The organism is Paenibacillus mobilis, from assembly GCF_058267595.1.
This window is the reverse complement of sequence record NZ_JBZCMS010000005.1, coordinates 1-57,671: the sequence shown is the minus strand read 5'-3', so window position 1 is coordinate 57,671 and position 57,671 is coordinate 1. Positions and strand designations below refer to the sequence as shown.

The 57,671-nt window shown below is 52.7% G+C and carries 49 protein-coding genes, 1 tRNA gene, 1 rRNA gene and 2 other annotated features (1 of these 53 running past the window's edge); of the genes, 47 read left to right on the top strand and 4 right to left on the bottom strand.

Features of this window, described 5'->3' with window-relative positions:
* The 4 genes from AC3ZPD_RS11115 to AC3ZPD_RS11100 form a co-directional block, all read left to right on the top strand.
* Positions 1–861, top strand: partial view of an ABC transporter ATP-binding protein gene (locus tag AC3ZPD_RS11115; protein ID WP_490984365.1) — the 3' portion only. The gene continues 144 nt to the left of window position 1, outside the view; the window shows 861 of its 1,005 coding nt (coding positions 145–1,005); the start codon falls outside the window, past its left edge; its stop codon occupies positions 859–861.
* An 86-nt stretch (positions 862–947) separates the two neighbouring features.
* Positions 948–2,621, top strand: a complete 1,674-nt coding sequence (locus tag AC3ZPD_RS11110; protein ID WP_490984364.1) for an ABC transporter substrate-binding protein — start codon at positions 948–950, stop codon at positions 2,619–2,621.
* Positions 2,622–2,686: 65 nt separating this feature from the next.
* Positions 2,687–3,691 carry an ABC transporter permease gene (locus AC3ZPD_RS11105; protein ID WP_490984363.1) on the top strand — a complete coding sequence of 335 codons (1,005 nt, stop codon included), beginning with the start codon at positions 2,687–2,689 and terminating at the stop codon, positions 3,689–3,691.
* Between the two features lie 13 nt (positions 3,692–3,704).
* Positions 3,705–4,604 (top strand): ABC transporter permease, encoded by a 900-nt coding sequence (locus AC3ZPD_RS11100; RefSeq protein WP_490984362.1) that lies wholly within the window; start codon positions 3,705–3,707, stop codon positions 4,602–4,604.
* A 131-nt stretch (positions 4,605–4,735) separates the two neighbouring features.
* Here AC3ZPD_RS11100 and AC3ZPD_RS11095 read toward each other — a convergent pair whose 3' ends face one another.
* The 4 genes from AC3ZPD_RS11095 to AC3ZPD_RS11080 all read right to left on the bottom strand — a co-directional run bounded on the left by AC3ZPD_RS11095 (position 4,736) and on the right by AC3ZPD_RS11080 (position 7,532).
* Positions 4,736–5,218: a glutathione peroxidase gene (locus tag AC3ZPD_RS11095; protein WP_490984361.1), complete on the bottom strand. Its 483-nt coding sequence runs from the start codon at positions 5,216–5,218 to the stop codon at positions 4,736–4,738.
* A 26-nt stretch (positions 5,219–5,244) separates the two neighbouring features.
* Positions 5,245–5,826, bottom strand: a complete 582-nt coding sequence (locus tag AC3ZPD_RS11090; RefSeq protein ID WP_490984360.1) for a thioredoxin family protein — start codon at positions 5,824–5,826, stop codon at positions 5,245–5,247.
* A 157-nt stretch (positions 5,827–5,983) separates the two neighbouring features.
* Complete coding sequence (locus AC3ZPD_RS11085; protein ID WP_490984359.1) at positions 5,984–7,090, bottom strand: hypothetical protein; 1,107 nt, start codon at positions 7,088–7,090, stop codon at positions 5,984–5,986.
* Positions 7,091–7,458: 368 nt separating this feature from the next.
* Positions 7,459–7,532 (bottom strand) — tRNA-Arg (locus AC3ZPD_RS11080).
* A 229-nt stretch (positions 7,533–7,761) separates the two neighbouring features.
* Between AC3ZPD_RS11080 and AC3ZPD_RS11075 the strand changes: the two genes are divergently transcribed.
* The 43 genes from AC3ZPD_RS11075 to AC3ZPD_RS10865 form a co-directional block, all read left to right on the top strand.
* Complete coding sequence (locus AC3ZPD_RS11075; RefSeq protein WP_490984358.1) at positions 7,762–8,610, top strand: hypothetical protein; 849 nt, start codon at positions 7,762–7,764, stop codon at positions 8,608–8,610.
* A gap of 208 nt (positions 8,611–8,818) precedes the next feature.
* A complete protein-coding gene (gene tig / locus AC3ZPD_RS11070; protein ID WP_490984357.1) occupies positions 8,819–10,123 on the top strand; it encodes a trigger factor in 1,305 nt (434 codons plus the stop codon).
* Between the two features lie 366 nt (positions 10,124–10,489).
* Positions 10,490–11,077: an ATP-dependent Clp endopeptidase proteolytic subunit ClpP gene (gene clpP / locus AC3ZPD_RS11065; RefSeq protein WP_068697261.1), complete on the top strand. Its 588-nt coding sequence runs from the start codon at positions 10,490–10,492 to the stop codon at positions 11,075–11,077.
* A gap of 16 nt (positions 11,078–11,093) precedes the next feature.
* Complete coding sequence (gene clpX / locus AC3ZPD_RS11060) at positions 11,094–12,350, top strand: ATP-dependent protease ATP-binding subunit ClpX (RefSeq protein WP_490984356.1); 1,257 nt, start codon at positions 11,094–11,096, stop codon at positions 12,348–12,350.
* A gap of 119 nt (positions 12,351–12,469) precedes the next feature.
* Positions 12,470–13,591 (top strand): flavodoxin-dependent (E)-4-hydroxy-3-methylbut-2-enyl-diphosphate synthase, encoded by a 1,122-nt coding sequence (gene ispG, locus AC3ZPD_RS11055; protein WP_490984355.1) that lies wholly within the window; start codon positions 12,470–12,472, stop codon positions 13,589–13,591.
* Positions 13,592–13,822: 231 nt separating this feature from the next.
* A complete protein-coding gene (gene lonB, locus AC3ZPD_RS11050) occupies positions 13,823–15,553 on the top strand; it encodes an ATP-dependent protease LonB (RefSeq protein ID WP_490984354.1) in 1,731 nt (576 codons plus the stop codon).
* 190 nt (positions 15,554–15,743) lie between these two features.
* Positions 15,744–18,080: an endopeptidase La gene (gene lon, locus AC3ZPD_RS11045; RefSeq protein ID WP_490984353.1), complete on the top strand. Its 2,337-nt coding sequence runs from the start codon at positions 15,744–15,746 to the stop codon at positions 18,078–18,080.
* Between the two features lie 34 nt (positions 18,081–18,114).
* The gene (gene yihA / locus AC3ZPD_RS11040) at positions 18,115–18,726 is read left to right on the top strand and encodes a ribosome biogenesis GTP-binding protein YihA/YsxC (protein WP_490984352.1); all 612 of its coding nucleotides are present in this window, start codon (positions 18,115–18,117) and stop codon (positions 18,724–18,726) included.
* Positions 18,727–18,982: 256 nt separating this feature from the next.
* Positions 18,983–20,365: a glutamyl-tRNA reductase gene (hemA, locus tag AC3ZPD_RS11035; protein WP_490984351.1), complete on the top strand. Its 1,383-nt coding sequence runs from the start codon at positions 18,983–18,985 to the stop codon at positions 20,363–20,365.
* Positions 20,366–20,382: 17 nt separating this feature from the next.
* Positions 20,383–21,207, top strand: a complete 825-nt coding sequence (ccsA, locus tag AC3ZPD_RS11030; RefSeq protein WP_490984605.1) for a cytochrome c biogenesis protein CcsA — start codon at positions 20,383–20,385, stop codon at positions 21,205–21,207.
* Positions 21,208–21,213: 6 nt separating this feature from the next.
* On the top strand, positions 21,214–21,858 hold the full coding sequence (locus AC3ZPD_RS11025; protein WP_490984350.1) for a precorrin-2 dehydrogenase/sirohydrochlorin ferrochelatase family protein: 645 nt from the start codon (positions 21,214–21,216) through the stop codon (positions 21,856–21,858).
* A gap of 5 nt (positions 21,859–21,863) precedes the next feature.
* Positions 21,864–22,820 (top strand): hydroxymethylbilane synthase, encoded by a 957-nt coding sequence (hemC, locus tag AC3ZPD_RS11020; RefSeq protein WP_490984349.1) that lies wholly within the window; start codon positions 21,864–21,866, stop codon positions 22,818–22,820.
* A gap of 6 nt (positions 22,821–22,826) precedes the next feature.
* Positions 22,827–24,380: a uroporphyrinogen-III C-methyltransferase gene (gene cobA, locus AC3ZPD_RS11015; protein WP_490984348.1), complete on the top strand. Its 1,554-nt coding sequence runs from the start codon at positions 22,827–22,829 to the stop codon at positions 24,378–24,380.
* Positions 24,381–24,394: 14 nt separating this feature from the next.
* Positions 24,395–25,396: a porphobilinogen synthase gene (gene hemB / locus AC3ZPD_RS11010; RefSeq protein ID WP_490984347.1), complete on the top strand. Its 1,002-nt coding sequence runs from the start codon at positions 24,395–24,397 to the stop codon at positions 25,394–25,396.
* A gap of 159 nt (positions 25,397–25,555) precedes the next feature.
* Entirely contained in the window at positions 25,556–26,857 is a 1,302-nt protein-coding gene (gene hemL / locus AC3ZPD_RS11005) for a glutamate-1-semialdehyde 2,1-aminomutase (RefSeq protein WP_490984346.1), read from the top strand.
* Positions 26,857–27,777 (top strand): RluA family pseudouridine synthase, encoded by a 921-nt coding sequence (locus tag AC3ZPD_RS11000; RefSeq protein WP_490984345.1) that lies wholly within the window; start codon positions 26,857–26,859, stop codon positions 27,775–27,777. The genes hemL and AC3ZPD_RS11000 overlap by 1 nt, the downstream gene beginning before the upstream one ends.
* A gap of 139 nt (positions 27,778–27,916) precedes the next feature.
* Positions 27,917–29,476, top strand: a complete 1,560-nt coding sequence (locus AC3ZPD_RS10995; RefSeq protein WP_490984344.1) for a LysM peptidoglycan-binding domain-containing protein — start codon at positions 27,917–27,919, stop codon at positions 29,474–29,476.
* Positions 29,477–29,599: 123 nt separating this feature from the next.
* Positions 29,600–29,874 (top strand) — a binding site (T-box leader).
* Positions 29,875–29,938: 64 nt separating this feature from the next.
* The gene (locus tag AC3ZPD_RS10990; protein ID WP_490984343.1) at positions 29,939–32,611 is read left to right on the top strand and encodes a valine--tRNA ligase; all 2,673 of its coding nucleotides are present in this window, start codon (positions 29,939–29,941) and stop codon (positions 32,609–32,611) included.
* A 10-nt stretch (positions 32,612–32,621) separates the two neighbouring features.
* The gene (locus AC3ZPD_RS10985) at positions 32,622–33,995 is read left to right on the top strand and encodes a bifunctional folylpolyglutamate synthase/dihydrofolate synthase (protein ID WP_490984342.1); all 1,374 of its coding nucleotides are present in this window, start codon (positions 32,622–32,624) and stop codon (positions 33,993–33,995) included.
* Between the two features lie 5 nt (positions 33,996–34,000).
* Entirely contained in the window at positions 34,001–35,377 is a 1,377-nt protein-coding gene (gene murC, locus AC3ZPD_RS10980) for a UDP-N-acetylmuramate--L-alanine ligase (RefSeq protein WP_490984341.1), read from the top strand.
* Between the two features lie 209 nt (positions 35,378–35,586).
* Complete coding sequence (locus AC3ZPD_RS10975; RefSeq protein WP_490984340.1) at positions 35,587–37,053, top strand: SPOR domain-containing protein; 1,467 nt, start codon at positions 35,587–35,589, stop codon at positions 37,051–37,053.
* A gap of 232 nt (positions 37,054–37,285) precedes the next feature.
* Positions 37,286–37,894: a Maf family protein gene (locus tag AC3ZPD_RS10970; RefSeq protein WP_490984604.1), complete on the top strand. Its 609-nt coding sequence runs from the start codon at positions 37,286–37,288 to the stop codon at positions 37,892–37,894.
* Between the two features lie 90 nt (positions 37,895–37,984).
* Positions 37,985–38,674, top strand: coding sequence for a RadC family protein (radC, locus tag AC3ZPD_RS10965; RefSeq protein ID WP_490984339.1), 690 nt, complete (start codon positions 37,985–37,987; stop codon positions 38,672–38,674).
* Between the two features lie 57 nt (positions 38,675–38,731).
* A complete protein-coding gene (locus AC3ZPD_RS10960) occupies positions 38,732–39,763 on the top strand; it encodes a rod shape-determining protein (protein ID WP_490984338.1) in 1,032 nt (343 codons plus the stop codon).
* 60 nt (positions 39,764–39,823) lie between these two features.
* The gene (gene mreC / locus AC3ZPD_RS10955; RefSeq protein WP_490984337.1) at positions 39,824–40,702 is read left to right on the top strand and encodes a rod shape-determining protein MreC; all 879 of its coding nucleotides are present in this window, start codon (positions 39,824–39,826) and stop codon (positions 40,700–40,702) included.
* On the top strand, positions 40,699–41,238 hold the full coding sequence (mreD, locus tag AC3ZPD_RS10950) for a rod shape-determining protein MreD (protein ID WP_490984336.1): 540 nt from the start codon (positions 40,699–40,701) through the stop codon (positions 41,236–41,238). The genes mreC and mreD overlap by 4 nt, the downstream gene beginning before the upstream one ends.
* Positions 41,239–41,313: 75 nt before the next feature.
* Complete coding sequence (gene minC, locus AC3ZPD_RS10945; RefSeq protein ID WP_490984335.1) at positions 41,314–41,976, top strand: septum site-determining protein MinC; 663 nt, start codon at positions 41,314–41,316, stop codon at positions 41,974–41,976.
* A gap of 2 nt (positions 41,977–41,978) precedes the next feature.
* Positions 41,979–42,776, top strand: a complete 798-nt coding sequence (minD, locus tag AC3ZPD_RS10940) for a septum site-determining protein MinD (RefSeq protein ID WP_490984334.1) — start codon at positions 41,979–41,981, stop codon at positions 42,774–42,776.
* A 233-nt stretch (positions 42,777–43,009) separates the two neighbouring features.
* Positions 43,010–43,981, top strand: coding sequence for a peptidoglycan DD-metalloendopeptidase family protein (locus tag AC3ZPD_RS10935; protein WP_490984333.1), 972 nt, complete (start codon positions 43,010–43,012; stop codon positions 43,979–43,981).
* Positions 43,974–44,837: a M50 family metallopeptidase gene (locus AC3ZPD_RS10930; RefSeq protein WP_490984332.1), complete on the top strand. Its 864-nt coding sequence runs from the start codon at positions 43,974–43,976 to the stop codon at positions 44,835–44,837. Before AC3ZPD_RS10935 ends, AC3ZPD_RS10930 begins: the two co-directional genes overlap by 8 nt.
* 76 nt (positions 44,838–44,913) lie before the next feature.
* Positions 44,914–46,098 (top strand): Rne/Rng family ribonuclease, encoded by a 1,185-nt coding sequence (locus tag AC3ZPD_RS10925; RefSeq protein WP_490984331.1) that lies wholly within the window; start codon positions 44,914–44,916, stop codon positions 46,096–46,098.
* A gap of 152 nt (positions 46,099–46,250) precedes the next feature.
* Positions 46,251–46,333: a sequence feature (ribosomal protein L21 leader region), on the top strand.
* A gap of 13 nt (positions 46,334–46,346) precedes the next feature.
* Entirely contained in the window at positions 46,347–46,658 is a 312-nt protein-coding gene (gene rplU / locus AC3ZPD_RS10920; protein WP_490984330.1) for a 50S ribosomal protein L21, read from the top strand.
* A 14-nt stretch (positions 46,659–46,672) separates the two neighbouring features.
* Positions 46,673–47,005 carry a ribosomal-processing cysteine protease Prp gene (locus AC3ZPD_RS10915; RefSeq protein WP_490984329.1) on the top strand — a complete coding sequence of 111 codons (333 nt, stop codon included), beginning with the start codon at positions 46,673–46,675 and terminating at the stop codon, positions 47,003–47,005.
* Positions 47,006–47,024: 19 nt separating this feature from the next.
* The gene (gene rpmA, locus AC3ZPD_RS10910; RefSeq protein WP_068697198.1) at positions 47,025–47,336 is read left to right on the top strand and encodes a 50S ribosomal protein L27; all 312 of its coding nucleotides are present in this window, start codon (positions 47,025–47,027) and stop codon (positions 47,334–47,336) included.
* A gap of 234 nt (positions 47,337–47,570) precedes the next feature.
* Positions 47,571–48,311 carry a Spo0B domain-containing protein gene (locus tag AC3ZPD_RS10905; protein ID WP_490984328.1) on the top strand — a complete coding sequence of 247 codons (741 nt, stop codon included), beginning with the start codon at positions 47,571–47,573 and terminating at the stop codon, positions 48,309–48,311.
* A 13-nt stretch (positions 48,312–48,324) separates the two neighbouring features.
* Entirely contained in the window at positions 48,325–49,638 is a 1,314-nt protein-coding gene (obgE, locus tag AC3ZPD_RS10900) for a GTPase ObgE (RefSeq protein ID WP_490984327.1), read from the top strand.
* Positions 49,639–49,856: 218 nt separating this feature from the next.
* The gene (locus tag AC3ZPD_RS10895) at positions 49,857–50,294 is read left to right on the top strand and encodes an ACT domain-containing protein (protein WP_490984326.1); all 438 of its coding nucleotides are present in this window, start codon (positions 49,857–49,859) and stop codon (positions 50,292–50,294) included.
* 76 nt (positions 50,295–50,370) lie between these two features.
* Positions 50,371–51,657, top strand: a complete 1,287-nt coding sequence (locus AC3ZPD_RS10890) for a homoserine dehydrogenase (RefSeq protein ID WP_490984325.1) — start codon at positions 50,371–50,373, stop codon at positions 51,655–51,657.
* 42 nt (positions 51,658–51,699) lie between these two features.
* Complete coding sequence (gene thrC, locus AC3ZPD_RS10885; RefSeq protein ID WP_490984324.1) at positions 51,700–52,770, top strand: threonine synthase; 1,071 nt, start codon at positions 51,700–51,702, stop codon at positions 52,768–52,770.
* Positions 52,767–53,723, top strand: a complete 957-nt coding sequence (thrB, locus tag AC3ZPD_RS10880) for a homoserine kinase (protein ID WP_490984323.1) — start codon at positions 52,767–52,769, stop codon at positions 53,721–53,723. The genes thrC and thrB overlap by 4 nt, the downstream gene beginning before the upstream one ends.
* An 83-nt stretch (positions 53,724–53,806) precedes the next feature.
* Positions 53,807–54,691: a prephenate dehydratase gene (pheA, locus tag AC3ZPD_RS10875; protein ID WP_490984322.1), complete on the top strand. Its 885-nt coding sequence runs from the start codon at positions 53,807–53,809 to the stop codon at positions 54,689–54,691.
* Between the two features lie 180 nt (positions 54,692–54,871).
* On the top strand, positions 54,872–56,947 hold the full coding sequence (locus tag AC3ZPD_RS10870; protein ID WP_490984321.1) for a LysM peptidoglycan-binding domain-containing protein: 2,076 nt from the start codon (positions 54,872–54,874) through the stop codon (positions 56,945–56,947).
* Between the two features lie 512 nt (positions 56,948–57,459).
* A 16S ribosomal RNA gene (locus AC3ZPD_RS10865) occupies positions 57,460–57,671 on the top strand; the annotation flags it as partial.

The window sequence follows — 57,671 nt, the reverse complement described above, 5'->3', positions numbered from 1 at the left end:
ACCTTCGGGCTGGTGGGGGAAAGCGGCTGCGGCAAATCGACGACGGGGCGCAGCCTGCTTAGGCTGATCGAGCCTACTGGCGGAAAAATCGTGTTTGACGGGCAGGAGCTGACCTCTTTTTCCCCCGAGCAGCTCAGACGCAGCCGAAAAGACATGCAAATGGTTTTCCAGGATCCCTTTTCATCGCTGGATCCCCGGCAAAACGTCAAACGGATTCTCGAGGAGCCGCTTAAGGTCCATGGCCTTGGAAGCAGCGCGGAACGCAAAGAACGGATAGAACAGCTGATGGATACTGTCGGATTGCCTGCCGGTCATCTGCAGCGGTATCCCCATCAGTTCTCCGGCGGCCAGCGCCAAAGGATCGGAATCGCCAGGGCGCTGGCCGTTCGGCCGAAGCTGATCGTCGCCGACGAGCCGGTGTCCGCGCTGGATGTATCTATTCAATCCCAGGTCATAAATCTGATGCAGGACCTGCAGCAGGAATTCGGGTTGACTTACCTGTTTATCGCCCACGACTTGAGCGTGGTCAAACATATTTGCGACCGGGTGGCGGTTATGTATCTGGGCCGGATCGTGGAAATTGCCGACAAGAAAGAGCTTTACGACCGCCCGCAGCATCCCTACACGCAGGCTTTGCTGTCCTCCGTGCCTAGCCCGGATCCTAAAGCCAAACGGCAGCGGATTATTCTGAAGGGCGAGGTGCCAAGTCCTGCCGATGCGCCGCAGGGCTGTGCGTTCCATACCCGGTGCCCGCATGCGATGGAAATCTGCCGCCTTCAGAGGCCTGCGCTTGCCGACGCCGGCGGAGGGCATCAGACCGCCTGTTTCCTATACGGCGAGTCGTCCTTATCTGCGGTTTAGAGTGCCACGAATGCCTGAACTCGTTTAAAACCGGCTTACCGCCTGTTTTAATAATTAATCCATGGAAAAAAGGAAGGGGTCTATGAATGAACAAAAGTGCTGGTAAACTGCTTACTCTGATATTGGGATTGACCGTGCTGCTGAGCGCTTGCGGCGGAGGCGGCACCAACAAGGCAAGCGGAGGATCGAACAATGCTTCCGCAAGCGATCAGCCTTCGGCTTCCGAAACATCGTCCGCACCGTCGGCCTCAACGCAGGATACGCTGATCGTCGGCCGGGGCGGGGATTCGGTTTCCCTGGACGGGGCGATCGTGACGGACGGGGAATCGCTCAAAATCGTGCATCAGGTGTTTGACTCCTTGCTGGAGTACAAAGAAGGCACTACAGAGGTTGAACCGGCCCTGGCCGAGAAATGGGAAATTTCACCCGACGGCCTGGCGTATACCTTTACCTTGCGCCAAGGGGTGAAATTCCATGACGGCACGGATTTCAACGCAGACGCCGTAGTGTTTAACTTCAAGCGGTGGAGCGATCCGAAAAGCGAATACAAATTCGAAGGGGATTCCTTCGATTATTATGACTCCATGTTTGGTCCGGACGGCTCCCGCGTCATCAAAGACGTAACCGCCAAAGACGACCATACCGTCGTATTCACGCTCAACCAGCCGCAGGCCCCATTCCTGCAAAATCTGGCGATGACCTGCTTCGGCATTGCGAGCCCGACGGCCATCAAAGAGAAAAAGGAAAACTTCAAAAACGAACCCGTGGGCACAGGCCCGTTTGTCTTCAAGGAATGGAAACGCAACGATTCCATTACGCTGGAGAAGAACCCGAACTACTGGAAAGAAGGACTTCCTAAGCTGAACAAAGTTATCGTTCGTTCCATCCCGGATAACTCCGCACGTTTCAACGCCTTGCAAAACGGAGAGATCGACCTGATGGAAGACGTGAATCCGGACGACCTGACACTGCTGGAAGCCAACACTTCCCTGCAAAAAATCGAACGCCCACCGTTTAACGTGGCGTATATTGGCTTCAATACCAAGAAAAAACCGTTCGACGATCCTAAAGTGCGTGTCGCTTTGAACTATGCCGTCAACAAGCAAGGACTCATTGACGCTTTCTTCGCAGGCCAGGCCAAGCCGGCCGTCAATCCGATGCCGCCTACCTTGTGGGGCTACAATGATCAAATTCAGGATTACACGTATAATCTCGATACAGCCAAACAACTGCTGGCCGATGCCGGCTATCCAGACGGATTGCCTGGGGAATACACGTTTTACGCGATGCCGGTATCCAGACCGTATATGCCGGACGGCAAAAAAGTGGCCGAAGCCATTCAGGCTGATTTCGCTAAAATCGGCGTGAAGGTCAACATCGAATCTCCGGAATGGGCGACCTATCTCGACGATACGAAAGCTGGGGAGAAAGACGATCTGTACATGCTCGGCTGGACGGGCGACAACGGCGACCCGGACAACTTCATTTACACTCTGCTGGATAAAGATGCGATTCCGGGCAACAACCGCGGTTTTTATGTAAACGAAGATCTGCACAAAATTTTGGTCGAAGCGCAGAAAGAAACCGATCAGGCTAAACGCACCGATCTCTACAAGCAGGCACAGACGATCATCCATGACGATGCGCCATGGATCCCGCTCGTGTACACGACGCCAATCCTGGCCGCCAAAGCCAACCTGAAAGGGTTTGTGCCGAATCCGACAGGAACCGAATATTACAGCGGCGTTTATTTTGAATAGTTCCGAACCTGGCGGCCCGTTTACCCGGGCCGTTATACTCTCTGATTCGGCAGGTGAAATGAGGAATGAACTCTTACGTAGTCAAACGTCTGCTCGTATTGCTTCCGGTTCTGATCGGCATGACGATTATCGTTTTTTCTATCATTCATGCGATTCCCGGTGATCCGGCGGAAACCATACTCGGGCAGAAGGCGACCGAGCAGTCGAAAGAGGCGCTCAGGGAGCAGCTCGGTTTGGACAAACCCTGGCTGCAGCAATATTTCATGTATGTGGGCGATTTATTGAAAGGGGACCTCGGGGAATCGATCCGCACCAAGGTTCCGATCGCGAAGGAAATTACGCCGTATCTGGCCGCAACGCTGGAGCTAACTTTTACGGCAATGCTCTTCGCACTGGTGATCGGCATCAACGCGGGCATTATCAGCGCCTGGAAACAAAATTCCTGGTTTGATTATGCCGCCATGCTGCTTGCCCTAATCGGCATCTCGATGCCGATTTTCTGGCTGGGGCTGATGGAGCAGTGGGTGTTCTCCATTAAGCTGCACTGGCTTCCGTCGATCGGACGAATGGATCAGCGCAATCCCCTGGAGACCAAGACGGGCCTGTACATCGTGGATGCCCTTATTCAGGGGCAATGGGGTCAGCTTTGGATCGTCATCAAACATTTGATCCTGCCGAGCATCGCGCTCGGGACCATCCCGATGGCGGTCATCGCCCGGATGACCCGCTCCAGCATGCTGGAGGTCATGAAATCCGATTATATCCGTACCGCCAAATCCAAGGGTTTGCCCCAATTTTTCGTCGTTTACAAACATGCTTTGAAAAATGCCTTCATCCCCGTATTGACCGTCGTTGGCCTGCAGACAGGCTCGCTGCTTGGCGGGGCCGTGCTGACGGAGACGATTTTCGCCTGGCCGGGCGTCGGCCGTTACCTTTATGACGCGATCAGCTACCGCGATTATCCCGTCATCCAATCCGGGATTCTGATCATCGCTTTTATCTTCGTGGTGATCAATCTGATTGTCGACCTGCTGTATGCGGCGATTGACCGCCGCATCAAATACCGTTAAGGAGGGAGGAGCCATGGCAGAAGCTGCAGTGAAAACAGCCGGAGGCACGCCGCCGGCGATTCCTTCCGGGACGGAAGGCCCCTTGAAGGAAACCTGGCAGTCGTTCCGCCGGAACAAGCTGGCGATGCTGGGTTTGATCATCATCACCTTATTTATTTTGCTGGCCGTGTTTGCGCCGTTGATCGCGCCGTATGATTTCAAGGAACAGCAGCTGATGGACCGTCTGAAAGCCCCGTCGGGCGCACATTGGTTTGGAACGGATGATCTGGGAAGAGATTTGTTCACCCGCGTTATCTATGGGGCGCGGATCTCGCTTTGGGTTGGCTTTTTCTCTGTGGTCGGATCAATTATTTTGGGCACTTTTTTGGGGCTCCTGGCCGGCTTTTACGGCAAATGGATGGATATGCTTGTTTCCCGCCTGTTCGATATTTTGCTGGCGTTTCCGAGCATGCTGCTGGCTATCGCCATTGTGGCCGTGTTGGGTCCTTCCCTGCAAAACGCGCTTGTGGCGATTGCCGTCGTCAACATACCGGTTTACGGAAGGCTGGTAAGGGCGAAGGTGCTGGTCCTGAAAAATGAGGAATTCATCACCGCGGCCAGGTCGATCGGCATGAAAAACGGCAGCATTCTCTGGCATCATATTCTGCCGAACAGTCTGACTCCCGTCATTGTGCAGGGCACTTTGGGCATTGCGACGGCTATTATTGAAGCGGCAGCTCTGGGTTTTCTCGGCCTGGGGGCGCAGCCGCCGGCGCCGGAGTGGGGGAAGATGCTTGCGGATTCCCGTCAGTTCATTCAAATCGCGCCTTGGACGGTCATTTTTCCGGGGGTATCGATCATGCTGACCGTATTGGGCTTTAACCTGATGGGAGACGGCCTGCGGGATGCTATGGACCCTAAAATGAAAAATTAGCGCGGGGAGCGGAGCTTCAATTCGGACTCCGAGCCCAGAGTTCCGTACTATATATACTTCAGGCGGTTTGCCTGAACGAAAAAAATCCGCCCCTGCGATAAGCAGGCAGCGGATTTTTGTTATTTTTCCGATTAGCCGAGCAGTTCCTTCAAATCAGCTTCAATAGCCGAAGGTTCGGTCCGGGAGCTGTAGCGTTTCACAACTTGTCCGGTCCGGTCTACGAGGAACTTGGCGAAGTTCCATTCAATGTCGCCGGTCTGATATTCTTCAGGCGTGTGTTCTTTGAGATAACGGTAGAGGGGATGGGTGTTGTCGCCGTTTACCTCCACTTTGGAGTACATCGGAAAGCTGACCTGGTAGTTCAGCTCGCAAAATTGTTTGATTTCCTCTTCCGTGCCGGGCTCCTGGCCGGCAAACTGGTTGCAGGGAAAACCCAGCACCGCAAGGCCGTTGTCTTTGTAGGCATCGTACAAGGCTTGCAGCCCTTTATACTGGGGCGTCAATCCGCAGGCGCTTGCCGTGTTGACGATCAGCAGGACTTGTCCTGCGTAAGGCTGCAGGGTGGCTTGTTCGCCATCGATGGTTTTCACTTGGATATCGTAAATTTCAGACATGTAAATCCCTCCTGAGTTTTGTTTTTTTAAACTAGATCGCAGGCTTCCGCCGGCATCCAATGGGCGTCTTGACCGTTCCATTTCACGTTGCATCCGATCGGATTGGTTACCGGGACGCTGACGGCTTGTCCAGCGGTCAATTCGCTAAGCGCGCGATCCAGATCGTTAACGGTCATAGCTTCGGTATGGCGCGGGTTGTCCACGCCTCGCCCGGTGTAAACCAGCTTTCTGGCTTCGTCAAACACAAAAAAGTGAGGCGTTCGCAGGGCGCCGTAAGCTTTGGCCGTTTCCTGCGTTTCGTCGCGCAAATAAATCCACGGAAAACGGTTGTCTTCCATTCTCGCAACCATATGGTCAAAGGCGTCCAACGGGTTTGTCTGTTCGCTGTTGGCGTTAATCCCGATAAAGGTTACGCCGTCCTTGGTGAATTTATCCGCGGTTTGGCGAGTGATTTCGTCGGAGCCGAGAACAAACGGGCAGCGGTTGCAGGTAAAAAAGAGTACAAGGAACCTGGACCCTTCAAAGCTGCCGAGCGTGTAGCGGTTGCCGTCCGTTCCTTTCAAATTAAAATCGGGAGCGGTTTGGCCGATCTCCAAAGTAAAGCTCATCAAACTTGCCTCCTCAGGCAGCGGGAAGGCTGCATTGATTTTAAGATATTATATAGAAGAGATAGAAGAGAAGGGATCTGGTTTCTCTACTTGTTTATTTTACATGCTTCCCCTTTGGAATTCCAATTCTTCCCTACACTTCCCGTCGGAGCGGGGGTTACATTTCCCGAAAGGTATTTACTATATAAAGATAGTTTTGTTTTTTGGCCTCGAACATATCGGATCTTGTCCACATTAACACCTGCGTGAAATGCTCCTTGGAGGCGACGAGGGTGACCAGGTAGCTGATTTTGACCTTGTTGACCTCTCCGCTGATTACGTACTGCAGCGCATTTAAACCTCCTACGGTAATCTGGCGAGGGACCTCCTGTTTGGCGTTGCTGATGGACTGCTTCATATTGTCGCTGACAAGTTTGGAATAGTCGTTGATCGTGGTATTTTGGGAGAAATCCGAACGGTCTTCCTGCAGCACTACAATATAGTCCTCTGTTGATGGGTGAGAGGCCTGAATGCTGGCTCCGGAGGCCAACCCGGCATCTCGGGTCCAGCCTTCGGGAATCGTTATGCTCGCATGCTGATCGCTGCTGGTGACCAGCGTAATGTCGGCGGCGGCTGAACCCAGTACAGGGAGGGCGACTGCCGAACCTGCGGATTTAATCACCTGGAAAGATTGGATGATGGCTTTAAACTCCTCTTTATACCCGGCGAACAAGTCGGAGGTGGACCAGGTAATGATTTGATAAAAGACTCCGTCCTTCTCCGTGACGGCAGCCAGATAACGCACGTCGACGTTTCGGGCCGTACCATAAAATTCGGCGGTTTTGGCCGGGAGACCGTCAATCGTCGACTCTCCGTCTTCAACGAAATGGTAGTTTGACAGGGCGACTTTGGTGTCGGCGAGCAGCTTTCTTTTCATGCTGTCCAAAGTAGCATTTTTAATGAGGTTGGAAGGCAGCTGGACGATCAGACAGTATTTTTCGTTGGATCGGTCCGACACGCCAAGGACAGCGGATTTGTTAAGGGCATCGTCCCGGACCCAGCCCTGCGGAAAAGTCAGACGGAGATTTCCGCCCGCATCTTCGATTCTATTAACAGATTGTGAAGAATAGGAGGCTTTGGAAATGGCGAGCGCCGAAGACTGGGACCGGCTTCCCGATTGAACCCCGCTTTCGGCCTGGCGGTGGATGCCGCAGCCTGCAAGAAACACGACTCCCGCGATCGCCGCAAGGGCCAGCTGGGTTATGCGAATTACCGTTGTTCTCAAAGCGTAACTCCCCCTTATCATAAAGTGGAATGGAAAGGCTTGTCCGGCAAAGAAGAAGTTTCACCGGCTTCCGCTGCTGAACTGAAACCTGACAGAAAGGCCGGCGAAAGCTAGAATCCTGGAAGAAATGAACGCCTATCATCCGAAATATATGAGGCTCTTAGGAGAGTTATGCTATAAAAAGAAGAATAGGAGGATTGCAGATCGGCATCCCTATAAAAAACGTCCCAGTCGGAGTACACTCGCAAAGCTCGTGACTTCGCCCGGCCCTCCGTCCCGAAGGACTCGCTGCGACGAACCCCTGGGGGTTCTCCTCCCAAGGGACGCAAAAAAAAGCCCTCCCGAAGGAGGGCTTTTCTATAAAAAAACGTCCCAGAAGGGATTCGAACCCCTGACCGACGGCTTAGAAGGCCGTTGCTCTATCCAGCTGAGCTACTGGGACAAATAATAAAAGCGTGCAAAAGAGAATATACCATACTTTTGGCGGGTTAGCAAGGAATATTTAGGGCTCAAGGTTTTTCACTTTTGAAAAGGGTGTGATATAATCTACAAATCATTGATGAAGCGGTGGAAGGGTGTGAACTTTTATTAACGGGAATCGGCAGAGCAGCAAAGATAATCTAGTTTTATTCCCCAAAACGCTTGATTATTACCAGGTAGAACTTACCCGGATGCTGGAAACGGAACGTTATGCGGAAGCGGCGGAGCTGCTTCGTTTTCTGCTGCAGTGCGAAGTGCAGGACCAGCGCCATTACGAGGAGTGGGAAGCGCTGCTGAAATGGCTGCAGGAAGCTTTTCCGGCCTCGGGAGCGGGAAGAGGTCAAGGCGGTCCTCAGATGGACGAAACGGATGAAGCCGAGGAAGCGGACTTTGCGCGCAGGCATGCGGAAATGAAATTTGCAGAGGATCGCGGTTATGCGCGGAAACTGCTGGAGACCGTGACGGAGAAACCGTTATCCGAGCATACCTTTTTGGCTTTGGAGCAGTTGGCTTTTATTCAGGCGCCGGAAATCGACGATGCGCTGATCAAGTGGCTGGAGCGGGAGGGGCGGCATCCGATGCTGCAGTTTCGCGTGCTGCAAACCTTGCGGAGACGCGAGGCGGGCGGGGCGGTCCGTTTATGGAGAGGCGGCGAGCTGGCGACGATCGAGATCGACTCGGTGCCGCTGACGCCGGAAGAATTTCCGCCGGCGGTGCAGGATGTGCTGGACAGGGTTGGGCAGGAAGCCCAGGTGCATGATCCGGCGATGTTTTATTTTGCCCAGGAATTTTGGTTCCAGTTTATTATGGGCGTGTACGGGACGGCCGAATATGCTTCCGTGATCCGCGAGGAAGAGGCGTCATTGGACATTTGGGCGGCCGCGCTGCACCAGACCGTGACGGAAAGCCTGCAGGGAGGAAGCAGCAAAGCGGATGAAGAGCTGAGGGCGGCTTACGGCATCACGGATTCCATGCGTTTAAGATTTGAGCAGGCTCATCGGGCGATGAAACAGTTCGCTTCTACCGGCGCTATTTTCTAAGCTGTCGAAGCAGCCCGCAAACCGTCAGAGATCAGGAAAAGATTAACAGTTCCCAGCGTTATTTCGCCCACTTGTAAAATCAACTATTCTTGATTATAATATAATGGTTATTCTAACGTGAAATTCGATAGGACAAGACTGAAAACGGATAACATCACTCGTTTTTCATTGTCAATATGTGAACAATTTTTGGAGGGGAAAGCATAAAATGAAAGCAACTTGGGAAAAAATAGAGAAGAACCTCGGCGTTCTTGAGGTTGAAGTCGAAGCGGAACGCGTAGCGTCGGCGCTGGATAAAGCTTTTAACAAAGTAGTAAAACAAGCAAACGTGCCTGGTTTCCGTAAAGGTAAAGTGCCTCGGCCGATTTTCGAAGCACGCTACGGTGTGGAGAGCCTCTACCAAGACGCCATCGACATTTTGCTCCCTGAAGTTTACGGTGAAGCCGTTGAACAAACGGATATTTTCCCGGTAGATCGTCCTGAAGTGGATGTTGAGCAGTTTGCAAAAGGACAACCTTTTATTTTCAAAGCTAAAGTGACCGTTAAACCTGAAGTTAAGCTTGGCGAATACAAAGGTATCGAAGCTCCGGCTGCTTCTGCAGAAGTAACCGAAGAAGAATTGAATGCTGAACTTGAGCGTCTGCAGCAGCGCCATGCCGAACTGATCGTTGTTGACGAAGAAGCCGCGCAAAACGGCGACACTGTAGTTATCGACTTTGACGGTTCCGTAAACGGCGTTCCTTTCGAAGGCGGTAAAGCAGAACGTTATTCCCTGGAACTCGGCAGCGGTTCCTTTATCCCTGGATTCGAAGAGCAAGTAGTCGGCTTGGCTACCGGCGACTTCAAAGACGTTGTCGTAACTTTCCCTGAAACATACCATGCGGAAGAGCTGGCCGGCAAAGAAGCCGTGTTCAAGGTGAAAGTACATGAAATCAAACGCAAGCAGCTGCCTGCTTTGGACGACGAGTTCGCGAAGGACGTTTCCGAGTTCGACACGCTTGAAGAGTACAAAGAAGACCTGAAGAAAGAACTGGCTTCCCGCAAGCAACAAGAAAACGAATCGGCTCGTGAGTCCGCTATCGTTGAGAAAGTTGCCGAACAAGCGGAAGTTGACATTCCAAGACCAATGGTGCTTGGCGAAGTTCAAAACATGGTTCGCGATTTCGACAACCGTCTTCGCACGCAAGGCATGAACCTGGACATGTTCCTGAGCTTCTCCGGTCAAACCCTTTCCGAACTTCAAGAACAAATGGAAGGCGACGCCGAGAAACGCGTACGCAACAACCTGGTTCTGGAGCAAATCGCGAAAGAAGAGAACATCACCGTTTCCGAAGAAGACATCGAGCAGGAGCTTGCCAACATGGCTGACATGTACAAGCGTTCTAAAGATGAAATTAAAAATATCCTTGCTGCCAACGGTTCCTTGGGAAGCCTTCGTGAAGAAGTTCAACTTCGCAAAACGATCGAATTCCTGGTTGCGAACAGCAAAGAAACAGAAGCAGCTGCTGAATAAGCTGTCCTCTTGAATCGGAATCAGTTTCATATGAAATAAAAGGGAAGGCACGTAGAATCTTTTGCGTGCCTTCGTTTTTCAAATGCAAGAAATAGTTGAACATTCAGCTCCCCACAAAGTCCTTGAATTCCGGCATCGCGGCATGCCACTTTGTGGGGCGTCTTTTACTCGGGGGAAGGTCTTCTTAAACAATCTTTCGGTTATGCCTCTTGAGTAGGTTGACAAAAAGGACGCAAAGCATATAAATTAGCTGTTGCTGATACAATGTATCACCAAAGCTTCATCTTTGGAAAAATGACATGGACTTTGGAACATGTTAGAATACAGGTGTAGCTGGTGAGATGATATGGAGAAGGGGTCGGTGGCATGAGCTTAGTACCAATGGTTGTTGAACAGACTAGTCGTGGAGAACGGTCTTACGATATTTACTCAAGACTGCTTAAGGACCGGATCATCTTTCTCAGCGGCGCAATCGATGATGAAGTGGCCAATCTAGTTGTAGCTCAGCTGCTGTTTCTGGAAGCGGAAGAACCAGGGAAAGACATTCACTTGTACATCAATTCCCCCGGTGGTTCTATAACGGCCGGCATGGGTATTTATGATACAATGCAGTATATTAAATCAGACGTGTCAACGATTTGCGTTGGAATGGCCGCCAGTATGGGATCTTTGCTCCTTACGGCAGGCGCTCCGGGAAAACGTTACGCTCTTCCGCACAGCGAAGTGATGATTCACCAGCCTCTGGGCGGTGTTCAAGGTCAGGCAACGGATATTGGAATTCATGCCGAATGGATTTTGAAGACGAAAGAAAAAGTCAATCAGATCTATGTGGAACGCACCGGGCAGCCCCTCGAGAAGATACAGCGCGATACAGACCGCGATTATTTCCTGAGCGCCGAAGAGGCTAAGGCTTATGGGATTATTGATAAAGTGATTGATAAGCCTAATATTTGAATAAAGGGGTGTTGTCATGTTTAAGTTTAACGAAGAAAAAGGCCAGCTGAAATGTTCCTTTTGCGGTAAATCGCAGGATCAGGTCCGCAAACTCGTTGCCGGACCGGGCGTTTATATATGTGATGAGTGCATCGAATTGTGCACGGAGATTGTAGAAGAGGAACTCGGTCATGACGAAGAGTTCGACATGAAAGAAATTCCAAAACCACGCGAAATCCGCGAGATTTTGGACCAATACGTAATCGGCCAGGAAGCAGCGAAGAAATCGCTGTCCGTAGCGGTTTATAACCACTACAAACGCGTAAATTCCGGCAGCAAGATTGAAGACGTTGAGCTGCAGAAGAGTAATATCCTCCTTCTTGGACCTACGGGTTCCGGTAAAACGCTGCTGGCTCAAACCATGGCCAAAATTTTGAACGTTCCGTTCGCCATTGCAGACGCGACTTCCTTGACGGAAGCCGGTTATGTAGGGGAAGACGTTGAAAATATCCTGCTGAAGCTGATTCAAGCGGCGGATTACGACGTGGAGAAAGCGGAGCGAGGCATCATTTATATTGACGAAATTGACAAGGTAGCCCGCAAATCGGAGAATCCGTCCATTACCCGTGACGTTTCCGGCGAAGGCGTGCAGCAGGCGCTGCTTAAAATTCTTGAAGGTACGGTTGCTTCGGTTCCACCGCAAGGAGGACGCAAACATCCGCATCAGGAATTTATCCAGATCGACACGACCAACATTTTGTTCATCTGCGGCGGTGCCTTTGACGGTATCGAGCAAATGATCAAACGCCGTGTCGGCAAGAAAGTCATCGGATTTAATGCAGCTTCCGACGGTCAGAAAGAGCTTAAACCAGGTGAATACCTGCAGCTCGTTCTGCCTGAAGACCTGTTGAAATTCGGTCTGATTCCGGAGTTCGTAGGCCGTCTTCCAGTAATTTCCTCCCTGGAGCCGCTGGACGAGAAAACGCTTGTCCGCATCTTGGCGGAGCCTAAGAACGCTCTGGTCAAACAATATCAAAAACTGCTTGAACTCGATAACGTTAAGCTGGAATTTGAACCTAAAGCCCTGGAAGCTATTGCGCGTGAAGCGATCAAACGCAACACCGGCGCCCGCGGCCTGCGTGCCATCATCGAAAGCATTATGCTTGAAGTGATGTACGAGGTTCCGTCCCGCGACGATATCACAAGCTGCGTCATTACCGAAAAAGTTGTGGAAGAGAAAATCATTCCGGAACTTAAAACGGGAAATAATAAAAAACAAGAGGAAAGCGCGTAAGGCCGGTGGTTCAGGCCAAACCGCTGTCCACTAAATAAATGCCCATCCTCCACCTCTAACGGTTTAGCTTAAGCTAGGCCGGTTAGGGGTGGAGATTTGGCGTTATGGGAGAGAGACCTATGACATACCTAAGACATCAAACACGCCCGGTGAAAGTCGGCAATTTGACCATCGGCGGCAACAATGAAGTCCTTATTCAAAGTATGTGTACGACGAAGACGGCTGACGTTGAGGCAACTGTGGCTGAAATTTTACGTCTTGAAGAAGCGGGCTGCCAGCTTGTCCGGGTAACGGTCAACAATGATGAAGCAGCGGATGCGATCAAAGAAATCAAACAACGGATTCATATTCCGCTCGTAGCGGATATCCACTTTAACTACAAGCTTGCGCTGAAGGCGATCGAAAACGGCATCGATAAAGTCCGTATCAATCCGGGCAACATCGGCCGCCGCGAAAAGGTGGAAGCGGTAGTAAAGGCCTGCAAAGAAAAAGGGATTCCGATCCGGATCGGCGTCAATGCCGGTTCCCTGGAGAACCATTTGCTTGAAAAATATGGTTATCCGACCGCGGATGCAATGGTGGAAAGCGCGCTTTACCACATCGGCATCCTTGAAGAGCTGGACTTCCATGATATTATCGTTTCGCTGAAAGCCTCGGATGTGCCGATGGCGATCGAAGCTTACCGCAAAGCGGCCGAAGTGATTCCTTACCCGCTTCACCTGGGCATTACCGAGTCGGGAACCTTGTTTGCCGGCACGGTTAAAAGTTCGGCCGGGATCGGCGCGCTGCTGTCCATGGGCATCGGTTCGACCGTACGGATTTCGCTGAGCGCAGACCCGGTGGAAGAAGTTAAAGTGGCCCGCGAGCTGCTCAAAACCTTTGGTTTGATCTCGAATGCCGCAACCTTGATCTCCTGTCCGACCTGCGGACGTCTGGATATCGACTTGTTCTCCATTGCTAACGAAGTGGAAGAGTATATTTCCAAGATCAAGGTGCCGATTAAAGTTTCGGTGCTCGGCTGCGCCGTTAACGGGCCGGGGGAAGCGCGCGAAGCCGATATCGGCATTGCCGGCGCCCGGGGCGAAGGCCTGCTGTTCCGTTACGGAGAAATGATCCGTAAAGTTCCGGAAGCGGAGCTGCTGTCCGAACTGAAGAAGGAAATCGACATCATCGTGAAGGCTTACGAGGAAACGGGAGAAATTCCGGGACGCAAGCAGCATGGCGCGGCTCCGATTTCTTAAGCAACCTTTAGGAGTCAAGAGCACAGAGGATTTGAACGATAGATCGATTCAGCAAGATATACCGCCCGCTAACCGGGCGGTTTTATTTTTTTATAGCCCTTTAAGAAATAAAAGTTCACCATTTGTCAGCGCAAAATGTCAACTTCACGTTTAGCCATTTTCTAAAAGGCTATACTACCAAGTATTAGTCAATTAACGTACAGCCAGGAGAAAACGGGAGGTTGGTCGAACATGAATTTAAGCGTCATTGTGATGGTTGTGAACTTGTTTTTCGGCGTGATTATCGGCATGTATTTCTGGAATCTGCTCCGCAGCCAGAAAGGCAGCCGCACCGCGGTGGACCGCGAATCGCGCAAGGAGATGGAGAAGCTGCGCAAGCTGCGTTCCGTTTCGCTTACACAACCGCTTGCCGAACGTACGCGTCCGGCATCCATGAAAGATATCGTTGGTCAAAAAGACGGGCTGCGCGCGCTCAAAGCCGCGCTTTGCAGCGCTAATCCGCAGCACGTCATTATATATGGACCGCCGGGGGTAGGGAAAACAGCCGCCGCACGGGTGGTCATGGAAGAAGCGAAAAAAAATCCCGCTTCCCCTTTCCGGGCGGACGCCAAGTTTACGGAAATCGACGCCACTACGGCGCGGTTTGATGAACGGGGCATCGCCGACCCACTGATCGGATCGGTGCATGATCCGATTTATCAAGGCGCCGGCGCCATGGGGGTCGCCGGCATTCCGCAGCCGAAAGCGGGCGCGGTAACGAAAGCGCACGGGGGCATTCTTTTTATCGATGAGATCGGGGAATTGCATCCCGTCCAGATGAACAAGCTGCTGAAGGTGCTCGAGGACCGCAAGGTGTTCCTGGAAAGCGCGTATTACAACTCTGAAGATAGCAATACGCCTGCGTTTATCCATGATATCTTCCAAAACGGCTTTCCGGCCGATTTCCGGCTGGTGGGCGCGACAACCCGGTCGCCGCAGGAAATTCCGCCGGCGATCCGTTCGCGGTGTATGGAAATCTTTTTCCGCCCGCTGCTGCCGGAAGAAATCGCGCAAATTGCCGAAGATGCCGTGAAACGTCTAGGCTTCCAGCCTTGTCCCGAAGCAGTGGATGTCGTGAAGAAATACGCGACTAACGGCCGTGAGGCGGTGAATATGGTGCAGCTTGCGGCAGGCCTTGCGCTGACCGAAAAGCGGAACACGCTGGCGGCATCCGATCTGGAGTGGGTGGCCACAAGCAGCCAGCTTGCGCCTCGTCCTGATAAAAAAGTGGCCGAATTCCCGCAAATCGGCGTCGTCAACGGTCTGGCCGTTTACGGCCCGAATATGGGCACCTTGCTTGAAATCGAAGCGACAGCCGTGCCTGCTCCCGAAGGACGTTCCGGTCTTTGCAACATTACGGGGGTTGTGGACGAAGAGGAGATTGGCGGAGGCGGAAGCCGGACGCTGCGTCGTAAAAGCATGGCCAAAGGCTCCGTCGAAAACGTGCTTACCGTGTTGAAAAACATCGGCATGGAGCCGGAAAAATACGACCTGCACATCAACTTCCCGGGCGGAACGCCGATTGACGGTCCGTCGGCCGGTTTGGCCATTGCAACAGCAGTGGTTTCCGCGATTCGCAAAACGCCGGTGGATCCTAAGATCGCCATGACCGGGGAACTGGGCATTCACGGCAAAGTGAAGCCGATCGGCGGCGTGGTGGCTAAAGCCGAAGCCGCGTTCCAAAGCGGGGCAACCACCGTCCTGATTCCGAAAGAAAACTGGAATTCCATGTTTGAAGGGTTAGAAGACGTGCAGGTTATTCCGGTCGAAACGATCCGGGAGGCTTTTGGCTGGATTTTTGGACCGCAGCAAACGGAGGAAACGGAAGAGCCGGCCTCCAAAGGTGTGGCGGATTTATTTATGCCGCCTGCGCCGCAGCCGCCTTTCCTGCATGCGAAACCGACGCAGTCAAGCAAAATGTAGAATGATGAAGCAGCCTAAATGGACACACTGTCCATTGGGCTGTTTTTTTAGGGATATAAAGATAAAAGGCAAGTTGATTGGTGTTTTAAAAGAACATTTGCTAAAATAGGAATGATATTGCAAGGCCCGTCACAGAATCACGGCAGACAGGCAGGCAATTGTACAAGGGAGCCAATGGAGGTGCGAAGCAATGGGACATCATAAATCCAAGGGCCGCCGGTTTCCGCTGCTGCCTTTGCGCGGGATTCTCGTCTATCCGAGTATGGTTCTCCATCTGGATGTAGGCCGCGAGAAGTCCGTCAAGGCGCTGGATAAAGCGATGGTTGACGACAACCTGATTCTCCTCTGTTCTCAGTCAGAAGTGAACATTGAAGAGCCCACGCAAGAAGATATTTTCCGTATCGGAACCGTAGCCAAGGTTAGGCAGATGTTGAAGCTTCCCAACGGCACGATCCGTGTTCTGGTCGAGGGACTGGAACGGGCTGAAATTATTGAATACCTTGATAACGAGGAGTTTTACGAAGTTTTGGCGGAGGAACGTCCCGAAGAAGAAACCTCCGATTCCGAAGTGGATGCCTTGATGAGGACTTTGCTCACCCAATTCGAGCATTACATTAATCTTTCGAAAAAGGTTACCCCGGAAACGCTTGCGGCGGTTTCGGATATCGAAGAGCCTGGACGTCTGGCTGACGTCATTACGAGCCATTTGTCCCTGAAGATTAAAGAAAAGCAGGAAATTCTGGAAACGATTGATGTCCGCGCGCGGCTGGAAAAGCTGCTGGACATTTTAAATAATGAGCGCGAAGTGCTCGAGCTGGAGCGGAAGATCAACCAGCGCGTCAAGAAGCAAATGGAGAAAACGCAGAAGGAATATTATCTCCGCGAACAGATGAAAGCCATCCAGAAAGAGCTTGGCGACAAAGAAGGCCGGGCCGGGGAAGCGGATGAGCTGCGCGCTCAAATGGAAGAGAAAAACCTGCCGGATAAAGTGCAGGAGAAGGTTATAAAAGAGATCGACCGGCTTGAGAAAATGCCGGCAAGCTCCGCCGAAGGCGGCGTTATCCGCAACTACGTGGATTGGCTGCTGGGCTTGCCTTGGAGCGAGAAAACCGAAGACGATCTCGATCTGGACAAAGCGGAAGCGATCCTTAACGCCGATCACTACGGCCTCGACAAGCCGAAGGAACGTGTGCTGGAGTATTTGGCCGTTCAGAAGCTGGTCAAGAAACTGAAAGGCCCTATCCTTTGTCTGGTCGGCCCTCCGGGCGTCGGTAAAACCTCCCTGGCCCGCTCCATCGCCCGTTCGCTGGGACGCGAGTTTGTGCGCATTTCGCTGGGCGGCGTAAGGGACGAAGCTGAAATCCGCGGCCACCGCCGCACTTATGTGGGGGCCATGCCGGGACGGATCATTCAAGGGATGAAAACGGCCGGCTCGTTGAATCCGGTATTTTTGCTGGATGAAATCGACAAAATGGCTTCGGACTTCCGAGGCGACCCTTCCGCAGCGCTTCTTGAGGTGCTGGATCCGGAGCAAAACGGAACGTTCAGCGATCATTTTATCGAGCTGCCGTTCGATTTGTCCAACGTGATGTTTGTAACTACGGCGAATGCCATTCACAACATTCCGAGACCTCTTCTTGACCGGATGGAGGTTCTTAATATCCCCGGTTATACAGAGCTGGAGAAGCTGGAAATCGCCGAAAGATATTTGCTCCCGAAACAGAAGAAGGATCACGGCTTGACCGAAGAACAGCTGGAAATCGGGAACGAAGCCATTCTGAAAACGATCCGGGAATACACCCGCGAGTCCGGGGTGCGGAATCTGGAGCAGCAGATCGCTGCGCTCTGCCGGAAGGCCGCCAAACAAATCGTTGCTAATCCGGAGCAGGCCATCGTGATTGGACCGGATCAAATCAAGGATTTTCTGGGTGTGCCCCGGTTCCGTTACGGCGTTGCCGAGCTTGAGGATCAAATCGGAACCGTCACCGGACTGGCCTGGACGGAGGTTGGCGGCGAAACGCTGGTGATCGAGGTCACGGTCGTTCCGGGCTCGGGCAAACTGACGCTGACCGGCAAACTTGGCGACGTCATGAAGGAATCGGCCCAGGCTGCTTTCAGCTACACCCGGTCCAAAGCTAATGAACTGGGCATCCCGTCGGATTTCCATGAGAAAAACGATATTCATATTCACATTCCGGAAGGTGCGATTCCGAAAGACGGACCGTCCGCCGGGATCACGATTGCGACGGCCCTTATTTCGGCGCTGACCAACCGATATGTCTCTAAAGATATCGCCATGACGGGGGAAATCACCCTGCGCGGACGTGTGCTGCCGATCGGCGGACTGAAGGAGAAATCGCTGGCGGCCCACCGTGCCGGATACAAAAAAATTCTGCTGCCGAAGGACAATGAACGGGATTTGAAGGACATTCCGGACAGCGTCAAAAATGACGTCGAGTTTGTGCCGGTTTCCCACATGGACCAGGTATTGGAGCATGCGCTCGTCCAGCACAGCGAAGTGCATTAAAAGACGGGCATTTTAGAAAGGAATTGTATAAAACATGAAAGTAAACAAGGCCGATTTTATTATTAGCGCGGTCCGGCCTGATCAGTATCCTGAAGACGCCTTGCCGGAAATCGCTCTGGCAGGGCGTTCGAATGTAGGCAAGTCTTCGCTGATCAACCGGATGATTTCTCGCAAAAACCTGGCTCGAACCAGCTCGACGCCCGGTAAAACCCAGCATCTGAACTATTACCGGATCAATGACGATCTTTATTTCGTCGACGTGCCGGGATACGGCTATGCGAAGGTTTCCAAAACGCTGCGCGCCGTCTGGGGCAAAATGATCGAGGATTACCTGCTGAACCGGGTGCCGCTGAAGCTGGTTATCCAGGTCATTGATTTGAGACACCCGCCGAGTAAAGACGACATTCTGATGTACGACTGGCTGAAGGCGAACGGGCTGCCGGTATGCGTGGTGGCGACCAAAGCGGATAAAATTCCGAAAAGCCGCTGGCAGAAGCATGTCAAAATCGTCAAGCAGGACCTGCTCATGCGCGGCGGCGACCCTTTTGTCATGTTTTCCGCTGAAGAAGGGATCGGCAAAGACGAATTGTGGGAAATCATCGGGCATTATGCGAACGAAGAGGAAACTGAACAAACGGAAGAATGAATAGAGAATTCCCCTTGAAGGGAACGAGTTTTAGAAATAGCTTAAGAAAAAGTGAAATAACTGTGGATTTTTTGAATCCATGGTTATTTTTTTCTTTTAGGGCAAGGATATTAACTGCTGCAGTCTCACTAAGCGCTCATTTACTTTTCATAAACATTTCATATTCCGAGCCGTAACCGCCGTATTTTGTGTGATATAATTAACATTGCTGAAACACAGAGGATTTCGTAATTTAACTAGGCAGGTGAAACTTACAATGCACGTTATGGCAGTTGGACTAAACTATCGCACTGCGCCGGTAGAGGTAAGGGAGAAATTTACTTTTGCGGAAGAGGATCTGCCTCGGGCGCTCGCGGAGTTAAAACAAATCAAAGGTGTATTGGAAGCCGTTCTTCTTGCCACCTGTAACCGTACTGAGTTTTATGTCGTCGTGGACAGGCTGCCGATGTGCGCCCATTTTATCCGCAGCTTTATGGAGCAGTGGTTTGGCGTCCAGCGGACCGAGTTTACGCAGCATTTATATATTTATGAAGAAGACCAGGCGATCGAGCATCTGTTCCGGGTTGCGGCGGGGCTTGATTCGATGGTTCTTGGTGAAACGCAGATTCTCGGCCAGGTCAAAAGCGCCTTTTTGATGGCGCAGCAGGAGAAAGCGACCGGTACGTTTTTTAATATGCTGTTTAAGCAGGTCATTACAATGGGCAAAAGAGCCCATTCGGAAACCTCGATCGGCGAAAGCGCGGTTTCGGTCAGTTATGCGGCCGTTGAGCTGGGCAAACGGATTTTTGGTTCTTTTTCGGGTAAAAAGGTACTGATTCTCGGCGCCGGGAAAATGAGCGAGCTGACGGTCAAACATCTCTTTGCGAGCGGGGCTGAAGAAGTGATCGTAGCCAACCGGACGTTGGCCCGCGCAGAAGAGTTGGCTTTAAAATTTAAAGGCACTCCTTGCACGATGGAGCAGGCTGCTGAAAAGCTGGGCGCCGTCGATATTGTAATCAGCTCTACCGGCTCGGACGGTTATGTGCTGAAATCGGCGCAGGTGGCGGCTTCCATGAAGAAACGTCCTTCACGTCCTTTGTTTATGATCGATATCGCGGTACCCCGCGATTTGGATCCGCTCATTTCAGGCGTGCCTAATGTATTCCTGTATGACATTGACGACCTGGAAGGCATCGTGGAAAGCAATCTGGAGATGCGCCGCAGCGAAGCCGCCAAGATTGAAGTCATGATCGGGCAGGAGATGGAAGCTTTTGCTTTGTGGCTCCAGACGCTTGGCGTAAAACCCGTTATCCGCGCGCTTCAACAGAAGGCGACGACCATCCATGAGGACACGCTGCAAAGCTTGTTCAACAAACTTCCGGAGCTCGACGAACATCAGCGGACCGTGATCCGCCGTTTGACTCGAAGCATCGTAAACCAAATGATGCATGATCCGATCAACCGAATTAAAGAAATGGCTGCCGAGAAGAACGGCAGCGACGCTTTGGATATGTTCAGCCAGATTTTTGCGCTGGAAGACCAGCTGCACGAAGACGGCAAAGAACCGTCCGGAGCCAAAGAAGCGGGAGAAGAACGCAGCGCCCGGAGCTCTTCGGTTCCAGGCAAGGTTTCGTATCCTGTGGCACAGATGTCCGTATAAGGCGGTGAGCAGCCTTGATGCAGCTTGCGATCATTGACGATGCTGTAATTTATATCTATGCCCTGAGCCTTCTGTTTTTCTTCTCGAATTGCTTCTACCGCAATCCGGGAGCAAAGCGGATGGGCGCAGGGCTTCTTGCTTGTTCTTTGCTTTTGATGCTGTTGATCTTCGGCGTCCGGATCCTGGAGGAGGGGCTGTCCGCCTTTTTTTCCACCTATGATTATTTGCAGCTTGTGGTTCTCTGCCTGATGCTGGTTTCCATCATCCTGACCTTTCTGCCGCGGACCGAATTGGCCGTCATGCTGATTTGCCTTATCGGATTCGTTCTGCTTGTGGCAAGCAGGCTGGGGTCCTCGGAAGGGCAGGAGGCTTATTTGCAGGGATATGCGCTGCACAGTCTGCTGACGCTGCATATCGTGCTGGCAGGCGTCAGTTTTGCGGCTTTGACGATGGCTACGGTGCTTGCCGTTCTTTATCTGTTTCTGCATCATCGGCTTAAGGTCAAGAAGTGGGGGGATATTTTGCGCCGCCTGCCCAGCCTGGAGTCTCTGGACAGCTACATCCCGGCTGCCGTTTTATGGGGCGTTTCGCTGTTGGCGGTATCCCTGCTGATTGCCGGGGTGATTATAGCGAAAGAAGGAAACTGGGCTGATTTCCTTGATTTCAAGCTGGTTGTAACCTTCGCCGGCTTTGTGGTCTATCTGCTTTATTTTGTAATTCGGAGACACAAGCGGGCTACGGGGGTATCCATGGCAAAATGGGTGCTGCTGGGGTATGCTGTTATTATTATTAATTTTCTGAGCAATTCGCTCTCAGCCTTTCACAGCTGGAACTGGAGGTAACAAGCCATGGCGCATTATATCCCGATCATGCTGGATTGCGAAGGTTTGAAGGCCGCGATTGTCGGGGGCGGACGAATAGCCGCCAGAAAAGCGTTTCCGCTCCTTGAAGGAGGAGCCGTTTTAACGGTGATCAGCCCGGACCTGGGTCCGGTGCTGCGGGAGAAACAGGCAGCCGGACAAATCCGCTGGATTAACCGGCCTTATCAGCCAGGTGACCTCAAGCTGGCGGAAGCCGGCTTGGTATACGCCTGCACGCCTGACGGTGCCGTGAACCGGAGCGTCGCGGAGGAAGCCAGGTCGCTGAACGTCCCGGTTAACGTGGCTTCGCAAGCCTCTGCCGGCAGTTTTATTTCGCCGACCGTTATCCGGCGGGGAGACCTCGTATTGTCGGTTTCGGCATCGGGAGCAAGTCCGGTGCTGACCCGCAGCATCGCCGAAGACTTAAACGCCCGCTATGGAGACGAATATGAAATCTATCTCCGGTTTTGCCGAACCGTAAGGGAACGGATCAAAGAGCGGGTTTCCGAGCCGGAGCGAAGGGCTGATCTGCTGAATAAGCTGGCGGAACTGGATATTTTGGAACCCATCAGAGCAGGACGGCTTCCGTTCTGGACTGACGAGCAAATAGACGAATGGATTGTGAAAGGATGAACAGCATGCGGACGATTATAGTAGGAACAAGACAAAGCCAGCTGGCTTTAACCCAAACGGGACAGGTGATTGATGACCTGACCCGGATTTGCGAGAGCAACAATCTGCCTTTTCGTTTTGAAATCCGCAAAATCGTAACTCGGGGCGACCAGATTCTGGACGTAACTTTATCCAAGGTAGGCGGCAAAGGCCTTTTTGTTAAAGAAATTGAACAGGCTATGCTGGATAAGGAAATCGACATGGCGGTGCACAGCATGAAGGACATGCCGGCCTGGCTGCCGGAAGGCCTGATTAACGGGGCTGTTCCCCGCCGTGCGGATGTCAGGGACGCGTTGATTACGGCACTGGAAGGGGTGACCTCGCTTGCGGACCTTCCGCAAAACGCCAAAGTAGGAACCAGCAGCCTGCGCCGGGCAAGTCAGTTGAAGGCGGTGAGACCTGATTTCCGGATCGAAGCGTTGCGGGGGAATATCGACTCCAGACTGCGCAAGCTGGAAACGGAAGGTTTCGACGCCATCATCTTGGCTTCCGCCGGGCTTCAGCGCATGGGCTGGGGCAACCGGATCAGCTACTATTTGCCCGCTGATATTTGTATTCCGGCTGTGGGCCAAGGGGCGCTCGGCATTGAATGCCGCGAAGACGACGAAGAAATCCGGCGCCTGCTCTCGCTGTACAATGACCCGGCAACCGCGCTTACCGTACAGGCCGAGCGGCGTTTTCTGGCCGAGCTTAACGGCGGCTGCCAGATTCCGATCGGCGCTTTCGCCGAATTGTCCGTTCAGGAAGACAAACCGGACAGTCCGCCTGTATTAACCTTGACCGGTATGGTCGGCTCGCCGGACGGAGAAACGGTGCTTAAAGAGACAAGCGTCGGAACCGATCCGGAGCACCTTGGCAAAGAGGTGGCCGACAAGCTGATTGCCCAAGGGGCTGGAGATATTTTGGCTGAAATTAGGAGATGATAGCGGATGGCGGGGAAAGGGAAAGTATTTCTGGTAGGCGCGGGTCCCGGCGACGCGCGGCTGATCACGGTTAAAGGGTTGCAGTGCATCGAGCAGGCTGACGTTGTCGTATACGACCGTCTGGCAAATCCCTCTCTTTTGAAGCGGATGAAAAAGGGAGCGGATAAAATCTACGTCGGCAAAAGGCCCGACCGCCATACGATGAAGCAGGACGAAATCAACCGGCTGCTGGCCGATTTGGCGCTGCAGGGGAAAAACGTCGTCCGGCTGAAGGGCGGCGACCCGACCATCTTTGGACGAGTGGGCGAAGAAGCCGGGCTGCTGCGCCAGCATGGCATCCCTTTTGAAATCGTGCCGGGCGTTACTGCGGCCATAGCCGTTCCGGCTTATGCAGGCATTCCGGTGACCCACCGGGAATTGGCTTCCTCCTTATCGATCATTACCGGTCATGAAAGTCCCGACAAGCTGGATCATTCCATCAAGTGGGACAAGGTCACTCAAGCTACAGGGACTTTAATCTTCATGATGGGCGTTGCCAAAATCGGCTATATAAGCAAACAGCTGATGGAGCACGGACGTCCTCCGGAGACGCCTGTAGCGCTGGTCCGCTGGGGAACAAGAGCGGAGCAGGAGACGCTGACGGGAACCTTGGCGGATATTGAGCAAAAAGTGGCCGAAGCCCGTTTCCAGTCGCCGGCTGTCATAGTCGTCGGGGAAGCGGTGCTGCAGCGCGAGGCGCTGCGCTGGGCCGAAGAGCTGCCGCTGTTCGGCAGCCGGGTGCTTGTTACCCGCGCCAAAACCCAGGCCAGCCAGCTGGTGAGAAGGATCGAAGAATTGGGCGGAGAGCCTTATGAATGTCCGGTCATCGAAACCGTGCCGCCTCGGGATAAGCGGACGCAGGAGCTGAACCGGCGGGCCCTGGCTTCGCTGGAAGCGTATGACTGGGTGTTTTTCACCAGCGTCAACGGCGTGGAATATTTCTTCCGCCATTTGACGGCGGAGGGAGCCGATATCCGCTTTCTGCACCGGGCCCGGATCGCCGCGGTAGGACCGGCGACCCGCGATGCACTGTCGGCTCGCGGCATTGTAGCTGAAGACCTGCCGGAACATTTTCAAGCCGAAGGGCTGGAGAAACGTTTTTCGGGCGAGTTGACGCCGGGCCAAAAGGTATTGCTGCCAAAAGGCAATTTGGCCCGTTCCTGGCTGCCGGAGACGCTCCGCTCACATGGGCTGGAAGTGACCGAGATGGTCGCTTATGAAACCGTCCTGCCGGAAGAAAACGATGATGAGCTTATTTCCCTGCTTGAAGAAGGCAGCATTCATATCATAACTTTTACAAGTTCCTCCACGGTCACCCATTTGCTGGCGATGCTGGAACGGATGGGGCTTTCAGAGCCTGCGGATGTGCTTAACCGGTCGGCTATCGCCTGCATCGGGCCGATTACGGCCAAAACGGCCGAAGCAGCCGGGCTAAGGGTTGCCGTAACGGCCGAGGAGTCTACGATCGACAATCTGATCGAACAAATATGCGAATTGAACCGCAAAACAAGATTAAGCTAAGGAGCTGTTGCAAAATGTCTTTTCCAATCGTACGTCACCGGCGTTTACGCCAATCCGCGAATATCCGCAGCCTGGTCCGCGAAACGGTGCTGACGGTGGATGATTTCATCCAGCCGATCTTCGTCGCTTACGGAACAGGAGTCAAGAAGGAAATCCCGTCCATGCCTGGCGTCTATCATTTTTCACTGGACACGCTTGAGCAGGAAGTGAAGGAGATTGTTGAACTGGGCATCAAAGCGGTGCTTTTATTCGGCATTCCGGAAACAAAAGACGCCATCGGCAGCTCCGGTTTTGCGGATGATGGCATTGTGCAGGAGGCAACGCGGGTCATTAAAAAGCTTTATCCGGACCTGCTTGTCGTGGCCGATACCTGCCTTTGCGAGTTTACGGATCACGGACACTGCGGAATGGTGCATACCTTCGAGCGCGACGGGCATGTATGCGGCGATGTGCTGAATGACGAATCCCTGGAGCTGCTGGCGCGTACGGCTGTTTCCCAGGCCCGTGCCGGCGCGGATATCATCGCGCCCTCCAACATGATGGACGGCTTTGTGCAGGCGATCCGGCATGCGCTGGACGAAAACGGATTTTCCCATATTCCGATCATGTCTTATTCCGTAAAATATGCCTCCGCTTTCTACGGCCCGTTCCGGGAAGCCGCGGATTCCGCGCCCCAGTTCGGGGACCGCAAAACCTACCAGATGGATCCGGCCAACGTGCGCGAAGCGCTGCGCGAAGCGGAATCAGACGTCCTGGAAGGCGCCGACATGCTGATGGTGAAGCCGGCTTTGGCTTTCATGGACGTTATTCGACTGGTCCGCGATCAATTTGATCTTCCTCTGGTAGCTTACAATGTCAGCGGGGAGTATTCGATGGTCAAAGCGGCTGCGCAGCAGGGCTGGATCAACGAACGTGCGATCGTGACCGAAATGCTGCTGGGCATGAAACGGGCCGGCGCAGACATGATCATCACTTATTTCTCCAAAGATATGGCCCGCTGGCTGCGGGAAGCTTAACTGTAGAAGACGGATGGCGGATGCCGGATGCGGAATAGATGCGGGCAGTCAGGCGTTATCTCTCCGGGCGATCCGGGTAAAATGAAATAAACCAAAAAGAAGGCAGAAGTCCGGAAAACGCCGGCTCTGCCTTCCTTACATAACCAAGGAGTGAAAATAATGAGCACAGGTCAACAGAAACGGAACGACACCCGATCCAAAGCGGCATTCGAAGAAGCAAAGCAGTATATTCCGGGCGGCGTTAACAGCCCCGTAAGAGCATTTAAGTCGGTTGGATTAACGCCGATTTATGCCGATCACGGAGTAGGCCCGCGGATTTATGACATTGACGGCAATTCTTTTATCGATTACGTCGGTTCCTGGGGACCGCTGATTATGGGCCATGCCCATCCGGAGGTTGTAAAAGCCTTGCAGGAAACGGCGGCCAAAGGCACCAGCTTCGGGATGCCTACGCTTCTCGAAACCGAGATGGCCAAGCTGGTCGTGGAACGTGTGCCTTCGATCGACATCGTCCGTATGGTCAATTCCGGCACGGAAGCCACGATGAGCGCTATCCGACTGGCACGCGGTTATACCGGCCGCAGTAAAATCCTGAAATTCGAAGGCTCCTATCATGGCCATGCGGACAGCTTGCTGATTAAAGCGGGCTCCGGCGTAGCGACGCTGGGTCTGCCGGACAGCCCGGGTGTGCCCGAGGGTGTTGCGGCCAATACGATTACGGTGCCTTATAATGATCTGGAGACCGTAAAGCTGGCGTTTGAAAAGTTCGGCGAAGAAATCGCCGGCATTATCGTGGAGCCGGTAGCCGGCAACATGGGCGTAGTTCCTCCGCAGCCGGGTTTCCTGGAAGGTCTGCGCAGCGTGACCGAGCAGTACGGCAGCGTGCTTATTTTTGATGAGGTAATGACTGGCTTCCGGGTGGGACTGAACTGTGCCCAAGGCCGTTTCGGCGTGACGCCGGATTTGACCTGCCTCGGCAAAGTGATCGGCGGCGGATTGCCGGTAGGCGCTTATGGCGGGAAACGGGAGATCATGGAGAAAATGGCGCCTTCGGGCCCGATTTACCAGGCGGGGACGCTGAGCGGAAATCCGCTGGCCATGACGGCCGGTTTTACGACGTTGTCTTTGCTGACGCCTGAGGTTTACGACCGTCTTGAAACCCTATCCGCCCGCTTGCAGGCCGGTTTCGAACAGAACGCCAAGGAACGCGGTATTCCGTGTACCATTAACCGAGTGGGCTCGATGGTTTGCCCTTTCTTTACCAACGAGCAGGTGATTAACTTCGACACGGCCAGAACCAGCGACCTGGATTTGTTCCGCCGTTATTTTTCGGCCATGGTGGATGAGGGAATCAGCGTTGCGCCTTCGCAGTTTGAAGGCATGTTTGTTTCGGGCGTGCATACGGAGGCCGATATCGACGCTACGATTGAAGCCCATCGCCGCGCGCTGCAGCGCCTGTGATGCAGCAGGCACTGGGCACGCGCCGGGGAGAATGGCTGGAGCTCACCCCGGGGAAAGCGCTGAAAGGCGCTGAAGATAAACAAGCTGCCGCCGCCGAATGGCTGTCCAGGGAAGCCGGGATGCCGGACAAGCTGCTGAAGCGTCTGGACTCGGCAGGAGAGATTAAACCCGCCGGAGACCGGCTGCGCGTAAAAGTGTTTCCGGAACGCGATTATGGCTTTGCGCCTGCCGGGGAGCCCCCTGTCATTTTGTACGAGGATGATTTTTGTCTGGTGGCCCATAAGCCAGCGGGGATGAAGGTTCATCCGGACGGCACCGGCGGGCAGATGACCTTGGCCAGCGCCGTGGCCGCCCATTATGAAGCGGAGGGCGAACGGGTTGCCGTGCGGCATATTCATCGTCTTGACGAATATACTTCAGGTCCGGTACTCTATGCGAAAAACGAATGGGCTCAGCTGAAGCTGGACGAAGCCATGTCGCTGAAAAAAATCGGCCGCACCTACCTGGCCTGGGTGGAAGGGACGGTTAGTCCCGACTTGCGCGTCGTTGACGCGCCCATTGGTCGGGATCGCCATAATAGCCGCAGGCAGCGCGTATCGCCGGGAGGGAAACCGGCTGTCACGCATGTCGAGCTGCTGGATACCTTCGGGGAAGGCCGGGGTGCGGCTTCTCTGGTCCGCTTGAGGCTGGAGACCGGCAGGACGCATCAGATCCGAGTTCATATGGCTTATGCCGGCCATCCCCTGATCGGCGACAAGCTTTATGGAGCCGCGGGAAACCAGCTGGATTATCAGGCGCTGCACGGCGAAAAATTAACATTCGAACATCCGGCCACAGGCGAAATCCTTGAGATCGAAGACCCCTGGCCGAAGGAGCTTGTCCGTTTGGACGGCCGGCTGCGCGGCCGGAATCCGCTTTAACTTTTCGGCAGGGACAAAAAGAATGGCATGCTCTCCTTTTTACGGCATATAGATAAAAACGAGCGATGATTGAGCTTCGGTTGTGGGTTACAAGCGAAGAATCCCGTTTTAGGCAAGCGTAAAAAGGAGGTATGTTCCCTTGTCCGATCAGTCCTACGGTTTGAGATTCGATATCTATGAACGTGTTCATTTATCGGCGGAAGAGGTTGGCATTGACGAGCTGGAAGAAATCGAGCTTTATCCCCGCATTCAGGTAGTTTCCGGCGATGATTACGCAACTTTGAGAGGGCATTTGCTGCTGACGGGTTTATACCGCGGCGACGGGGAAAGCCGTGAGCTTTCCCATTTGATTCCGGTCGAAATTACAGTACCGCTTAACCGGGTGACCCGGCTTGAGGACATTTCGGTCGAAATCGAAAATTTTGATGTGGATCTTTTGAATGAAAGAAGTTTGAACGTTACGGGCGTGCTTTCCCTTCAGGGCATCGAGACGTCTTCGTTCGCCCCGGTCGCCCAGGACTGGACCAGCCGGGAGTATACGGCTTCTTATGTGCAGGGACAGGACTTTAATCCGCAAAACGACCCTTGGATTAAAGCGGATGCCTCGTTTCTGCAGCAGGTCGAGCAGGGCGCTGAACAGACGGATGCCGAACAGGAGCGCGCAGCTTTTGCGACGAATCAGGGCCAGGCGAATCAGGCGGAGGAGGAACAGCAGGAGGCTTCTTTCATTTTTAAAGCCGCGGGGTTCCCTGAAGAGGAGCAGCCGGGCGGGGGCTTCGAAGGCGTCTGGTCTTCGGCCGATGCCGAGCAGGCCGGACGGTTAGGACAAGATAACGGCTCCGCTTCCGTTTACGAGCCTGCTGAAGCCGAGGTTTTCGGCGGGCGGGAAGAGCAGCTCCCGGACATCAGCTTTGCGGCCCTGGCGAACCCTGAGCTGCAGGGCAATCGCACGCAGACTCCGGCGGCAGCGGACCCATGGTCGGGTTTCAGCGGCGGTCAGGCCGCGAATTCGGGTTTCCCGGCCGCTGAAGCGGAAAGCGAGTCCGTCCCGCGTGAGCCGGCCGAAGTCCAGGTGTGGCATATCGATACGCCCGAGGTGGAGTCGGCCGCGCAAGCGGTATTTTCCGGCAAAGGTTTTTCGGAGCCGAAGCCGGATCATTTTCCGGAGGGACGTTCGGAAGAAGTTGTCGTAGCCTCCGAAGAAAAGCCGGCTGAAGAGCTCCCGGCTGGTGAGAATAACGCTCCGGCCAAAGCCGAAGAGAACGCGCCGGAGGAAAATGAAAATGTCCTTCCGGAAGAAACGGGCCACAAAGAAGAGGAAAAACCCCAGGAAATGAAAATCGCCTTGGGCAGCAAAAATAAAACGGCCCCGGAAAACAAGGAGCCGTTTGGATTCAGCCAGCTGCTCCATTCCGCCAAAGCTTCGGACGTTTCGGAAGAGGCACGGGTGCAGCCGGTTGAAGAACCGTCGGCGGAAGCCCTTCAGGCCGAAAGGGAAGAACGGCAGTGGAAGCAGGCCTTTATCTCCAATCTGAACGAGGGAACCCCGTTCCGCAAGTTGCGGATGGTCATCGTTCAGCGGGAGGAAACCATTGACGACATCGCCGACCGCTACAGCTTGAGCGCGCGTGAGCTGCTGCTTCACAACCGCTTATCCGAGCAAAATATCGAGGAAGGGCAGGTCTTATATCTGCCGTAAGCCGGACTCTTAAACGAATTACTCCGCAAAACAGACAAATAAGCTGAAAAAAGCACAAATGTTGTCAGGTTTCCGCGTCCCGCCATTGACTATAGGGAACAAGAAAGTTATTATGAACTATAGTCAAAGACGATGACCGGGAAGAGTAAGCCGTATGCCCTTCAGAGAGTGGAGTCATTAGCTGGGAGATTCCGCAGGACACAGCTGGCCGAAGTCACCCGTTAGTTGCCTGTTTGAAGCCTTGGAGACTCAAGGTTAGATCAGGCCGGCTCGCAGCCGTTACCTTGCGCTGAAGTGTCGCTTGACCGGCCTGGCTTTTTAGGATTATTGAGAGTCGCTGTGGCCGTTTAAACGAAACAAAGGTGGTACCGCGAGAGATCAAGCCTTTCGTCCTTTGAGACGGAGGGCTTTTTTGTATTTCTACAACATTATCTTCGAACATTTTAGGAGGGTAATTTCACAATGACTGAGGAACAGAAAACACCAGCTTCGGCAGAAATGCCGACAACCTATGATCCGAAAACGGCGGAACAGAAATGGTACCGCTACTGGATGGACAATGAATTTTTCAAGGCAGGCCAGCGCCAGGATGCCGAGCCCTATACCATCGTTATTCCCCCGCCCAACGTGACGGGCATGCTGCACATCGGCCATGCGCTCGACTTTACGCTGCAGGACATTCTGGTCCGCACCAAACGGATGCAGGGTTATGACGCTTTGTGGCTGCCGGGCTCCGACCATGCGGGCATTGCGACGCAAACGAAAGTAGAACAGAAGCTGCGCGAGCAGGGGTTATCCCGTTATGATCTGGGACGCGAGAAATTCCTGGAGCAGGTTTGGGAATGGAAAGACCAATATGCGGCGACCATTCACGAGCAGTGGGCCAAAATGGGCTTTTCGCTGGACTACTCCCGCGAACGTTTTACCCTGGACGAAGGATTGTCCGACGCCGTTCGCGAGGTGTTCGTGAAGCTGTATGAGAAAGGCCTGATTTACCGCGGCAAAAAAATTATCAACTGGGATCCGGCCGCGCGTACGGCGCTGTCCGATATCGAAGTTGAATATAAAGAAGTCAACGGGGCTTTGTACCATCTGCAGTATCCGCTCAAAGACGGCAGCGGCCATTTGACGGTGGCGACGACCCGTCCGGAAACGATGCTGGGCGATACGGCCGTAGCGGTGCATCCGGAAGACGAGCGCTACAAAGACCTGATCGGCAAAACTTTGGTGCTGCCTATTATCGGACGCGAAATCCCGGTTATCGCAGACGAATACGTCGAAAAAGATTTCGGCAGCGGGGCGGTAAAAATTACGCCGGCGCATGACCCGAACGACTTTGAAGTCGGTCTCCGCCATAACCTGCCGCAAATCATCGTGATGGACGAATCCGGCATCATGAACGAAGAAGCGGGCAAATACCAGGGCATGGACCGCGCCGACGCGCGCAAGCAGATCGTCAGCGACCTTAAGGAGCTTGGCGTCCTGATCCGCATTGAAGAGCATGTGCACCAGGTCGGCCACAGCGAACGCTCCGGCGCCGTTGTCGAGCCTTATCTGTCCACGCAGTGGTTCGTAGCGATGCAGCCGCTGGCTGAAGCCGCCATCAAAGCGCAAAAAGCCGGCGAAGGCGTCAACTTTGTGCCTGAACGTTTTGAGAAAACCTATTTAAACTGGATCGAAAACGTCCGCGACTGGTGTATTTCCCGCCAGCTTTGGTGGGGCCACCGCATTCCGGCCTGGTATTCCAATGAAACCGGCGAGTTTGTCGTTGCCAAAAACGAAGAAGAAGCACGCGCCAAATTGGGCACCGACGACATCCGCCAGGACGAAGACGTGCTGGACACCTGGTTCAGCTCCGCCCTCTGGCCGTTCTCTACGCTGGGCTGGCCGGATGCGGACAACGAAGATTTCAAACGTTATTATCCGACGAACGTACTGGTTACCGGCTACGACATCATTTATTTCTGGGTAGCGCGGATGATTTTCCAGGGCATCGAATTTACCGGAAAAATGCCGTTTAACGACGTGCTGCTGCATGGTCTCGTCCGCGACAGCGAAGGGCGCAAAATGTCCAAATCGCTCGGCAACGGCGTTGACCCGCTTGAAGTTATCGAGAAATACGGCACGGACGCCATGCGGTACATGATCTCTACAGGCAGCACGCCTGGCCAGGATCTGCGTTTCCGCTGGGAACGCGTGGAGCAGGCTCGCAACTTCGCCAACAAGATCTGGAACGCTTCCCGTTTTGCTTTGATGAACCTGGAAGGCTTTACGGCCGAACAAATCGATATTACGGGGGAGCTCAGCACGGCTGACCGCTGGATTTTGCACCGGTTCAACGAAACGGCGCGCGACATCACCCGCCTGATCGACAGCTACGAATTCGGCGAAACGGGCCGCCTGCTGTACAACTTCATCTGGGACGATCTTTGTGACTGGTACATCGAGTTTTCGAAATTGTCCTTGTACGGGGAAGATGCGGCAGCCAAAGCCAAAACGCAATCGGTGCTTGCTTATGTGCTCGACCGCACGCTGCGCCTGATGCATCCGTTTATGCCGTTCATTACGGAAGAAATCTGGCAGCATCTGCCTCATGCAGGCGAAACGATCACGCTGGCCGAATGGCCGAAATACGACGAGGCGCTTTCCGCTCCGGAGGCGGTTCAGGAGATGAACCTGCTGATCGATATCATCCGTTCCGTGCGGAACATTCGTGCCGAAGTGAACGTGCCGATGAGCAAAAAAGTCGAGCTTCTGCTGAAGCCGGCATCCGAAGAACTGCACAACATCATTGACCGCAACGCGCATTACATCCGCCGCTTCTGCAACACGTCCGAGTTTGCTTCATCGACGTCGGCCGAAGCTCCGGACAAAGCGATGACGGCTGTCGTAACCGGCACTGAGCTTTATTTGCCGCTGGCGGGCCTGCTGGATATTAGCCAGGAGATCGCCCGTCTCGAGAAAGAACTCGACCACCTGAACAAAGAGGTAGAGCGCGTCGAGAAAAAGCTCGGCAACCAGGGGTTTGTTTCCAAGGCGCCGGCAGCGGTTATTGAAGAAGAACGCGCAAAACAGAAAGATTACGCGGACAAACGCGACAAAGTGCTTGCCCGGATCGAAGAACTGAAAGGGTAAGGTGAGCGGAATGAACGAGCGCGATGGGGGACAAGAAACGCCGCTGCGTACGTACGGCGAAGCAGTGGACTGGATTAACGGGCTGATTCCATTCGGAATCCGGCCCGGTCTGGAACGGATTTACGCCCTGATGGAGCGGTTCGGCAATCCTCAGCGCCGCCTGAAATTCATTCATGTGGCCGGAACGAACGGCAAAGGTTCTTCCTGTGCTTTTTTGAGCAGCGTGCTGCTGGAGAGCGGCTACAGCGTGGGGACTTATACGTCCCCATATATTACAAAATTTACGAATCGTTTTCAGTATAACGGTGAAGATATACCCGAGGACGTTTTGCTGGAGCTTTCCAACCGTCTTTATCCGGTAGTTCAGGAGCTGGCGGCGACAGAGATGGGTTCTCCGACCATGTTTGAGGTTTCTACCGCCTTGGCGATTCTTTATTATGCCGAAGTGTGTTACCCGGATGTAGTCGTTTGGGAAACCGGGCTCGGCGGGCGGATGGATGTCACCAACATCGTAACGCCTATCGTTTCTCTCATTACGAACATTGGTTTTGACCATATGGACATTTTGGGAGACACACTGGAGAAAATCGCCGGCGAGAAAGCCGGAATCATCAAACCGGGAGTTCCTGTGGTCAGCTGCGCGGAGCAGCCTGAAGCCGTTCAGGTCATCAAAGCCGAAGCGGCAAAGAAAAATGCTGCGTTGTATTTGCTGGACGAACAGTTCAGTTATGAGCGTGGGGAGCTGAACGACGGCAAACAGGAGCTTATATTCAAAGGTCCTTTCCGTAATGTGGAGGTTGAGATCGGGCTGCTGGGCGAACATCAATGCAAAAACGCGTCCGGCGCTTTGATGGTGCTGGAGGTTTTGCGCCAGTATATGGCGTTTATTCTCGATGATGAGGATGTAGACCGTGGGCTGCGTCAAACGGCATGGGCCGGGCGATTGGAGCAGGTAAGCCGGGAGCCGCGGATCGTCCTGGACGGCGCGCATAATCCGGAGGGCGCGGCTTCGCTGGCCCGGTCTCTTCCGGAGATTTTCCAATACGACAAACTTATTTTAATGATGGGCATGCTGTCCAACAAGCATCATCAGGGATACTTTAAGCATATATTACCGATAGTGGATACACTTATCCTTACCGAGCCGGATTTTCGCAGAAAAATGGACGCGGAGGCGTTGTTAGGCCTTGTTGAGGAATTGAAGGAAACGGCAGCGAAGCCGGATTTGGAAATCATCGTGGAACCCGATTGGAAGGCGGCTCTCGAGAAGCTGAAGTCGCAGACGAAAGCGGAAGATCTGGGAGTCGTATCCGGTACGTTGTACTTAATTTCTGATGTTCGGGCAGCGCTGCTGCATCAAACCGATTCTGAAAAAGGCTGGTGAATTCAATGTCAAACACGATAACAGAACACGTTCATTTCATCGGGATCGGCGGCTACGGCATGAGTGCGATCGCCCGGGTCATGCTGGAAATGGGTTACACCGTTACCGGCTCGGACGTAGCAGCCCAGGAGCTTACTGAAAAGCTTGCTGCCAAAGGAGCCAAAATTTATATCGGGCATACGGCCGAGCAGGTTCATGGCGCCGATATGGTTGTATATTCGACGGCGCTTCCCAAAGATAATGTGGAGCGCGTAGAGGCGCAGGAACAGGGCATTCCGATCCTGCACCGTTCTCAAATGCTGGCGCGGCTGCTTAATGAACGCAGGGGAGTGGCCGTTGCCGGCGCGCATGGCAAAACAACCACTTCTTCGATGATCGCTTTGGTCATGGAGGAGTGCGGGACGGATCCGACCTATATCATCGGCGGAGAAATCATGAATATCGGTACCAACGCAAAAGCGGGCAAAGGCGAATTCGTTGTGGCGGAGGCCGATGAAAGCGACGGCTCTTTCCTTCATTACTATCCGGCCCTTTCCGTGGTCACCAATATTGAAGCGGATCATCTGGAAAACTACGGCGGCGATTTCGGGCAGTTGAAGCAGGCCTACGTACAGTTTCTGAATCAAACCAAAGCCGACGGCAAAGCGGTGGTGTGCGGGGACGACAAAACGATTCTGGAGCTGCTGCCCCAAGTGAAAGCCAATATTATCACTTACGGCATCCATCAGGATTGCGATTATGTCGCCAGCGACATTCAGCTCGGCGACCGCAAGGTATCGTTTACAGTGAAACACCAGCATCAAGAGCTGGGTACGATTGAGCTGTCGGTACCGGGGAACCACAACGTGTATAATGCCTTGGCAACGGTTATAGTGTGCCTGGAGGCAGGCATCAAGTTTGAGGATATCACGGAAGCCATCCACCATTTTAACGGTGCGAAACGCCGTTTCCAGGTGCTGGGTGAAGCTAAAGATATTTTGGTCATCGATGATTATGCCCACCATCCGACGGAAATACAGGCGACGGTCAGCGCTGCTAAAGCGACCGGCAAACGGATTGTGGCGGTATTCCAGCCACAGCGCTATACGCGGACGTTTTTCCTGCTGGACGCGTTCAGCAAAGCTTTTGCCGATGCGGATGAAGTGATCATTACCGACATCTATTCGCCGGCCGGCGAAAAGCAGATCGAAGGGGTCAGTTCCTCCAAGCTGGTAGAGCTGATCAAGCAGAACAGCAACCCCGGGGCACGCTACATTCCGACCAAGGAAGAAGTGCTTGCCGATTTGGCGGGACGAGTACAGCCGGGAGACCTGGTGCTTACGATGGGCGCGGGCGACATCTGGAAGGTCGGTTATGCGCTGGCCAAACAAATTCGCGAGTAGCTTGCGGTATTTAAAATAGAATCAGATTTTCCTGCTTCGCAGGAGCCAAACCTCACAGCCCACGGCAGCAGCCGGAGGCTTGAGGTTTTTTTAAATATCGGGCTCTAAAAGTTACTGCGGAGTTCTGAGCTTGTCTTATTTTCATGGCATAACTGGCCGTCCATGTTCATACGCTGGAATTATAGAAGATGGACAAGGAGAGTGTGACGGTGAATAAAGCCAGAATGACGTTCCGCTTTGACGGCCAGGAGAAGACCCGGACAACCCAAAGCGAGCCGTTATGGGATCCTGTAAACGGACAGCCTTTGGAGCCGGTTGACGCGGAAAAAACGGCAGCCGCAAAACCGCATTTGGAAGTAGTTGCGGCTTCTAAAAAGATTCGGGAGCAGGCGCCTAAGCCCAATCAGGTACGGATGCCCAATCAGGTACGGACGTTCGCTGAAGGGATGCCGGATCCTGAACGGATGCCGGAGCGAGTACGAAAGCCTGGCCCGAACCTTAGAGGGCCGCTTCGCGCCGGATTGGACAAGGCAGCAGGGGGGAAACCGAATCCCGGTCGGGAACCGATTTCTAAGGAGCAGCGGGAGCCGCGTCGGTATGCGGATATGAATGCGGCGATCAGCAACTGGCCGGAAGAGGATGTCGGGAATCCTTTTCGGTCGCATGCGGGATTGGAGATGTACGGTTATCCTGAAGCGCAGGATGGCGAAGAGAACTCCGGACCCGTGTTCCGGGAAGAGGAGGAACAGGAGTGGTCCTCACGGTTCGAAAGGGAACGGCGCCAAGCCGGAACCGCAAGCGGACAAGGCCCGCTTTGGAGCGAAGATCCGGTCCGCCACCGGCCGCCAACCCGGCATTCGAGATGGAAGGTTGTTGGCTCGGTAACCGGGGCCGTCGTAACGGGCGCTTTGTTTGGCATGGTGGTTTTATCTTTGTTTAATAAAGAGGTGGAGTTCCCAATCCCGGGACTGGCGGCGATCAGCGAAACGGCGCAAAAGGCCGTAGATGCGCTGCCCGCCGTAGGAGAACTCAAGCAGGAAGAGACCGCCGGTGCGGCGGTGCAGGTGAACCTTCCGGCTCAGGATTATTTTTTCCTGCAATACGGGGTGTTCAGCTCCCCCGACGGAGTGACACGAGCGCAGCAAGAGCTTCAGGACGCGGGATATGCGGCGGCTCAAGACACACTTGATAACAAAAGGGTTTATGCAGCCATTTCCGCCGACCGGGAGCAGGCCAAGCTGCTGAGCAGCGAGATGAAGGCGGGCGGCGTTGACCTGATTTTGCATGAAGCCTCCATTCCTTCCGCAGCCTCCGTTCACTATGCGCTGAATACGGAGTCGCTAGAGCAATATGCCCAGCAAAGTGCTGAGCTCGTCAAGTTGCTCAGTGAAACGTCGGCCTCCCTGCTGCTGGAGGAGACGCCGAACTTGGACGGAAGTCTGATCACTGATTTACAGGAAAAGCACGTCCAGTTTACCCAAAGCGCAGCCGCCGTGCGCGGAGGTTTCGCGGGTAACGACAAGCAGTTGATCCAGAACATGGAGACCGAGATGAACAGCGCGGTGGAAGCCCTGCTCCAGTTTGATAAAACCAAAGCCAAATCCCATCTTTGGGAAGTGCAAAATTCCATGATGCGTTACGTGCTCGACGAGCAGCAGCTGTTCCAGCAAAATTAAGCTTTCGCGGTACGATCCGGCAGGTACAGGAAAAACTTTCCCCTGCCGGATTTTTGTTTGTATTGAGGAACAAATAACCTTATAATAAGTAGTGTCAAAAAATGGCGAGGCTTGACAGGGTTAACAACTTGTCACTACTTATGCCATTTTGTTTTTTTTGAGATGCCCTATTAAGACGATTTATGAAGTTACCTGAAATAAACGTGAATGAAGGAGAAATTTACGTTTGACTATGAAACCTTCCAAATCCATCATTTTGGCCTCAACTTCTCCCCGAAGACAAGAGCTGATTGCCGTCTTAGGCATTCCGTTTCAGGTCATCCCCAGCCATGCGGACGAAACGCTTTCGCCGGAATGGTCTCCGGAGCAGGCCGTGTCCGAGCTGGCCCGCCGGAAGGCGCAGCAGGTTTATGACTCCCTGGAGGTCCGGCCTGAAGCCGTCATCGTAGGAAGCGATACGGTTGTTGTCCGCGACGGGGAAATATTGGGTAAACCTGAGGATGAGGCTCATGCCATTCAAATGATCGCTTCCCTGCAGGGGCGCAAACACGAGGTTTATACGGGCGTGGCCTGCCTGGACGCTGAAAGTGGACAAACTATAGTGCGGTCGAGAATGACCAAAGTGACCATGAAACCGATGACGAGCAGCCAGGTTGCCGCTTACGTCCGCAGCGGGGAAGGACGGGACAAGGCGGGAGCTTACGGAATCCAGGGTTTGGGTGCCACTCTCGTTACTGAAATCGAAGGCGATTATTTTAATGTTGTCGGCCTTCCCTTGTCCTTACTTGCCGATATGCTCGGCGAATTTGGTCTTTCCGTGCTGAATGAAGACGAATTTTGAAAAACAATGAAACTTTTGACGAACCCGAAACGTTACTTGAATGTTTGTTAGGAACCGAAGTTTGATTTTCGGATGAGGAGTGGAACCAAGATGGAGTCGCCGCTTTATATGCTGCGCGACATCCCCCATGAAGAACGACCGAGAGAGCGCTTGATAAGATATGGAGCGGGTGCGCTGAGCCATGCTGAACTGCTTGCCATTCTGCTGAGGACGGGAACCCACCAGGAATCGGCTATCCATGTTGCCCAGAAGATTTTGTCCAAAGCCGGAGAGATCCGCGGTCTTGTGGATCTGAGTTTGGATGAGTTAACGGAAATTAAAGGGATCGGGGAAGCGAAAGCGATCCAACTGCTTGCGGGTATCGAAATCGGACGCAGGCTGGCGAGTTCTTCCCGCAGGGAAGCCTTGATCGTCCGCAGTCCGAAAGATGCGGCCGACATCGTCATGGACCAGCTGCGCTACCTGAATAAAGAGCATTTTATTTGCCTGTTTCTGAACACCAAAAATCATCTTATAGGTCAAGAGACGCTTTCCATGGGAAGCCTGAACGCCTCAATCGTCCATCCGAGAGAAGTTTTTCGCGCCGCAATGAAATGCAGCAGCGCGTCGATTGTCTGCGCTCACAACCATCCGAGCGGAGATCCTTCACCGAGCCCCGAGGATATCCAGATTACACAAAGGCTGTGCGAAGCCGGGAGAATTGTCGGCATTGACGTTTTGGATCATCTGGTCATCGGCGACGGGCGTTTTGTCAGTTTGAAGGAACAAGGTTTGATGTAATATAATAGTCCAGATATCCTGCCGAGCAGCGGCGATACAAGAAAAGGAGATTACAGCATGTTTGGTGGTTTTACGAAAGATTTGGGAATTGACTTGGGAACGGCGAATACACTTGTTTATGTGCGCGGGAAAGGAATCGTGGTCCGGGAGCCTTCCGTGGTAGCGATCCATACCGACTCTAAAAATATCGTGGCGGTAGGTGAGTCCGCCAAAAAAATGATCGGCAGAACGCCGGGCAATATCCGTGCGATCCGTCCGATGAAAGACGGGGTTATCGCGGATTTCGACACGACCGCAACCATGATTAAATATTTTATTTCGCAGGCTCAAAAGCAGCGTTCGATGTTCCAGCGCCATCCTAACGTGATGGTTTGCGTGCCTTCCGGCATTACGGCGGTTGAACAGCGTGCCGTTGAAGATGCGACCAAACAGGCGGGAGCTAGAGAGGCTTATACGATTGAAGAACCTTTTGCAGCGGCCATCGGTGCCGATCTTCCGGTTTGGGAACCGACGGGCAGCATGGTTGTTGACATTGGCGGAGGTACGACCGAGGTAGCCGTTATTTCCCTCGGCGGCATCGTAACGAGCAAATCCGTACGCGTGGCCGGCGACGAGATGGATGAATCCATCATCCAGTACATCAAACGCCAGTATAATCTGATGATCGGGGAAAGAACGGCCGAGCAGCTGAAAATGGACATCGGCTCCGCACTTCCGCTTGAGACCGTCGAAACGCTGGAAATCCGCGGCCGTGACCTTGTAACCGGTCTGCCTAAAACCATTTCCATTACTTCGGACGAAATCTCCGAAGCTTTGAATGATACGGTGAACGCAATCGTAGAAGCCGTAAAAGTTACGCTGGAAAAATGTCCTCCGGAGCTTGCAGCCGACATCATGGACCGCGGCATTGTGCTGACCGGAGGCGGGGCTTTGCTTCGCAACCTTGACAAGCTGCTCGCCGGCGAAACGGGAATGCCTGTAATTGTGGCGGAAAATCCGCTGGATTGCGTGGCAATCGGGACGGGCCGCGCGCTGGATAACATCCACATGTTTAAATCCAAAGGCCAGTCCGGACGTTCGAAACGCTGATCGTTATAACATAAATATAACCACCCTTGCAGTGGGAGAGAGAAAATGTATGGTTAGAGGGTGCTTAAACTGTTCAAATTACTGGGCAACAAACGACTGTTTTTCCTGCTGATGGGTTTAATCCTGTTTATCGCGGTCATGGGCTTTACGCTTGGACCGCGGGCAGGTTTGTCCTGGCCGGAGAAATTTAGCAAAGATACCGTCGGATTTGTACAGTATATCGTCTATAAGCCCGTCTCCTATATCGCGGGTTTCTTTGAAGATATTTCGAATTTGCGTTCCGTTCAGAACGAAAATGAGGAGCTCAAAATTGCGCTCGCCCATTATACGCGTGATAAAGCGAAGTACAATTGGATTGAACAGGAAAACGAACGTTTGCATCAGGAACTGAAGTTTACGGAACAACAGGAGCTCCGCAACAAAAATTACGAATACCGGATTGCCCATGTTATCAGCGTCAACAATGATCCGGACAACCGGACGCTTGTCATTGACCTGGGCAGCAGAAACGGCATTAAAAAAGAGATGGCGGTCACTTCGGATAAAGGCCTGGTGGGCACGATCAGCCAGGTCAGCAACTTTACGGCAACCGTAAAGCTGCTGACTACGCTGGACACGAAAGACCCGAATTCCAATGCGATAGCCGCTACGGTTCAGGGGAATGAAAACAAGTCCTTCGGCATGATTGAAAGTTACGACCAGGAGAAGGGCATGTTTTTGATGACCAAGATCAAAAGCGAAGATCCGCTGAAGAAGGGCGATACGATCATTTCTTCTGGTCTCGGCGGCGAATTTCCGCGCTTTATGGTCATCGGTACCGTTGTTAGCCGCCAAGTCGGGGAGTTTGGTTTGACGGACACCGCCTATGTTAAGCCGGCCACGGAGTTTTCCGACTGGAATGAGCTGTTTGTGGTCGTAACCCCAGAGGTTCCGCAATGATTCTTAAACATCGCAAACTGCTGCTCGTGCTGCTTTTGTTCGCCCTGTTTATTGCGGAGGGGACTATTGTGCCCTGGCTGATCCCTTCTGCCTGGCAGACCCGGCTGGTTCCGCATCTGGTTTATATCGTCATCTTATTTGTTTCCATTTATGAGAACAGGCACAGGGCGATGCTGCTGGGCATTATATTCGGTCTGCTTCAGGATGTGGTGTATTACGGGGCGATGATCGGTCCCTATTCCTTTGCAATGGGCTTTTCCGCTTATTTGATAGGCCTGCTGTTTAAAGGCAGCCGTACGCCGCTTACGTTTATGCTGCTTGCCGTTCTTATGGGGAGCCTGCTGCTGGACTCGGTGCTTTACGGCACTTACAGGCTGTTCGAGCTTAATCATCAGCCTTACAGCTGGGCGCTGATGCATCATATGCTGCCGAACATGATTTTTCATTTTATTTTTGCGCTTGCTGTGTACGTCCCGCTCAGACGTTTTCTGGAGAACAAATCCTCCCGCCAGCGCTCTAAAGAAGAGTCGGCTTAGCGTCAATTGTCAATTTGCGTAGAAAGCAGGAGATTGAGCCGCTCTGCGCGAATTACATAGTGGGAGGGACAGGCAATGACGGTAAAATCCAACCATGTAACGATTAAGGGCATCAAAGATGGCCTGATTTTCCTGTTTGATGATCAATGTGAATTTTCGGAGCTTCTGAACGAACTGCGTTACAAACTGGAGCACAGCCATCAGAATATATTGACAGGCCCCATCGTGCATGTGGATGTGAAGATGGGCAATCGAAATATTTCAGAGGAACAGAAAACGCTGATACTAGATACATTGAAGCAGAAGGGCAATCTGCTCATCCGGTCGGTGGACACCCCGGGAATGATATCCGATGATCAGGAGGGTCCGGCTTTAAAGACGCTCTGCGGCATGGTCCGGTCGGGTCAAATCCTGAGGCATGAAGGAAATCTGTTGTTTATGGGCGACGTCAATCCGGGAGGGCAAATTATTTGCACCGGGGACGTCCTGGTGATCGGAGCGCTGCGCGGCACGGTACATGCAGGGGCTGCAGGCAACGAGAAGGCGGTTATCGCCGCCTCTTATTTAGCTCCTACGCAGCTTCGTATAGCCGAAGTCATCAGCAGACCGCCGGATGAGTGGGAGAACCGGGAAACGAGCATGGAATTTGCTTACCTTCAGGAGGGCGCCATGCAAATTGATAAAATCAACCATGTGGGGAAGGTTCGTCCGGACTTCAATGTGTTTAAAGGGGTGTAGATATGGGAGAAGCAATAGTCGTCACTTCTGGGAAAGGCGGCGTAGGCAAAACAACTACATCGGCTAATATCGGTACGGCTTTGGCGCTTTTAGGGAAAAAGGTTTGCCTGGTGGATACGGATATCGGGCTTCGTAATCTGGACGTCGTGATGGGGCTTGAGAACCGCATCATTTACGATCTGGTGGATGTGGCTGAAGGACGCTGCCGGTTAAACCAGGCTTTGGTGAAGGACAAGCGGTTCGACGAGCTGTACATGCTGCCTGCAGCGCAAACCAAAGATAAAAATTCCGTTTCCCCGGAGCAGGTCCGGGATATCGTGCTTGAGCTTAAGAAGGAATATGAGTACGTCATTATCGACTGTCCGGCCGGAATCGAGCAGGGCTTTAAGAACGCCATTGCCGGCGCCGACCGCGCTATCGTGGTAACTACGCCCGAGCATGCGGCGGTGAGGGACGCAGACCGCGTTATCGGCCTGCTGGAAGGTTCCCACGTGGAATCTCCGAAACTGGTCGTCAACCGGATTCGTCCAAACATGGTCAAATCGGGGGATATGCTGGATATCGAGGACATTATTCAGGTGCTCAATATCGATTTGATCGGCATTGTGCCCGACGACGAGCATGTGATTAAAGCTGCCAACAGCGGGGAGCCAACGGTTATGAATCCGAATTCCTCCGCTGCGATCGCCTACCGCAACATTGCGCGCCGCATTTTAGGCGATACGGTTCCTTTGATGCAGCTGAACCAGAAGAAAGGCGCTTTTACGAAATTTAAGAAATTTTTTGGCATGGGCGGCTAAATCGGCCATAGCAGTTGGACTTATCTTTGAACGGACTCATGAATAGGCAGCGTTTGAAAAAAAGATAAAAAGGGTGTTTTCAGAACTGGTTCCGCAGTTTTGAAAACACCCTTTTTTTTGTATGAAAAATAGCGAGGGTTTTACGGAGGGACATGTTGTTCATATTCCGGCTTCCGCCGTCATAAAATGAAGCGAACAAGCTTCATGGCGCAAACGGGAGAGGGGAAGAAAAGATGGACGTCAAAAATAACGTAAAAAAACGCCGCGAAGAAAGAATCCGGGAGCTGATGAGCAGGGAAGAACGCCAGCTCCAGTTATACAGCAAACCCTCTTATCCGGAGGAATTTGGATATGGACGGGAAACGTCCGGTTTGCCTCAAGAAGGGAAGCCGATACAAGAGAATCAAGGGGTGGAGGAAAGGGATCCGGAGCTCTTGTGGAAGCAAGGACGCGGTTTGTGGCGTGAAGACGCATTCGGGCCGATTACCGCCACAGCTTCCTCTTCGGGTTTGGGCTCCGGCCCGGGTCCCCAAAACGGATTGAAGTCTCCGGCTGTACCGGATATTCCGGCGGGCGGAGGCGGCGGAACTTTCTTCCGCTCGTTATGGAAGCGGACTTTAATCAGCGCGGTCCTGTTTGGCGCCCTTTATGGCATACATCATGTCCAGCCTGCCTGGTCGGCCCCGATCGAAAGTTTTGTATCGGCCAACCTTCAGCAGGAGATGGACTTTCAGGCGGCCGAAGCCTGGTATGAACGAAATTTTGGCGGAGCGCCCAGCTTTATTCCGATCTTTGGAGAAAGCAGCGAACCGCAGCAGCTGGTGCAAAGCGCCCATGGCTTCACAATCCCCGTGGAAGGGAAATTGGCAGAAAGCTTCGCCATCAGCCTGAAAGGCGTAGAAATTGTCCCTGATTTGGATTCAAACGGCACGCAGGAGGTTAAAAGCGTTGAAACAGGCAGAGTAACGGAAGTCAGCGACGATGCGCTCACGGGCAAAACGGTTGTGGTTCAGCACAGCGGAGGTTACGTGTCTGTTTATGGCCGTTTAACGGAGGTTTCGGTATCGAAAGGGGATTGGCTCGAAGGCGGAGAAAAAATCGGCAGCTTCTCCAAAGCGAAAAGCGGCGGTTCGGATACGGTTTATTTTGCGATGAAAAAAGACGGGCTTTACATTGATCCGATAGAAGTGGTGCCGCTTGATTAAGATTGCCGGAATTCCGGTTTCTTTCCACCCCTTATTTGTTATAATTATGTTAACCTCCGTATTGACGGGGCATTTTGCCGAGCTGATTGTCCTGTTCGGCATTGTATTTGTCCATGAGCTTGGCCATGCCGCAGCCGCCCGGATGTTTGGATTAAACGTACTTTCCATTCAGCTGCTCCCGTTTGGCGGGGTAGCCGTGATCGAAGAGAACGGCAGCATGAATGCGAGGAAAGAAATCGCCATCGCGGCTGCCGGTCCTCTGCAGAATGTCATCCTGGCCGGATTAGGCCTGCTTATGCATGTGATCGGCTTATGGGACGGCGCTTCGTTGACCTATTTTATTGAAGCGAATCTGTTAATCGTATTGTTCAACCTGCTCCCGATCCTGCCGCTTGACGGGGGGAAGATGGGACAGGCTGTGTTCAGCCTTGTTTTGCCCTATCATACGACTTTGCTGTGGGCGACAAGGATCAGCCTTGTTTTTAGCGGACTTCTGATTGCTTATTCTTTTTATCCGCTGCTTCATCACCAGGGGGTTCAGCTGAACCTGCTGATGGTCGGCTTCTTTCTGTTTTATTCCAATTGGGTGGATCACGGGAATGTTCCGTTCCGCTTTATCCGGTTTCTGATCGGCAGGCAGCGTTTTTTATCCGACCGCCAGCCTTCTGCCAAAAATGCCCAGCCTTTAGTGGCCGATTCAGCGAAACCTTTGGATGCGATCCTGCGTCTACTAAAAAGAGAAAAGTATCATTTTGTATATGTAATGGATGCTAAAGGCGGGCTTTTGGAAATTGTACCGGAACAGAAAATGATCGATGTCTTCTTGTCCGGCTTGGCAAGCAATGAACTCAAATGACGTATTTGATTCACATATATGGAAAATGGAAATGTGGAAAGAAAAATAAATTGGGGAAATGGCAGCAGGTGAGAGTATGAAACAAATGGTAGTGCATTACGAACACGGGTCTGCCGAACTGGCGCTGCTGGAGGACGGGCGCCTTGTGGAATATGCCGTTGAACGCTCTGACGGCCAGGGACTTGTGGGCAGCGTGTTCAAAGGACGCGTCGCTAATGTGATTCCCGGCATGCAGGCGGCTTTCGTGGATATCGGACAAAAGAAAAACGCTTTTTTGTACATAGATGACTGTCTTTCCCCTCATTTGGAGAAACAGCCGAAGATCAAACCTTCCATTTCGGAGCTGCTTTCACCGGGGCAGGAAATTGTGGTGCAGGTTACGAAAGATCCGATGGGGACCAAAGGAGCCCGGGTAACGACGCATTATTCGCTGCCGGGGCGGTTTATTGTGTATATGCCAACCGCAGGTTACGTGGCCGTTTCGAAAAAAATTGAAAACGAAGCCGAGCGGGGCCGGCTGAAGGAAATCGGCGAGGAGCTTAGGCTGGAGGAGGAAGGGCTGATTTTTCGCACCATTGTGGAAGATCAGGCGAAAAGCGCTATCCGGGAAGATCTGGAGCTGCTTCGCCGCCAGTGGGAAGGAGTGCTGGCGAAAGCGGGCATGCAGGCGGCTCCCGTTCTGCTGCACCGGGATTTAAGCATGGTTCAGCGGCTAATCCGGGATGTTTTCAGCCCGCAGACCGATGAGCTGCTGGTCGACTGCGCCGTACACGCCGAAGAGGCGGGACAGTTCCTGGACAGTCTGGATCCCGCATTAAAGCCGCAGATCAAAATCCATAACTCCGGCGTTCCGCTGTTTGAAGCCTACGGGGTCAAACATCAGCTCGACAAGGATTTCCAGCGCAAGGTGTGGCTCCCGGACGGGGGATATTTGATCTGGGATCAGACCGAAGCGATGAATGTCGTGGACGTGAATACGGGAAAATATGTAGGCACGGATTCCCTGGAGGATACCGTGTTCCGAACCAATCTGCAGGCGGCCGAAGAGATCGCCCGGCTCCTGCGGGTGCGCGATATCGGGGGCATTATCATCATCGATTTTATCGATATGGAGCTTGAGGAGCACCGTAACGAGGTGCTGGCGAAGCTGCATGCCTGCATGCGCAGCGACCGCACCCAGCATCATATCCTGGGATGGACCAAGCTGGGGCTGCTTGAAATGACCCGCAAGAAAATGAGAGATAACGCCGACCGCAAATAAAACGGGCCGAGCTGTTTAATGTAGCTTGCAAGAGGCATTTAGCTTGCAAGAGGAAGCTGGCCAGTAGGCTTTCTTCCTGGACTGGATTTCTGTTGATTTCCTGCCGGGATTGTGCTAATATACTTGAGTATGTGTTTCAAGTACATCTTGTACACATGCTGTAACCGCACCGATCGGGTACATAAGTGCGCCTGTAATAGGGCGTCACCTGAATTAGGCGAGTCTGAGACATGAGGAGGTGCAAGCAAATGTACGCAATTATCGAAACTGGTGGCAAACAATACCGTGTTCAAGAGGGCGACGTTCTTTACATCGAAAAGCTGACTGCAGCTGACGGTGAAACTGTAACTTTTGACCGTGTATTGGCTGTGTCTAACGACAAAGGTTTGGTAGCAGGAACTCCTGTAGTATCCGGCGCTACTGTAACAGCGAAAGTAGAACGCCATGGTAAAGGCGCTAAGGTTGTTGTATTCAAATACAAACCTAAGAAGAACTACCACAAAAAACAAGGTCATCGTCAACCGTATACGAAGGTGACTATTGAGAAAATCCAAGCGTAAGAAGGTGACGATACTTGATTATCGTAACCATCAAACGCGATGAGCAGAAATCCGTTACCGGATTTCGGATTGAAGGCCATGCGAATTATGCAGAGGCTGGAAGGGATATTGTTTGCGCAGGTGTATCCGCTGTTACCGTTGGCTCTGTGAACGCTGTTGAAGAGTTGACCGGGATCGTAATGGATTCACGTATGAAGAACGGCTTTTTAAGCGCGGATCTTCCGCTTGCAGCTCCCGATAAGGCCAAAGCTGAAGCCAGGCTGCTTCTGTCTTCGCTCGTCGTTATGCTTCGGACTATTGAGCAATCCTACGGACAGTACGTTAAGATCATAGATGTAACTAATTAAAGAAGGAGGTTGACCAGACATGTTGAAATTGGATCTTCAGTTGTTCGCATCCAAGAAAGGTGTAGGTTCCACAAAGAACGGCCGTGACAGTATTGCGAAACGCCTTGGCGTTAAGCGTGCTGACGGTCAAGTGGTTACCGGCGGAAGCATTCTCGTTCGTCAACGCGGAACGAAAATTCATCCGGGCACTAACGTGGGCATCGGTAAAGACGACACTTTGTTCGCGAAAGTGGACGGCGTTGTTAAGTTCGAACGTTGGGGCCGCGATCGCAAGAAAGTGAGCGTGTACCCTGTTGAAGTCGCTCCTGTAGCGGCTGCAGTAGAAGCTTAAGAACGAGCCCGAACGGCCTAAAAATCCCCGGCACAATGCCGGGGATTTTTTTTGAGAACCGGCCCTTCTGAAAATTGCAGCAGCCCTTTGGACGAGCTCCGCACATGCGGGGTTATTTTTCTAAGATATTCAAGCATATCTCAGTAGCTCTCTCCACTTCGAAGATGTTACTTTATGTTATACTGTTGTATGTTGGACAGGAAGGTAAAAATGCGTAGAGGATTGAGATTAATCATGAACGACCGAAGATCATTAACGATCATAGCCGGAATTCTGCTGCTGATTCCTCTGATTTTGTTTTATTTTAACCGGTCGGTGATTGTGCATATTCTATTGTGTTTGTGGGTTGGTGCGGTGATTTACGGGTATTGGGTATATATCCGGAAGCAGCATGAATCGGATCAACAGCGTTTGCTTGAGTCCTTTCAGCGGACGGCCACTTTGACCCTTTCGCACTACAGGCATGATTGGATGAACGATTTGCAAATTTTATACGGCTATATTCAATTGGGCAAACATGATAAACTGCTCGGCAGTTTGGACAGAATAAAAGAACGGATGGCTGCGGAAAGCCATATTTCCAGGCTTGGCATCCCGTCGCTTGTTTTTTATTTGCAGTCTTTCCGGGAAATGAACACTTCCGTCCAGCTTGAAATCGTTGTCGAGGAAGGGCTGGAGCTCGGACCGCTGCTCGGCCGGCAGGAGGCGAATGAATGGGCGGAAACGGTCATGGATACCATTCGCGCTTACCAGTTTGCCGGACGTTCTTCATGGGGAGAAATCGTCGGGCTGAAAATGTCCATTTACCGGGAAGGCGGCGAAGTGGTGGTGCGCTTTGAAGCGGAAGGGAACTCCGGAAATCCGGAGCTGCTCAAAGCCCATACCGTCAAAGCGATCCGGAACAAGCGGATTTACGTGAAAGAAGAAGCCATGCAGCAGGGAGCTTACGAGCTCCGCATGCCTTTGGCTATTTAGAAGAGGTGAAAACATGTTTGTAGATAAAGCCAAGATATATGTAAAAGGCGGCGACGGCGGCGACGGCATCGTGTCTTTCCGGCGGGAAAAATATGTGCCCGAAGGCGGTCCTGCCGGCGGCGACGGCGGGCGCGGCGGCAGCGTTATTTTTCGGGTGGACGAAGGTCTGCGAACTTTGATGGACTTCCGCTATCAGCGTCACTTTAAGGCGCAGCGCGGGGAAAAGGGACGGAATAAAAGCCAGCACGGAGCCGGAGCCGACGATATGATCGTCCGGATTCCTCCCGGCACGGTGATCATCGATGAAGAATCCAATGAAGTGCTGGCGGATATGACCCGCCATGGACAGCAGGTTGTTGTGGCCCGCGGCGGACGGGGCGGACGGGGGAACATCCGGTTCGCTACGCCAAGCAACCCTGCGCCGGAGCTGGCGGAGAACGGGGAAGAAGGCCAGGAACGCTGGATCATCCTCGAGCTGAAAGTCATGGCCGACGTAGGCCTTGTCGGATTCCCTAGCGTAGGCAAATCTACGCTTTTGTCCGTCGTATCTGCTGCGCAGCCGAAGATCGGCGCTTATCATTTTACGACTATTACGCCTAATTTGGGTGTTGTCAGCGTTGGCGAAGGCCGCAGCTTTGTTATGGCGGACCTGCCGGGTCTGATTGAAGGCGCCCATGAAGGCGTTGGACTGGGACATGAATTTTTGCGCCATATTGAACGGACCCGGGTAATTGTGCATGTGGTGGACATGGCCGGTTCCGAGGGCCGCGACCCGTTCGAAGACTGGGAAAAAATCAACGACGAGCTGAAGCTGTATAACGCCGAGCTTGAGAAACGCCCGCAGATCGTGGCGGCGAACAAAATGGATATGCCTGAGGCTGAAGAGAATCTCGAAACGTTCCGCAAGAAAGTTGCGGAGGTCCGTCCGGATCTCCTGATTATGCCGATTTCTTCGCTGACGCGGGAAGGCGTCCAGGAGTTGATGTACAAAACAGCGGATCTGCTGGATTCTATTCCGGAGGCTCCGGCGATTGAAGAGGTCAGCGAACTGGAAGAACGGAAAATCTACAAGCTGGATAAAGAGGAAGACAACAGCTTTACGATTACCCGGGATAACGAAGCGTATGTGGTATCCAGCCCTCGCGTGGAGCGGATGATGAAGCGCATGCAGCTCAATTCCCATGATGCCATTCTTAAGCTTGCGCGTACGATGCGCCATATGGGCATCGACGAAGAGCTGCGCAAACGTGGAGCCACGGACGGAACGATTGTCCGGATCGGCGACTTCGAATTTGAGTTTGTTGAAGGAAGCAGCTACTATTATTGATTGTTGATCTATTTAAAAATCATCATGCGCTGCATGGTGGGACCCGGAACCTGCAAGTCCCCGCGAGGGACTGCGGGTTCTTTTCTTTTTCCGAAGAAAGAATTCCATCCGGTGCAGTCTATTATAATAAAATAGGTTGTTTCTCTATTGCTTACATAGGATGTATGGGTTATAATGTCCACTATATAAAAACAACAGTCTTTAAGGAGAGGACGATTTTGAGGGAACGTTATTATCTGGTACGGGAAGATATTTTGCCTGAAGCCGTGCTTAAAACTCTCCAGGTCAAGCAGCTGCTGGCCAGTGGGAATGTCAAAACGGTGCATGAAGCGGTGGAACAGGTCGGATTAAGCCGCAGTGCCTTTTATAAATACAAGGACGGAATTCATCTGTTGAACCAGCTTGAACGGGATAGAATCGTCACCGTGTCCCTCGATTTGGAACACCGGTCCGGCATTCTCTCCCAGATGCTCGCCTTGGTTGCGAGCTTTGGCGGAAATGTGCTTACCATCAATCAGAGCATTCCGCTGCAGGGGGTTGCCAATGTGGTAATTTCGGTCGAAACCTCCAGACTGACGGAAGAGCTCGATGAAATGTTAAGCAAACTGCGCAGCGTCGCGGGAGTTAAAAAAGTACAAATTGTTGGCCAAGGTTAGCCATATGGGCGATAATAAAGCTAGTTATCTAGCAGAAGTATAGAGAAAAGGGAACAGACGATTGGGAGGGGACAGCTTGAACGCAATAAAGGTAGGTCTGCTGGGGCTCGGGACCGTGGGGACCGGAGTCGTAAGGATCGTGGAGAAACACCAGGAGGATTTGATGAGCCAGGTCGGTTCCCCGATCCAAATCGAAAAGATTGCCGTCAAAAGCTTGGAAAAGGAACGCAGCATTGCGGTAGACCCGGCAAAACTGACCCAGGATCCGTGGGAAGTGATCCGTCATCCGGATATCGACATCATCATCGAGGTTATGGGCGGAGTTGACGAGACCAAAACGTATTTGCTTGCGGCTCTGGAATACGGCAAACATATCGTCACGGCCAACAAGGACCTTATGGCTTTGTACGGCAGCGAAATTTTGGCCAAAGCGGTCGAATGTCAATGCGACGTTTTTTATGAAGCAAGCGTGGCCGGCGGGATTCCGATCATCCGGACATTAATCGAAGGATTTTCCTCGGACCGCATCACCAAAATTATGGGGATTGTAAATGGCACCACCAACTATATTTTAACGAAAATGAGCCGGGAGGGCGCCTCTTACGAGGACGTCTTGAAGGAAGCCCAGCAATTGGGTTATGCGGAGTCCGATCCGACCTCCGACGTGGAGGGCCTCGATGCCGCAAGGAAAATGGCTATTCTGGGGACCTTGGGCTTCCGTACAAATGTGGAACTGAGGGATGTGAGCGTACGCGGCATTTCCTCCGTCTCCAAAGAGGACATCGCTTATGCCAGACAGCTTGGCTACGAGATGAAGCTGCTTGGCATTGCGGAGCGGCAAGACGAAGGCATATCGATCAGCGTGCAGCCGACCATGGTGCGGGCTTCCCACCCGATTGCGGCGGTAAGCGGCGTGTTCAACGCGGTTTACGTTTATGGGGAAGCGGTAGGCGAAACTATGTTTTACGGGGCCGGAGCCGGTGAAATGCCGACAGCTACTTCCGTAGTTGCCGACCTTGTGGCGGTGATCAAAAACATGAAGCTTGGCGTCAACGGCCTGAAGGCAATCGTTCCTTACAAGGAGAAAAAGCTGAAAAAGGATGACCAGGTCTTTTATAAAAATTTCCTGCTGCTGCAGGTGGATGACAAGGCGGGCGTACTCGCCCGGATCACGCAGGTTTTCGCTGAATATGAAGTTAGTCTCGATTCCGTCATTCAGACGCCGAACGCCCAGCAGCCAGGGGCCGAGATCATGATTGTGACGCATCTTGCGAATAAAGCCAGCATGGATAAAGTCGTCAAACATTTGGAGTCGCTGCCAGTGATCCGGTGCATTAAAAGCTGTTACCGGGTTGAAGGATAAGACGAACTAGCATTTTTAATCATAGAGGGAGCTGGAGAACAGATGAGATATCAGGGATTGCTGCAAACTTACAAAGAATATTTGCCGGTAACGGACAAAACGCCGATGCTGACGCTGCAGGAAGGAAACACGCCGCTGGTTCGCGCCGAAAATCTGTCGGAGGAGCTGGGGCTAGACCTGTATTTTAAATATGAAGGATTGAATCCGACCGGGAGCTTTAAGGACCGCGGGATGGTCATGGCGGTAGCTAAAGCCGTGGAGGAAGGCAGCCGGACCATCATGTGTGCCTCTACAGGTAATACGTCAGCTGCTGCGGCCGCTTATGCCGCCAGACTGGGCTTGAACTGCATCGTTCTGATTCCTAACAATAACATCGCATTGGGCAAACTCGCCCAAGCCATGATTTACGGCGCTAAAGTCATCGCCATTGAAGGCAATTTCGACCGGGCGCTTGAAATCGTCCGCGAGATTACGGCAAAACATCCGATTACCCTCGTGAACTCCGTGAACCCTTACCGGATCGAAGGGCAAAAAACAGCGGCTTTCGAGGTCTGCGACCAGCTTGGCGGCGCACCTGACGTTTTGGCTATTCCGGTAGGCAACGCCGGCAACATCTCCGCTTACTGGAAAGGTTTTAAAGAATACCATGCCAAAGGAAAAATCGGTTCGCTCCCGCGGATGGTCGGCTTTGAAGCGGAAGGCGCCATGGCGATCGTCAAAGGCGAACCGATTCTGGAGCCCGAAACTGTGGCTACGGCAATCCGGATCGGCAATCCGGCCAGCTGGAAAACGGCCGTGGCTGCAGCCGAGGAATCGAATGGCCAGATCAACTACGTAACGGACGAGGAAATTTTAAGTGCGTACCGCACGATTGCCAAACGCGAGGGGATTTTTGCCGAGCCGGCGTCGGCCGCTTCTGTAGCCGGGGTATACAAGCTGAAACGCGAAGGGTATTTCAAAGGCGGGGAAAAAGTAGTCTGCGTCCTCACCGGACACGGCCTCAAGGACCCGAACATTGCGATTAAAAGCATCGGAGCCGAGCCGCTGGTCGTTCAGGATTCGGAGGAAGCGGTGCTTGCGGCTATCGCTCAGTTGGAAGGGAAGGGCGTATGATCCGTTCGGAAGGAGTCCGGGTCGTCGTGCCGGCCAGCACGGCCAACCTGGGGCCCGGCTTTGATACGCTGGGGATGGCCTTATCCCTCTATGCCTGGATCGAAATGAAACCGGCTAAGCAAACGGTCTTTTATCTTTACGGCGAGGAGCTTAAGGGAGTTCCAAAGGATAAATCCAATCTGATTTACAAGCTGGCCCAGCGGGTGTTTGAAGAAGCGGGTGTTTCCGTGCCCGAGCTTGAGATTTCCATGGCTTCCGATATTCCTTTGACAAGAGGTTTGGGAAGCAGCGCTTCGGCGATTGTGGGGGCGCTCTATGCGGCCAACGAGTTGATCGGCGCTCCTTTTTCCTTGGAAAAACTGTTTGATATGGCGACTGCGATTGAAAAACATCCGGACAATGTAGGAGCTTCCTTGTTCGGCGGCATCGTATCCGCGGTTTGGGACGGGGAGCGGGCGTTCCATCTTCGGATCGAGCCGCCTGCGGAGCTGCAAGTTCTCGTAGCGATCCCCTCCTTCTGGCTGCCTACGGAGCAAGCGCGCAAGGTGCTGCCCGAAAAATTGTCCCTGCAGGACGTCGTGTTTAACGTCAGCAGGGCTTCTCTGCTGACCGGGGCCTTTGCAGCAGGAAAGCTGGAGCTCATTGCAGCGGCGATGCAGGATCGGATTCATCAGCCTTACAGGGCCTCTTTGATTCCCGGAATGGAACGGATTTTGGAGGAAGCCGGGAAGCATGGGGCGTTGGGCGCTGCCTTAAGCGGGGCGGGTCCTACGCTCCTTGCGCTGGTCGACCGGGGTTCGGAACAACGCGGCGAGCTGGAGGATTTTATCCGGGAGACGCTTGGTGAACAGGGGATACAGGCGGAAATGCTCTGGCTGGAGCCTTGTACGGACGGAGTCCGCCTGGCGGGGGTTAACGAGGAATTTCCTTTTACCGCCGCGAGCCTGGTATGATTGATGCAGAAACGGATCGCCGAGAATCCGGTCTGAATAGACTGGATTGTACTGCGAGATGACAGTAAAAGGGGAATTTTTTAATGAAGACTATAGCCTTGCTGCCGGAAGGAACGGTTTCGCACGAAGCCGTCCTGTACGTCTTTGGAGACGAGCCGGTCCAGCTTAAGCATTACAAGCAGATTTCCGATGTTTTTTTGTCTGTAGTGAACGGAGAGGCGGACTACAGCGTAATTCCGGTGGAAAACACCATCGAAGGCTCGGTAAGCCTTCATATGGATTGGCTTGTCCATGAAGTGGATGTACCGATGCAGCTGGAATGGGTATACCCGTCCATTCAGAATCTGGTTGGCCGCAAAAATGAATTCGAATCCGAAGGAAGCCTGGACTACAGTAAAATCAAGAAAGTTCTTTCCCATCCGGTGGCTATGGCTCAGTGCCAGCAGTTTATCCGCAGCCATATGCCTCAGGCGGAACTGGAGAATGTCGGCAGCACGGCTGAAGCGATCCAAAGCGTAGCGGAACACCCGGGCCAGGGATGGACAGCTATAGGGACTGCGCTGGGGGCGGAACGTTTCGGACTGGATCCTTTGGCCCGGCGGATTACAGACCATAACAACAATTTTACGCGGTTCGTATTGATCGGTCCGGACAAGATTAAACTTGCCAACAAGGCGGGGACCCCGAAAACCAGCATCCTGGTGACGCTGCCGGCCGACTTTCCAGGTGCGCTCCACCAGGTTTTATCTGCCTTTGCATGGCGGAAGCTGAATTTATCGCGGATCGAATCCCGGCCGACGAAAAAAAAGCTCGGCAGCTACTATTTTTATATGGATGTGCTTGAAGAGGCCGAATCGATCCTGCTTGGCGCGGCGATTTCGGAAATCGAGGCGCTTGGCTGCCAGGTAAGGATTCTGGGTTCTTATCCGAGTTACACTTACGGGGAACTTCAATCCGTGGAAGAGTAAGAAGAGCGGCGTCAAAGTTTGGGAGCAAAAGAAATTCAAAAACCTTTTCGGGGCCCTTGCAGGGAACCGGAAGGTTTTTTTTGCTTTTTAGGATAACAAATCCCGGGCAGGTGCATAGGATGTATCAATGGGAAACGGGCTAATATCACGGCCCCAAGAAGATTAGGAGGTTTTTGCCGCGTGAAGATACACATAATCAAAGAGGGCGACACTTTATATGAGCTTTCGAAGAAGTATGAGGTTCCTCTGCAAACATTGATAGACGCCAATCCGCAAATTACGAATCCAGACATGCTGATGATCGGGGATAAAGTCAAAATCCCTTCCTCGGCAGTGCCCGTGGGGAATGATGACACCGGCGTCATTTACAAGCATGTCGTCAAGCAGGGAGATACCCTTTGGAAGCTGTCCAAAGCCTGGGGAGTATCGCTTAAAGCGATGATCGACGCCAATCCGCAATTGAAGAATCCGAATGCCCTGCTTGTGGGAGAGGTGGTAAACATCCCTTCCGGCGGCCATTCGGCAGAAAATGCAAATGAAGCTGGAACCGGCACAGGAGGCATGACGGGCAGCGGTAAAAAGAATACGGCTCCGAAACCATCGACAGCACCGGTAGCCCATGCACCGGAGCCTGTACCGAATCCTGAACCGGCGCCAGCACCAGTAGCGCCTGAATCCGAAATGCCGGCGCCACCGAAACCTGAGGAGCCTGCGATCCCTATTCCGATCATGCCTGAAAAACCGAAAACTCAATATCATTATGAAATCGAATATTCGCAAATTGTTATGCAGCAGCCTTCCCATTTTGACTATGTCCCTGTTGTACCTGAGAATAATCAGGTTTCGCCTGTCAGTGAACAACCTAATAAACCGGCAGAGAACGTCTATACACCTAATCAGCCGATGGTTCCTAACGTTTCTTCTTATTACGATTTTCCTAATGTGCCTCTTTCGAATACCTCTCCGGCTAACACTGCGCCAACAAACGTATCTCCTGCTAATATGGGTCCTTATCCTTATGCACCTGCAAACCTTTCTCCGGGGTATTGGCCGAACATGGCACCAACGAACCTAGCGCCAACCAATGTGGCTCCGACGAATATTGGACCAACAAACCTTGCTCCAACAAATATTGGGCCAACTAATCTGGCGCCTGCCAACTTGGCACCAACAAACATAGGGCCAACAAACCTTGCACCGACCAACATAGCCCCAACGAATATGGGGCCAACAAACATGGCACCGACTAACGTGGCTCCAACAAATCTCGCTCCAACCAATATCGGACCGATGAGCTATTTTCCGAACCTAGCGCCAACCAATGTGGCTCCGGTCAATGTTGCACCAAATTACGTTTCGCCGGCGCATTATGCACCAACCAATCTCGCGCCAACCAATGTATCTCCGGTCGACTACATCCCTAATATGGCTCCCGTAAATACCGGTCCTGCTTTTGTTTCGCCTCTGCCTTATAGCCCTGCTAACATTTCTCCAGCCAATACAGCTCCGTCGAACTATTCCCCAACAAACGTGTCTCTTGCCCAGACCGATGGAAATACTAAAATCAATTACCCGCAAACTGAGGCATACAGCGGCGGATATCCAGGAATTTCGAACACCCCGTACGGCGGGTACACGCCAACCTCGGTATCTCCGGAGATGTATGCCCCTGAATCGAATATGTATGCTCCAGAAATGAATATGTATGTACCGCAACCTTGCGGATGTGAGGGAACGTCGGTAGGAGACGTTCATATTCAGCCTTATCCATACCCGCAGCCGGAAAATGTAGAGGGATGGAATACTTCTTATCCGCCGGCTAATGATGGAATGGTATCTCCTGCCCATCAGGCTCCTCAATGGCATATGCCGCATCAGGGAGGATACCCTCATATGGATAATATGCCTAATGCTCCTCATGGTCCGGGATTCTACCCGCCATACGGATATGGTATGCCATATGGATATGGTATGCCTTACGGCTCTATGGTTCCTGGCTCTCCGGTTGGCGGGATGGGCACGCGCGACTATTTTAACGCAGGAACAACTTCCGAATCAGCAGAGCAAACTCAAAATGCTTTGGAAGAACAAGAAGCCGCGATAAAAAATGACTCGGAAAAAGTGAAGGTTTCGACTGAACCTGGGAATAAAAGAAACGCAAAGAAACAAACACGTTCCCAGGAGAAAAACAGCAAAACTCGGAACGGTTCAACTAAATCGAAATCCGCCCGCCGTAATCCGTGGATAGGGCAGTAAGCAAGTGAATAGGCAAATAAGGCAGGGCTTGTGCTCTGCCTTATTTGTTTACTATAAAAACGATTTATAAAAACTGTTGTCGCCATTGACTGCTATGTGATATTATATATTTCCGTTCGATTTTTATTTTTTTTATTTAATAGATTCGAACGAAAAACTTGCATCAATCGACAGATTGTGCTACTATATAGTTCCGATTGGATTTGTTGGCTTAGTTCAAAAGAGTTTTTCAAAATAAAGAAGCTGATTCTTTTGAAAAAAAGAGCTTGCAAATGAAAGATGGGTATGATAAGATATAAGAGTTGCTGCTGAGAACGAAAACAGCAGCAAAATGAAAAGTTTGATCTTTGAAAACTGAACAACGAGTGAGAAATAAATGAGATACATTGGGGACGAATTTCAAATCCATATCGATTTGAAATTCGCTCCGATCTCGTCAGATTCAAAATGAGTCACAAACTTAACTTCAAATGGAAAACCTACCGCCTTCGGGTGGCAGGAACCTTCCATCTTTTATGGAGAGTTTGATCCTGGCTCAGGACGAACGCTGGCGGCGTGCCTAATACATGCAAGTCGAGCGGAGTTGATCGGGAGCTTGCTTCCGATTAACTTAGCGGCGGACGGGTGAGTAACACGTAGGCAACCTGCCTGCAAGGCTGGGATAACTACCGGAAACGGTAGCTAATACCGGATACGCAAGAGAGTCGCATGACTTTCTTGGGAA

Bases quoted from the DNA above. Each gene is read 5' to 3' on its own strand.
- AC3ZPD_RS11110 (WP_490984364.1), top strand. From the start codon at position 948: ATGAACAAAAGTGCTGGTAAACTGCTTACTCTGATATTGGGATTGACC.
- AC3ZPD_RS11105 (WP_490984363.1), top strand. From the start codon at position 2,687: ATGAACTCTTACGTAGTCAAACGTCTGCTCGTATTGCTTCCGGTTCTG.
- AC3ZPD_RS11100 (WP_490984362.1), top strand. From the start codon at position 3,705: ATGGCAGAAGCTGCAGTGAAAACAGCCGGAGGCACGCCGCCGGCGATT.
- AC3ZPD_RS11095 (WP_490984361.1), bottom strand. From the start codon at position 5,218: ATGTCTGAAATTTACGATATCCAAGTGAAAACCATCGATGGCGAACAA.
- AC3ZPD_RS11090 (WP_490984360.1), bottom strand. From the start codon at position 5,826: ATGAGCTTTACTTTGGAGATCGGCCAAACCGCTCCCGATTTTAATTTG.
- AC3ZPD_RS11075 (WP_490984358.1), top strand. From the start codon at position 7,762: ATGCTGGAAACGGAACGTTATGCGGAAGCGGCGGAGCTGCTTCGTTTT.
- tig (WP_490984357.1), top strand. From the start codon at position 8,819: ATGAAAGCAACTTGGGAAAAAATAGAGAAGAACCTCGGCGTTCTTGAG.
- clpP (WP_068697261.1), top strand. From the start codon at position 10,490: ATGAGCTTAGTACCAATGGTTGTTGAACAGACTAGTCGTGGAGAACGG.
- clpX (WP_490984356.1), top strand. From the start codon at position 11,094: ATGTTTAAGTTTAACGAAGAAAAAGGCCAGCTGAAATGTTCCTTTTGC.
- ispG (WP_490984355.1), top strand. From the start codon at position 12,470: ATGACATACCTAAGACATCAAACACGCCCGGTGAAAGTCGGCAATTTG.
- lonB (WP_490984354.1), top strand. From the start codon at position 13,823: ATGAATTTAAGCGTCATTGTGATGGTTGTGAACTTGTTTTTCGGCGTG.
- lon (WP_490984353.1), top strand. From the start codon at position 15,744: ATGGGACATCATAAATCCAAGGGCCGCCGGTTTCCGCTGCTGCCTTTG.
- yihA (WP_490984352.1), top strand. From the start codon at position 18,115: ATGAAAGTAAACAAGGCCGATTTTATTATTAGCGCGGTCCGGCCTGAT.
- hemA (WP_490984351.1), top strand. From the start codon at position 18,983: ATGCACGTTATGGCAGTTGGACTAAACTATCGCACTGCGCCGGTAGAG.
- ccsA (WP_490984605.1), top strand. From the start codon at position 20,383: ATGCAGCTTGCGATCATTGACGATGCTGTAATTTATATCTATGCCCTG.
- AC3ZPD_RS11025 (WP_490984350.1), top strand. From the start codon at position 21,214: ATGGCGCATTATATCCCGATCATGCTGGATTGCGAAGGTTTGAAGGCC.
- hemC (WP_490984349.1), top strand. From the start codon at position 21,864: ATGCGGACGATTATAGTAGGAACAAGACAAAGCCAGCTGGCTTTAACC.
- cobA (WP_490984348.1), top strand. From the start codon at position 22,827: ATGGCGGGGAAAGGGAAAGTATTTCTGGTAGGCGCGGGTCCCGGCGAC.
- hemB (WP_490984347.1), top strand. From the start codon at position 24,395: ATGTCTTTTCCAATCGTACGTCACCGGCGTTTACGCCAATCCGCGAAT.
- hemL (WP_490984346.1), top strand. From the start codon at position 25,556: ATGAGCACAGGTCAACAGAAACGGAACGACACCCGATCCAAAGCGGCA.
- AC3ZPD_RS11000 (WP_490984345.1), top strand. From the start codon at position 26,857: ATGCAGCAGGCACTGGGCACGCGCCGGGGAGAATGGCTGGAGCTCACC.
- AC3ZPD_RS10990 (WP_490984343.1), top strand. From the start codon at position 29,939: ATGACTGAGGAACAGAAAACACCAGCTTCGGCAGAAATGCCGACAACC.
- AC3ZPD_RS10985 (WP_490984342.1), top strand. From the start codon at position 32,622: ATGAACGAGCGCGATGGGGGACAAGAAACGCCGCTGCGTACGTACGGC.
- murC (WP_490984341.1), top strand. From the start codon at position 34,001: ATGTCAAACACGATAACAGAACACGTTCATTTCATCGGGATCGGCGGC.
- AC3ZPD_RS10970 (WP_490984604.1), top strand. From the start codon at position 37,286: ATGAAACCTTCCAAATCCATCATTTTGGCCTCAACTTCTCCCCGAAGA.
- radC (WP_490984339.1), top strand. From the start codon at position 37,985: ATGGAGTCGCCGCTTTATATGCTGCGCGACATCCCCCATGAAGAACGA.
- AC3ZPD_RS10960 (WP_490984338.1), top strand. From the start codon at position 38,732: ATGTTTGGTGGTTTTACGAAAGATTTGGGAATTGACTTGGGAACGGCG.
- mreD (WP_490984336.1), top strand. From the start codon at position 40,699: ATGATTCTTAAACATCGCAAACTGCTGCTCGTGCTGCTTTTGTTCGCC.
- minC (WP_490984335.1), top strand. From the start codon at position 41,314: ATGACGGTAAAATCCAACCATGTAACGATTAAGGGCATCAAAGATGGC.
- minD (WP_490984334.1), top strand. From the start codon at position 41,979: ATGGGAGAAGCAATAGTCGTCACTTCTGGGAAAGGCGGCGTAGGCAAA.
- AC3ZPD_RS10935 (WP_490984333.1), top strand. From the start codon at position 43,010: ATGGACGTCAAAAATAACGTAAAAAAACGCCGCGAAGAAAGAATCCGG.
- AC3ZPD_RS10925 (WP_490984331.1), top strand. From the start codon at position 44,914: ATGAAACAAATGGTAGTGCATTACGAACACGGGTCTGCCGAACTGGCG.
- rplU (WP_490984330.1), top strand. From the start codon at position 46,347: ATGTACGCAATTATCGAAACTGGTGGCAAACAATACCGTGTTCAAGAG.
- rpmA (WP_068697198.1), top strand. From the start codon at position 47,025: ATGTTGAAATTGGATCTTCAGTTGTTCGCATCCAAGAAAGGTGTAGGT.
- AC3ZPD_RS10905 (WP_490984328.1), top strand. From the start codon at position 47,571: ATGAACGACCGAAGATCATTAACGATCATAGCCGGAATTCTGCTGCTG.
- obgE (WP_490984327.1), top strand. From the start codon at position 48,325: ATGTTTGTAGATAAAGCCAAGATATATGTAAAAGGCGGCGACGGCGGC.
- thrC (WP_490984324.1), top strand. From the start codon at position 51,700: ATGAGATATCAGGGATTGCTGCAAACTTACAAAGAATATTTGCCGGTA.
- thrB (WP_490984323.1), top strand. From the start codon at position 52,767: ATGATCCGTTCGGAAGGAGTCCGGGTCGTCGTGCCGGCCAGCACGGCC.
- pheA (WP_490984322.1), top strand. From the start codon at position 53,807: ATGAAGACTATAGCCTTGCTGCCGGAAGGAACGGTTTCGCACGAAGCC.